The 40,742-nt window shown below is 68.1% G+C and carries 31 protein-coding genes and 1 pseudogene; 23 read left to right on the top strand and 9 right to left on the bottom strand.

The annotated features are described in order from the left end of the window. Together AC1DO7_RS21015 and AC1DO7_RS21010 are read left to right on the top strand one after the other, a co-directional pair. Positions 1-355: phosphatase PAP2 family protein (locus tag AC1DO7_RS21015; protein ID WP_477116526.1), on the top strand; the 355-nt coding region annotated here is incomplete at its 5' end. A 67-nt stretch (positions 356-422) separates the two neighbouring features. Then, entirely contained in the window at positions 423-2,381 is a 1,959-nt protein-coding gene (locus AC1DO7_RS21010) for a hypothetical protein (protein ID WP_441614580.1), read from the top strand. Positions 2,382-2,661: 280 nt separating this feature from the next. Here AC1DO7_RS21010 and AC1DO7_RS21005 read toward each other — a convergent pair. The 4 genes and pseudogenes from AC1DO7_RS21005 to AC1DO7_RS20990 form a co-directional block, all read right to left on the bottom strand. Then, positions 2,662-3,096: pseudogene (locus AC1DO7_RS21005) on the bottom strand (IS3-like element ISAzo10 family transposase); the annotation flags it as partial. Between the two features lie 41 nt (positions 3,097-3,137). Next, positions 3,138-4,280 carry an acyltransferase family protein gene (locus AC1DO7_RS21000; RefSeq protein WP_477116525.1) on the bottom strand — a complete coding sequence of 381 codons (1,143 nt, stop codon included), beginning with the start codon at positions 4,278-4,280 and terminating at the stop codon, positions 3,138-3,140. Between the two features lie 142 nt (positions 4,281-4,422). Beyond that, the gene (locus tag AC1DO7_RS20995) at positions 4,423-5,112 is read right to left on the bottom strand and encodes a DapH/DapD/GlmU-related protein (protein ID WP_441614576.1); all 690 of its coding nucleotides are present in this window, start codon (positions 5,110-5,112) and stop codon (positions 4,423-4,425) included. Positions 5,113-5,276: 164 nt separating this feature from the next. Then, the gene (locus AC1DO7_RS20990) at positions 5,277-6,485 is read right to left on the bottom strand and encodes a glycosyltransferase family protein (RefSeq protein ID WP_441614574.1); all 1,209 of its coding nucleotides are present in this window, start codon (positions 6,483-6,485) and stop codon (positions 5,277-5,279) included. A 336-nt stretch (positions 6,486-6,821) separates the two neighbouring features. Between AC1DO7_RS20990 and AC1DO7_RS20985 the strand changes: the two genes are divergently transcribed. The 18 genes from AC1DO7_RS20985 to AC1DO7_RS20900 all read left to right on the top strand — a co-directional run bounded on the left by AC1DO7_RS20985 (position 6,822) and on the right by AC1DO7_RS20900 (position 30,516). Then, complete coding sequence (locus tag AC1DO7_RS20985; RefSeq protein WP_441614751.1) at positions 6,822-8,087, top strand: oligosaccharide flippase family protein; 1,266 nt, start codon at positions 6,822-6,824, stop codon at positions 8,085-8,087. Further along, positions 8,087-9,163 carry a glycosyltransferase family 4 protein gene (locus AC1DO7_RS20980; protein ID WP_441614749.1) on the top strand — a complete coding sequence of 359 codons (1,077 nt, stop codon included), beginning with the start codon at positions 8,087-8,089 and terminating at the stop codon, positions 9,161-9,163. Before AC1DO7_RS20985 ends, AC1DO7_RS20980 begins: the two co-directional genes overlap by 1 nt. A 109-nt stretch (positions 9,164-9,272) precedes the next feature. Next, positions 9,273-9,962: a PIG-L deacetylase family protein gene (locus AC1DO7_RS20975; protein ID WP_441614572.1), complete on the top strand. Its 690-nt coding sequence runs from the start codon at positions 9,273-9,275 to the stop codon at positions 9,960-9,962. A gap of 686 nt (positions 9,963-10,648) precedes the next feature. After that, positions 10,649-11,656 carry a GlxA family transcriptional regulator gene (locus AC1DO7_RS20970; RefSeq protein WP_441614570.1) on the top strand — a complete coding sequence of 336 codons (1,008 nt, stop codon included), beginning with the start codon at positions 10,649-10,651 and terminating at the stop codon, positions 11,654-11,656. A 148-nt stretch (positions 11,657-11,804) separates the two neighbouring features. Then, positions 11,805-13,322: a mannose-1-phosphate guanylyltransferase/mannose-6-phosphate isomerase gene (locus AC1DO7_RS20965; RefSeq protein ID WP_441614568.1), complete on the top strand. Its 1,518-nt coding sequence runs from the start codon at positions 11,805-11,807 to the stop codon at positions 13,320-13,322. 226 nt (positions 13,323-13,548) lie between these two features. Further along, on the top strand, positions 13,549-14,928 hold the full coding sequence (locus AC1DO7_RS20960) for an undecaprenyl-phosphate glucose phosphotransferase (RefSeq protein ID WP_441614566.1): 1,380 nt from the start codon (positions 13,549-13,551) through the stop codon (positions 14,926-14,928). Between the two features lie 56 nt (positions 14,929-14,984). Then, complete coding sequence (locus tag AC1DO7_RS20955) at positions 14,985-17,210, top strand: polysaccharide biosynthesis tyrosine autokinase (RefSeq protein ID WP_441614564.1); 2,226 nt, start codon at positions 14,985-14,987, stop codon at positions 17,208-17,210. Positions 17,211-17,294: 84 nt separating this feature from the next. Beyond that, positions 17,295-18,413: a GDP-mannose 4,6-dehydratase gene (gmd, locus tag AC1DO7_RS20950; protein WP_441614562.1), complete on the top strand. Its 1,119-nt coding sequence runs from the start codon at positions 17,295-17,297 to the stop codon at positions 18,411-18,413. Between the two features lie 53 nt (positions 18,414-18,466). Further along, the gene (locus tag AC1DO7_RS20945) at positions 18,467-19,456 is read left to right on the top strand and encodes a GDP-L-fucose synthase family protein (protein ID WP_477116524.1); all 990 of its coding nucleotides are present in this window, start codon (positions 18,467-18,469) and stop codon (positions 19,454-19,456) included. A gap of 19 nt (positions 19,457-19,475) precedes the next feature. Then, a complete protein-coding gene (locus AC1DO7_RS20940; protein ID WP_441614558.1) occupies positions 19,476-20,651 on the top strand; it encodes a glycosyltransferase family 4 protein in 1,176 nt (391 codons plus the stop codon). A gap of 91 nt (positions 20,652-20,742) precedes the next feature. Continuing rightward, the gene (locus AC1DO7_RS20935) at positions 20,743-22,047 is read left to right on the top strand and encodes a glycosyltransferase WbuB (RefSeq protein ID WP_441614556.1); all 1,305 of its coding nucleotides are present in this window, start codon (positions 20,743-20,745) and stop codon (positions 22,045-22,047) included. A gap of 203 nt (positions 22,048-22,250) precedes the next feature. Continuing rightward, the gene (locus AC1DO7_RS20930) at positions 22,251-23,699 is read left to right on the top strand and encodes a hypothetical protein (protein WP_441614554.1); all 1,449 of its coding nucleotides are present in this window, start codon (positions 22,251-22,253) and stop codon (positions 23,697-23,699) included. Continuing rightward, on the top strand, positions 23,696-24,937 hold the full coding sequence (locus tag AC1DO7_RS20925) for a glycosyltransferase (protein WP_441614552.1): 1,242 nt from the start codon (positions 23,696-23,698) through the stop codon (positions 24,935-24,937). Before AC1DO7_RS20930 ends, AC1DO7_RS20925 begins: the two co-directional genes overlap by 4 nt. 138 nt (positions 24,938-25,075) lie before the next feature. Beyond that, on the top strand, positions 25,076-26,827 hold the full coding sequence (locus tag AC1DO7_RS20920; protein ID WP_441614550.1) for an FAD-dependent oxidoreductase: 1,752 nt from the start codon (positions 25,076-25,078) through the stop codon (positions 26,825-26,827). 188 nt (positions 26,828-27,015) lie between these two features. After that, on the top strand, positions 27,016-27,828 hold the full coding sequence (locus tag AC1DO7_RS20915) for a Crp/Fnr family transcriptional regulator (RefSeq protein ID WP_441614548.1): 813 nt from the start codon (positions 27,016-27,018) through the stop codon (positions 27,826-27,828). Then, positions 27,825-28,163, top strand: coding sequence for a Wzz/FepE/Etk N-terminal domain-containing protein (locus tag AC1DO7_RS20910; protein WP_477116523.1), 339 nt, complete (start codon positions 27,825-27,827; stop codon positions 28,161-28,163). The genes AC1DO7_RS20915 and AC1DO7_RS20910 overlap by 4 nt, the downstream gene beginning before the upstream one ends. Beyond that, positions 28,103-30,043 carry a polysaccharide biosynthesis tyrosine autokinase gene (locus AC1DO7_RS20905; RefSeq protein WP_477116527.1) on the top strand — a complete coding sequence of 647 codons (1,941 nt, stop codon included), beginning with the start codon at positions 28,103-28,105 and terminating at the stop codon, positions 30,041-30,043. Before AC1DO7_RS20910 ends, AC1DO7_RS20905 begins: the two co-directional genes overlap by 61 nt. 278 nt (positions 30,044-30,321) lie before the next feature. Further along, positions 30,322-30,516 carry a hypothetical protein gene (locus tag AC1DO7_RS20900; protein WP_441614544.1) on the top strand — a complete coding sequence of 65 codons (195 nt, stop codon included), beginning with the start codon at positions 30,322-30,324 and terminating at the stop codon, positions 30,514-30,516. Between the two features lie 51 nt (positions 30,517-30,567). Here the strand turns inward: AC1DO7_RS20900 and AC1DO7_RS20895 are convergent, their stop codons facing one another. Next, positions 30,568-31,293, bottom strand: a complete 726-nt coding sequence (locus tag AC1DO7_RS20895; protein ID WP_441614542.1) for a response regulator — start codon at positions 31,291-31,293, stop codon at positions 30,568-30,570. A gap of 389 nt (positions 31,294-31,682) precedes the next feature. Between AC1DO7_RS20895 and AC1DO7_RS20890 the strand changes: the two genes are divergently transcribed. Next, the gene (locus AC1DO7_RS20890) at positions 31,683-32,321 is read left to right on the top strand and encodes a response regulator (protein WP_441614540.1); all 639 of its coding nucleotides are present in this window, start codon (positions 31,683-31,685) and stop codon (positions 32,319-32,321) included. A 97-nt stretch (positions 32,322-32,418) separates the two neighbouring features. Here AC1DO7_RS20890 and AC1DO7_RS20885 read toward each other — a convergent pair whose 3' ends face one another. Next, positions 32,419-35,859 (bottom strand): ATP-binding protein, encoded by a 3,441-nt coding sequence (locus AC1DO7_RS20885; RefSeq protein ID WP_441614538.1) that lies wholly within the window; start codon positions 35,857-35,859, stop codon positions 32,419-32,421. 422 nt (positions 35,860-36,281) lie between these two features. Here AC1DO7_RS20885 and AC1DO7_RS20880 point away from each other — a divergent pair, with 422 nt between their 5' ends. Both AC1DO7_RS20880 and AC1DO7_RS20875 read left to right on the top strand, forming a co-directional pair. Next, positions 36,282-37,013, top strand: coding sequence for a glutathione peroxidase (locus tag AC1DO7_RS20880; protein WP_441614536.1), 732 nt, complete (start codon positions 36,282-36,284; stop codon positions 37,011-37,013). Positions 37,014-37,220: 207 nt separating this feature from the next. Beyond that, complete coding sequence (locus tag AC1DO7_RS20875) at positions 37,221-38,645, top strand: dihydrolipoyl dehydrogenase (protein ID WP_441614534.1); 1,425 nt, start codon at positions 37,221-37,223, stop codon at positions 38,643-38,645. A 394-nt stretch (positions 38,646-39,039) separates the two neighbouring features. Here the strand turns inward: AC1DO7_RS20875 and AC1DO7_RS20870 are convergent, their stop codons facing one another. The 3 genes from AC1DO7_RS20870 to AC1DO7_RS20860 all read right to left on the bottom strand — a co-directional run. Beyond that, entirely contained in the window at positions 39,040-39,831 is a 792-nt protein-coding gene (locus AC1DO7_RS20870) for a fumarylacetoacetate hydrolase family protein (protein ID WP_441614532.1), read from the bottom strand. Positions 39,832-39,938: 107 nt separating this feature from the next. Beyond that, positions 39,939-40,382 carry a BLUF domain-containing protein gene (locus AC1DO7_RS20865; protein ID WP_441614530.1) on the bottom strand — a complete coding sequence of 148 codons (444 nt, stop codon included), beginning with the start codon at positions 40,380-40,382 and terminating at the stop codon, positions 39,939-39,941. 73 nt (positions 40,383-40,455) lie between these two features. Then, on the bottom strand, positions 40,456-40,742 hold a 287-nt coding region (locus tag AC1DO7_RS20860; RefSeq protein ID WP_477116522.1), incomplete at its 5' end, for a GTP cyclohydrolase I.

The raw sequence follows: 40,742 nt of genomic DNA, 5'->3' as shown, positions 1-40,742 counted from the left end.
GTTGTCGGCGGCGGTGTGGTCGGTGTTCCTCGCCTTGCTCCTGCGCAGCATCAGGCCGGCATGGCGCGACGGCGGCTTCATGCTGGGGCTGTTGCTCGCGGCGCTGATCTGCCTGAGCCGCGTGATGCTCGCCGCGCATACCCCGACCGAAGTGATCGCGGGATGGCTGCTGGGCGGCACGATCGGAGGCTGGGTGCTGCGCGCATGCGCCGCCGCGCCCCGGCGGCTCGGCAATGGCGTGATCGCCGGGGTTGCACTACTCGGCTTGTGCACGGTTGCCTATGGACGCCATGCCCCTTTCGAGCAGATCATCTGGCACTACTCACCGTACTACGCACCGGTGATTTGTCGTTAGGGAGGCTAGTGTGCCGCTTCTTCCCCGCCTGCTTGCCGGGCCCCAGCCGTGCCGCCGCCAGCGCGCCATGGCCAGACATGTCCCGTTCCCGTTTGCCGCCTGCCTGCTCCTGTTCGCCTTCACGGCGTGCGGAGGCGACCGCAGCGCCGACAAGGCCAAGCCCCAGGCCAACGGCAGCGCGCCGCCCGCCGCCGCGGCGGGCGTGACCGACAGCGGCATCCTCAATTGCGCCGCGCCCGCCGCCAGCACCGATGCCGCGCCGGACGGCGATACCCTCGAGGCCGATACGCCGGGCAGCGACGGCACGCGGTTGTTCCCCGCAGGCAGTACCTTCCAGCTCAGCGTCACGACGCGGTCCGCCGCCGCCGATGTCGTGAACTGGACCATCGCCGACACCTGGGGCCGCTCCCGCGCCAGCGGCCAGTTCCCCGTGATCGCCGGCCCGCGCGTATCGACGCTGGACTGCAAGTCGACCATTGCCGGCTACTTCGCCGTATCGGTGAGCCTGGCGTCGGCCGGCGGCGGCGTGCGTTCGCGCGGCACCCGTCCCAACGGCATCGCCACGTTCGGCGTGCTGCCCGATATCTCCGCGGTGCTGCCGGCGGCAAGCTACGCGCGCCAGGACCTGCACCGCTTCGGCGGACAGGGCACGTCCTACCTCGCGCCGGGGCAGACGTGCTGCGACGGCGACGGCTATCGCCCGCTCTATCCCGCGCTGGGTTTGTCCTGGGCCAACGACAACCGCAACTGGTACAAGATGGAGCCCAACGGTCCCAATACCTTCAACCCGGCCACCGACCAGCTCGCGTCCTATTTCAAGCCGGGCGACCTGATGCGGCTGATCCAGCTCGACGGCATTCCCGACTGGGCCAGCCCCGTCGCCGATACCACCCACCACGCCTATGCGCCGAAATCCCTGCCGGCCTACCAGGACTACATGACGCGCGTGGGACAGGAATCGAACACGGTGCGCACGCGCTATTTCCCGGCGCAGTCGGCCAACTACTACCAGGTGACCTGGGAGCCGGACTATGACGGCGGCCTGCCGTGGAAAGACACCGACGCAAACTTCGTGGCGATGTACCGCGCCACCTGGCAGGGCATCCATGCGGGCGATCCCAGCGCCGTGGTGATGGGCACCACCAACGCCTTCCTGCGGCAGAACTCCGTCTGGATCGAGCGCCTGGTGCCGCTCGGCATCGCACAGTACCTCGATGGCGTGACCGCGCATGGCTACTACGATGCGGGCACTTCGCCGTCGCATCCGCCAGAGCGGCTGGTGGGTGCCGCCAGCGCCGACGACGCCGCGAATGCCTTGCCGGCCTCCATGCGCGAACTGCGTCACGTGATGGCCACGCGCCTCAAGCGCGGCGCCAAGCTGTTCGTCACCGAGACCGGCATCAGCTATGACATCGGCTCGACCTACGGCCCCGACTACCCGACGCAGAACATCCTCTTCGCGCACGGTGCGGTGACGGCGCGCACGCACCTGATCATGCTGGGCGAAGGCGCGGACGTGAGCTTCGTGTTCTACGCCGCCGACGCACCGATCGAGCCTGGCTACGGCATCTTCTTCGACCTGGCCAGCGCGAGCGGCAGCTTCGGCACGTCGAGCATCAGCCCCAAGCCCGCGGCGCTGGCGGTGGCGGTGATGACCCGGCTGATCGACGGCACCAATACGCTGGGTCCGCTCAAGGCCTTGCCTGCCGGCGTCTACGGCTATGCATTCCAGCGCCTGGGCAGCAATAGCGTAGTGACCGCGCTGTGGACGCACAACAATGCGAACTGGAGCGCCTCCACCGGCTTCAGCGCGACCTATAGCGTGCCTTACACGCTGCAGGTGGATGCGCCCGGCACCAGCGGCAGCGTGGCGGTGCTGGACATGATGGGCAACGTATCGACGGTGCCCTACGCCAATGGCGTGCTCACGCTCACGCTGACGGAGGCGCCGATCTACGTCATCTCGGCGAACGCCACGGTGGCGCAGGCCGGCGTGACCACGCCGGAGGGATATATCGCGCAATAGGGCGGGCGAGCCCGGCGCGGCGCCATCGGCAAGCGCCCGGCGTGGTTGCGTCGCCGCGGCAAGTCTGCCACCTGCGCCGCACGGCGGCTGCGATGGCACCGCCAGGGTGAGCGGCGCGGAGGGAAGAGAGGAACCGAGGAACGGATGGAAGCGGGCTGCGCGCCGAACGGCTGCGCATGCCTGTGCGGCGCGCAATGCGCAGCCATGCGAGATGCCGGCTGGCTATTTGTTGGCTATTTACTGGCTATTTGTCCCGGGCTTCGAACAGCGCGGTGACGTTCTTGGTCAGCACCAGCAGCGTGGCGGCTTCGGCCAGCGCCTGTTCCTTGCGGCGCAGCTCGCGCTCCAGCTCGCGGATCCTGCGCTGGTCCTGCTCGTGCAGGCGCCGCACGGCGCCCATGCCGCGGCTGTCCGACAGCGCCGCGGCGGCGCTGCGGCGCCAGTATTCCAGCTCGAGCGGGTCGACCGAGTTTTCGCGGCACCAGGCGGACTTCTGCAGCTCGCCCATGGCGCCGGTGGCCAGCACGGCTTCGAGCCGGGCTTCGCCGGCCGCAGCCGGGTCGGCCGACGGCATGGCCATGGCATCGGCGCGCCACCGCCCGAGTGCTGCCAACGAGATATGCATCTCGGTCGCGACCTGCTCGACGCTGGCATTCTCGGGAGGCAGCATCCGCGCTACCGCGAGATCCTTGATGGCCTGAGCATACCTAGCCACTGTGGTTCACCCTGTTTCTCCGTGCGACGGTATCCGGTGCGCTAGGCGGCGTGCTGTTCGCCGGGTTGCAGCGCCGGCTGGCCGCGCCGGTTGGCCGGGAAAAGTGCGTCCCGGATGCGCAAGAACGGAAATTCGATGGCCCGCGTGGCGGCATAGCCGACCAGGATGGCGACTGCGAACTGCACCACCAGCGCCAGGCCCCATAGCGGGATCGCCGGTACGCCGAACGCCGTTGCCTTGCGGATAAAGATCTCGCCGGGCGCCAGCGCCACCGAGTGCCACAGGTAGATCCCGTAGGAGTACACGCCGATCCACGCCACCGCGCGGTACAGCCGTGCGCTGCGCAGCGTGCCGGAATACTCGAGCACGAGCACGATCAGCGCGGCAAAGCCGATCGACTGGATGGTGTAGCCGATGGTTTCCTCCAGCACCAGGTTCCGCTGCAGCACCACCAGCCATACCACCGTGGCCGCGACGACCGATACCAGCACCAGCTTCCGGCTCGCTATGCGGCGGTACAGCTCGGGCTTCATCCAGTAGATCGTGGCCAGCATCACGCCGTACAGCAGGCTGTCGATGCGGTATTGCGTGTAGGCCGAAGCGCCCTCGAGGTCGCCGCTGGCCACCGCGAAGCAGCGTGCCGCCAGCACCACCACGCACAGCGCCGCCGTCACCCACAGGATGGTGCCGGCGCGCAGGCTCCAGCGCGCCACCAGCAGCAGCACCGCGGGCAGGAACAGGTAGAAGTGCTCCTCGACGGCAAGGCTCCAGGTCTGCGCGATGGAGCTGCCGAAATAGTTCTGCAAGTGCGTCAGGTTCTGGTACAGGAAGGAGCTGGTCGGGTGCCTGCCCGCGAGCACGTGGAACAGGATCAGTGCGTAGTACGCCGGCCAGATCTTGAAGATGCGGCGGATGATGAAGCGCCGCGCATCCACCTGCCCGCGCTGCGCATACTGGCGCAGCAGCAGCCCGCCGACGAGGAAGCCGCTCAGCGTAAAGAAGAGGTTGACGCCCTCGCGGCCGAAGTTCTTGAGCGGGTACTCGAGCAGCGCGATCCACTGGCTGCYGGTCGCGACCGTGTGGAAGTGCATCCCCATCACGGCAATGATGGCCAGCCCGCGAACGAAATCCAGCTCTATCGAGCGGTTTCCTATGTGCTTGCCGTGGGTGGCCGGGTTTTCCATATTGTTCTCCTCCAAGGGCGCTTCCGAAATGGTCCCGGCGGTGGTCCCGGCGCTGGTTCCGGCGGCCCCCGGCGCGGCCAGGGTGCGGGCGGCGCCTGGCTGGCCGCTGGCCACCTGGCCCGGCGTGCTGTACGCGCCAGGCTTACCGCTCGCCGTGCGTGCCAGGTTCACCTGGCGTACTGAAGCGCTTGCGGATAAACCGGCACGGATTGCCGCCGTAGATGCCTTCGGGCTCCAGCGAGCAATGCACCACCGACAGCGGCGTGACCACCGCCGAGCGCCCGATCGTGATGCCCTTCTGGACCACGCACCTGGCGGTGATCCACACGCCATCCTCGATCACGATCGGTGCGACCTGCAGGTCCATGCTGCCGTCCACTTCGTGCGAGCCGGCCGTGAGGAAGCTGCCTTGCGAGATGCACACGTTCGAGCCGATGCGGATCGGCGCCTGGTTGTAGATCCAGACGTCCACGCCGAACCAGCAACTGTCGCCGACCTCCAGGTTCCACGGCGACTTGACGCGAATCGGATGGACCAGCCGGCAGTGCCTTCCGATGCGCGCGCCGAACAGCCGCAGCAGGCCGGCGCGCAGGCCGGAAAATGGCATCAGCTTGTTGTTGATGATGAGCGCCTCGATCACGAACCAGATCGCCTCGACCAGCTGGCTGCGGCGGCGGACATAGTTGCCTTTGCCGGCGAGGTCGAGATCGATGACTCGGCCACCGGCGCGGCCTGCGTATGCCTGGCGGCTACCGTCGCGCACATCCGCTGCGCCGGCTTCGCGGCGCTTGGCCGCCCGATCCAGGTAATCTGCGTAAGCTTCGGTTTTCATGTCCGGCCCTTCGTGCTTCGCGTTCCGCTGGCGATTTCATTCATTTCGTTCCTGTCGGGAAAATTATCGAACGTGAAAACGCGGGCGCACCGCTATTTGGCCGGATTGGCCTCTGGCAAGGGGCGTTTTGGCGGCATCGCACTACGGCGCGCGGGTCGCGGGCCTCAGATGGCCGCGCGGCGCAGCGTCTGCTTGAATTCGCTCAGGGTGTTATGCGCCAGCAGGTGGGCGCGCGGTGGCCCTTGCGCAGGTACCGCCGGCTGCATTGCGCGCGCAGGCGAGGCGAGCTGGTCGAGAGCGCGCCCGATGGCCGCGACGGAGAGATCCTCCAGCACCGGCCCGAGTTCGCGGCCGTGGCAGAACCAGCCGATCAGCCCGTCGGCCGTGGCGATGACAGGCTTGCCGGCGCGGTAAGCCTGCACCAGCACTCCGCTCATGCCGTAGTGCCCCTTGTAGCCGAGCCATACCGCGTCGCAGGCGCAAAACAGGGCGGCTTCTTCCTCGTCGGTAATGAAGCGGTCCAGGATGAGCGGCGGAGGCAGCAATGCAGGCGCGGCCTCGCTCAGGAATGCGCGCATCTGCGCATCCTGCTGTCCCGCCACCACCAGGGCCGGCGCATGCGGGCGGCCCGCCAGCGCCGCCACCAGTTCGCAGATGCCCTTGCGCTCGGTGATGGCACCGTAGACCAGCAGGTGCGCGCCTTCGCCCAGCCCGAAGCGCGCCCTGGCCGCGGCGGGATCGGCCGGGAGGGCATCCGGACACGGGTCGGCAAGATAGGCGACGCAGGCAATCGAGGCGACATCCTGCGTGCGCCCGCCGGCGCGCGCGCACCATTGCGGCAGCGTCGGGTCGATCGACAGGAGCGTCTTCATGCCGCCGGTGCCGAGCGCGCGCCGGAACAGCCAGGTCTTGACCGCGTTGACCAGCGGCCGCCTGGGCGCCTTCACGCCCACCTTGCTGTGATGGAAGTTCGCGCGCATCGTGATGCCGACCCAGGGCACGGCGCCGAACGGCGAGCCCAGCAGCGGCAATATATAGAGGAAGTAGTCGGCATAGGGCACGACCACCAGCGAGGCGGCGCGCTCGGCGCTGGCGATGCGGAACGCGTGGCGGAACATGCGCCAGAAGCGCACATAGGCGATGCGGCCCAGGCCGTCGCCCGCCGCGGCCGGCGCCGGCACGAACAGGAGCGTGGTGTGCGGCTGGGGGCTGTCGAGCAGCCGCCGTGCGAGAGGGTGATCGCGGTTTGACGGATCGGTCGCTACCATGCAGTGATACCCGGCTTCGCGGTAAGCCTGCATCGCCCATTCGACATAGCGCCAGCGGTGCCCGGTAAAGTCGTGCTCGATGATCAGTGCGGTCGGGTCGGGCATGGCGTATCCAGGCCCGGCGCGGGCCGCCGTGCTGCAGGTTGCGAAAGACTCGTCCTTTTCACATTAGCACCGTGCCTGCCGCGCCAGCCGCCAATATGTGGCCACGCCTGGCGGAAAAGGACTGGGCCGGCGCGGCCGGGACGCAAGCTCGCGCCGGCGCGCTTGTCCACATGGTCATCGCCTTGGTGACGGATTAACGCTATGCCATGGCGATTCCCGCCTGCACGGCTACGGTAGATTGGGTCGCATGGCTCGCAATAGCCACCGGCGCGGCGCGTGACCATCTTTGTGCGCGTCGTCGCCGCCACCGCTGTCGCCACGGGACAACAGAGCAATATGGCCAGATCCCTGAAAGGTGTCGCATTCCTGCCACCGGGTAGCCTGGATGCGAGTTCGGCTGCGTGGGTGCTGGCGCAGCAGGTGCTGGTGCGCGGGCTGGTCGCCGTGAAGTTCCTCATGGTGGGGCGCATCCTCGGGCCGTCGGCCGTCGGCATCGCCGCGGTGGCGCTGCTGGCCGTGGCCATTGCCGAGGCCCTCAGCGACACGGGCCTGCCACAGGCCGTGGTGCAGGGCCAGCAGCCGCCCACGACCGACCAGCTCGGCGCGCTGTGGACCGTGCTGACCTGCCGCGGTGCGCTGGTGGCGTTGCTGCTGGCGGCGCTGGCGCCGGTGCTGCAGACGCAGTTCCACCTGGAGGGCGGCCTGCTGCCGCTGCTGATGGCCGCCGCGCTGCCGCTGCTGCGCGGGCTGGCCTCGCCGGCCTATTTCGTGGTCACGCGCGAGCGCGGCTTCCAGCAGATCGCCGGGGTCGAGGTGGCCGCCGCCGCCACCGACTGCGTGGTCGGCCTGGCCTGCGCGCTGGCCGGCGCCGGTGCCAGCGCCATCCTGATCGGCCTGCTGGCCGGCGAATCGCTCAAGAGCGCGCTGACCTGGCTGACCATGAAGCCCCGCCCGCCGCTGCGCCCGCGCTGGTCGGGCATCGGCCACTACATGGGATTCAGCCGCTGGATCTGGGCGGGCAGTGTGGTCAACCTGCTGCTCAACCAGTTCGACAAGGTCATCGTGGGCAAGCTGCTCGGGCCGGCCCAGCTCGGCGTGTACCAGATGTCGTCCAAGTTCGCGCAGATGCTGCTGGCCGACGCCGGGATCGCCATGTCGCAGTACCTGTTCCCCACCTTCGCCGCGCGCTTCCGCAAGCAGGACGGCTCCGACGCCACGCTGCTGCGGCGCTTCGTGCTGATCGGCGGCCTGGGGCTGGCCTGCGTGGTGGTGGTGCTGCGGCTGGTGGCGGAGCCGCTCTTCATGCTGATCCTGGGGCCGGCGTGGCTCGGCGCCGTGCCGCTGTTCCGCATCTTCACCATCTATATGGCGATCGGCGCGCTGATCGCCGTGCTGGTGGCGTACCTGCGGGCGGTGGGCCTGCCCAAGGCGGCCACGCAGGCCTCGGTGATCCAGATCGGCGTGCTGCTCGCCACGGTGCCCTTCGCCACGCACTACCGGGGCGCGATCGGCATTGCCTGGGCCATGACGCTGGGCCTGTCGTGCGCGGCCGGCTGGATGCTCTACCAGATACGCCGGCTACGGACAACGAGGAGGGCATGATGCGGATTCTCCATCTGGTGTTGACGCCGCGCCTGTCGGGCGCGGAGATGCTGGCCAAGGATCTGGCCATCCACCAGCAAGCCTATGGCGATACCGTGTGCGTGTCGGCGCTGATGCCGCAGCAGGACGATTTCCTGCCGCTGCGCGCCCAGCTCGACGCCGCCGGCGTGCGCTGCATGTTTCCCGACCAGCCGCGCCGCCTGCCCGGGCGCCTGTGGCACCTGCGCGGCGCGCTGCGCGCATACCAGCCCGACATCATCTTTGCCCACGCCACCATTCCGGCTTTCTATGCGCGCGCGCTGCCGTCGCGGGTGCCGGTGGTCTACGTGATGCACTCGGCCGCCAACGATTTCGAGAGCAAGCTGTTCCGCTGCGTCGAACGCCTGCTCTCCACGCGCGCCCGCGCGGTGATCGGCGTCTCGCAAGGGAACCTGCGCGACTACATCGGCGCGGTGGGCGAGCATCCGCTGATGGCGGTGATTCCCAACGGCGTGGACACCAGCCGTTTCTTCATCCACCCCGCGGCTACGCGCGAGGCGCCCGGCGACGCGCGCGCGCCGCTGGTGGTGCAGGTTGGGCGCTACGCGGCGATCAAGAACCAGCTGCAGACCGTGCTTGCGTTCCGCGAAGCGCTGCAGAGCGTGCCCGGCGCGCGGCTGGAAATGTATGGCGTGATCGAGGACCCGGCTTACTACGCCGAGGTCTGCGCGCTGGTGTCCAGCCTGGGGCTGGTCGACAGGGTCTGGGTCAACGGGCCGCAGAACAACGTGCCGGAGCTGCTGGCGGCGGCGAGCGTGTTCGCCATGCCGTCGGCCTCGGAGGCGCACAGCATCGCATTCCTGGAGGCGCTGGCCACGGGCGTGCCGGTGGTCGCCAGCGCCATTCCCGCCTTTGCCTTCGCACGGGACTACCCCGGCGTGCAGTTGCTCGATACCGGCGATGCCGCCGCGTATGGAGCGGCGCTGACGCGCGCGCTGGCGCAGCCGCGCGTGGCGCGCCCGCTCGACGGGCTGACGCTCAACGATACCGCCGGCCAGTACCGCCTCCTGGCGCGCAGGCTGCTGAGTTCGGCGTGACGCAGAGGTGGCAGAGGCGGGGCGCAGGTGTGATGGAGGCGTGGCGGAAGTGTGAGCGTGATGGCGCCTTGATACCAGGCAAGAGGGCGAGGGGAAAAAAGGAGGAGACATGGAACGCAAGCGCGTACTTGTATTGAGCCCGCATGCTGATGACGCCGAACTGGGCGTCGGCGGGTACCTGGCGCGGGTCGTCGACGCCGGCGGCGAAGTCCTGGTGGCCCTGGCGACGGCCGGCACCAGCCGTTCGCTGAACCTCGGGCGCGAAGTGAGCGAGCGCGAGCGGCTCGGGGAGTTCCTGGAGTCGATGAAGGTGCTGGGCGTGCAGGCAACCGAGATCCTGACCACCGGCTTCGATGGCGCGCTCGACGCCGTGCCGCGCGCGCAGATGATCCACCGCCTCGACATGTTGCAGAACCGCTTCGAACCCGACGAGGTGTTGATCCCGCTGGCCTCCTCGCACCAGGACCATCGCTACTGCTGGGAAGTCGGCCTCGCGGCTACGCGCCCGAGCCGCGCCAAGCATGCGCCTGGCCTAGTGGCCGCCTATGAGTATCCGGCGACTTGCTGGGGTGGCGGCGGCATCGTGAGCGTGGCTGGCGGCACCCTCTATATCGATGTGAGCACGACATGGCAGCGCAAGATCGATGCGCTGCGCCAGCACGTCTCGCAGATCCACGAAGGGGCCGGCCATCTGGTCGGGGTGGAAGGCGTCACCGCGCTGGCGCAGTGGCGCGGCGCCGAGTCCGGCTTCCCACTGGCCGAGGTATTGCACGTCCTGCGCATGCGCTGGGGCGCCTGACCGGCCCCGGCGGGCTGCCCGCAGGGCAGGTCGTTCCGGCCGCGCCGGAGGGCCTGCCCGTGCCTCGTCCGTCGTTCTCCTGAGTTCCATTCTCACGCTGCCGCCGCGCGAACCCGTGCGCGCCGCCGCTTGCGCGCGCCGGCGCTCGCACGCGGCGCATGCGCCATTTTCACCGCCGCGCCGGATGAAAGGCGCCGTAACAATAGAAGAATCTCGCGAACTGCGCATGTGGCTCAATCGGGATCGGATGCGACATATTAATTATTTTTTCTTAATTTTATTATTTGTAAAAAACTACAAAATGGCATTTCCGTCCGTGCGAAATTAATTGTAAGCAAAAGTTAATGTTATGACTATTGCCGTCCATGCACTTTAATAGGACCTTATGTTCGCTGGCACGCATTGTTTTTTCTGCGAAATTTGCTGCTTAGCAACATGGTGCCTACAGTGCAAGAACCTCATCCGGCGCCGTATTACAGCGGTTATGCGGGCCAGATTCTTGCTGGTGTAGTGGGAGGCGCATCCGATTTTTCAGGGATTTTTCTGATAGACGGATGCCTTCCGCCAACATCTCGCTACTTTCCGACACCGTCATATTCCTAGGGTTTCGGGATGGCTACGATGCAACGCAACACCAATTAAATATTCTCGCGGAAACGGTTCATCAATTCTTTGGGGGGAGAATCATGCCCTATGCGCAACTCGAACCGGCGACGGTTAGTTGGCTCAGTTCCTCGCTTAGCACTTCCATAAACCGTTCCAAGTGCGCCGTGCGTCGCGTTGGCATTCTCCTGTTCGACGGATTCTCCTTATTGGGGGCCGGGCTGGTGGCGGAACTGTTCCAGACCGCCAATGAATGCTCGGCCGCTGCTTCCGGAAAAGAGTCTGCCTACGACGTCCAGCTGCTTTCCGTCGATGGCGGGAGTGTCGCCTGCTCCGCCGCCATGCGGGTGTGGACGGACGGGCTCGATCCGCGTGAGTTCTCCGGCTTCGACGTCCTCTTCATCGCCGGCGGCGCGGGTGCGCGCAACGCCGCCGCCGACGAGCGGCTGCTGCGCTGGTTGCGCGTGGTGTCGCCCAGGACGGCAACCGTCAGGCCGATCGCCGAAGGGCGCGCGGTGCTGGCCGCGGCTGGCATCCTCAAGTCGCAGGGTGGCGAGCACAGCAACGTGATCTATGGCCTGCACAGCGCCGACGAGTCCGGCGAGCAGTACGAACTGGTGCGCAGCGCGCTGACGCTGATCAAGCGCGACCTGGGCCTGGACGTGGCGCGCGCGGTGGGCAGCCGCGTGATGCCGGCGTGGACCGCCCGCCTGATGCCACGGCTTGCCGACACCGGCACCACCAGCGTGGGCGACAAGATCCGCAGCGCCGCACGATGGCTCCACGAGCACTGCGAGCAGCAGATCTCCGTGTCCGACGCGGCCCAGGTGGCGACCATGAGCGAACGCAATTTCCTGCGACGCTTCAAGCTCGAAATGGGCGTGACGCCTTCTGACTACCTCCTGCACGCACGGCTCGACACCGCCTGCAGCTTCCTCGCCGAGACCGAGTTGCCGGTCGACAAGGTGGCAAGGCGCTGCGGCATGGGCAATGGCGACAGGCTGGCAAAGATCTTCCGCAAGCGCATGTCGATCTCGCCCACCGAGTACCGCCAGCGCAGCAAGTCCGGTGCCGCGGAAGCGGAGCAATGAGATGCGGGGAACCTGGCAGCAGCACAGGGCACAGCGCAGGCGCCATCGCTGCGTGTGCGCGCTGCTGCATCGGCTGGCGGCCGCCACGCACGGCGGCGCACAGCCAGGCGCAACGGGAGCACGGCTCCACTTGAAGGAGGACCGGGATATGTCGAATACGCTCGTGGAAGGCGATGCCGCGCACTTGTCGGCGCAAGCGCAGGTGCCGGATACTGCCGCGCGCTTGCGCATCACCCCGGTCGTGCTGGCGGGTGGCGCCGGTACCCGGCTGTGGCCGTTGTCGCGGGAGCACTTTCCCAAGCAGCTGATCGACCTGGTCGGCCCGGATTCGCTGCTGCAGGCCACCGTGCGCCGCATGCAAGGCTTCACGGGCAGGCATCCGGTGGAATCCACCGCCATCATCGTCTGCGGCGACGAGCACCGTTTTGTCACCGCGGAGCAATTGCAGGCCAGCGGCATGGAAGGCCGGCTGGTGGTGGAGCCGGTGCGGCGCAATACCGCGCCCGCGCTGACCCTGGCCGCGGCGCTGGCCTATGCCGGCGGCGAAGACGCGATCCTGGTGGTGATGCCGGCGGATCACGCCATCCCCGATACCGGCGCATTCCATCGCACGCTGGCGCTCGCCGCCGTCCACGCGGAGCAGGGCGCCATCGTCACGCTGGGCGTGCCGCCCACGCGCCCGGATACCGGCTACGGCTATATCAAGCTCGGCGAGCCGTTGCAGGACGGGGTGCGCCGCATGGAGCGCTTCGTCGAAAAGCCCGCGGTGGAACTGGCCACGCAATACGTGGCCAGCGGCAACTACTGGTGGAACAGCGGCATCTTCGTGGTGCGCGCAACGGTCTGGCTGAAAGCCATCGAGGTCCTGCATCCGGCCATCCACGAGATGTGCGTCGCCGCCGCCGCGGAAGGCGAGCAGGACGGCCAGTTCTTCCGGCCCTGCGCCAGGCAGTTCCTGCTGAGCCCGTCGGACTCGATCGACTATGCCGTGATGGAGCGGCTCGACAGCGCCGAGGCGCCCTGCCATGGCGTGGTGGTGCCCCTGGAGGCCGGGTGGTCCGATCTGGGCTCATGGGACGCGGTGTGGGACGCCATGGACAAGGATACGTCCGGCAATGCCGCGCGCGGCCGCGTGGTGTTCGAGGGGGCGCACTCCAGCTATGTGCACTCCGACGGCCGGCTGGTGGCCTGCGTGGGCACCAGCAATATCGTGGTGGTCGAGACCGCCGATGCGGTGCTCGTGGTGGACCGCTCGCACGTGCAGGACGTCAAGGACGTGGTTGCGCGCATGAAGATCCTGCACGCGCCGGAGGCCGATGCCCACCGCAAGGTGCGGCGCCCCTGGGGCTTCTACGACTCGATCGAGCACGGCGACCGCTTCCAGGTCAAGCGCATCGTGGTGCAGCCGGGTGCGCGCTTGTCGCTGCAGTTGCATCACCACCGCGCGGAGCACTGGGTGGTGGTCAGCGGCACCGCGCTGGTGGTGCGCGGAGATGAGAAGTTCCTGCTCAGCGAGAACCAGTCCACCTTCATTCCGCTGGGCGTGCTTCACCGCCTGGAGAACCCCGGGAAGCTGCCGCTGGAAATCATCGAGGTGCAGTCGGGCGGCTATCTCGGCGAAGACGACATCGTGCGTGTCGACGACACCTACGGGCGCTGCGCCTGACGGTCCCGCCCGGACGGCGGGCGCCGCAAGGCCGGTGCGAGCGGCCAGTGCGGGGCGAACAGCGAGGAAGGGAAGAGCGGGAAAAGAGGGAAAAGAGGGAAAAGGGACAAGCGGGCCAGGCGGGAAGAAACACGGAAACACGGGCAACAGATGCAACTGAGACGGCGGCACGGCGCGGGGCGGGGGTAGTTTCGGGCAAGGCAGGAAGGCACCGGGAGAGGGGAACATGCTGAAGATCGAAGGCTTGCTGGCACGCATGCTGGATGTCGCGCTGGTGTTCGCGGGAGCGGCCATCGCCTCGCACATCCGCTTCGACGAGATGGCGCAGCGCACCTTCTACGATGTCTTCCTCGCGCTGTCGGTGGCCTTCACGCTGGCATTGTTTCCCGCCTTCGGCATCTACGATTCCTGGCGCGGCCGCTCCAAGATCGGGCTGGCGGGGCACCTGGCGCTGGCGTGGCTGCTGGTGCAGCTGTGCGGCATCATGGTGCTGTTCTCCCTGCACCACGCCTCCATCGTCTCGCGGCTGTGGTTTGCCTACTGGACCGCTTCCACTGGCGCGCTGCTCATCCTCTCGCGCCTGCTCACGCACAGCGTGCTCGGCCAGGTGCGCAGCGCCGGCATGAACCTGCACAAGGTCGCCGTGGTGGGGTGCGGCGCGCACTGCAGCGCTGTCATCCGGCGCAGCGCAGGGGCGCCGGCCTCGGGTTTTCGCGTGGTCGCGGCGTTCAACGTGGCGCCCTCCGTGGGCAGCCTCAACGTGAAGGTGCCCACCTTCGAGGATCGGGTGGCCTTCCACCGCTACATCCGCTCGCAGGACATCCACGAAGTCTGGCTGGCGCTGCCGCTGTCGGAAGAGCGCACCATCCTGGAGTTCGTGGCGGAGTTCCGCGAGGAGCTGGTCAATGTCCGCTTCATGCCGGACCTGCGCAGCCTGGCCCTGTTCGACAGCGGCACCGTCGAGCTGATCGGCATGCCCGCCATCAACCTGGTGGCGTCGCCGCTGTCCCCCAGCGCGCTGCGGCAGAAGGATGTGTTCGACCGCCTGTTCGCCGCCGCCGCGCTGATCGGCTTGTCGCCGCTGCTGGTGGCCATCGCCATCGCCGTCAAGCTGTCCTCGCACGGGCCGGTGCTGTTCAGGCAGAAGCGCAAGAGCGCCGATGGCCGCATCTTCACCATCTACAAGTTCCGCTCGATGCGCGCGCATGCGGAGGCGGCGGGCGTGGTCACGCAGGCCACCCGCAACGATCCGCGCGTCACGCGCGTGGGGGCCTTCCTGCGCCGTACCAGCCTGGACGAGCTGCCGCAGTTCTTCAACGTGTTGCGCGGGGACATGTCGGTGGTGGGCCCGCGCCCCCATGCCATCGAGCATGACGACCAGTACCAGAAGCTGGTGAGCGGATACATCCACCGCTATCGCGTGAAGCCCGGCATCACCGGCTGGGCCCAGGTCAACGGCTTTCGCGGCGAGACCGACCGCATCGAAAAAATGGAAGGCCGCATTGCCTGCGACCTGTACTACCTGGGCAACTGGTCGTTCGCGCTGGACATGCGCATCATCGCGGCCACCGTGGTCAAGGGGCTGATTCATCGCAACGCATATTGAAGAACGCCTGCGCTGCGCCGCAGGCGGACAAGCAATGGTCACAGGGAGTCAAAGCTATGGCTGCGAAGTTCGACACCCAGTACACAGATGTCTCCGGCGGGTCGGAGCTTCGCCTTTCCGACTACCTCGTCACGCTGCTTGAGAACTGGCGCATGATCACCGCCGTCACGCTGCTGGCGCTGGCGGTGGGCACCTGCTTCGCGTTCCTGCAAAGCCCGGTCTACCGTGCCGACGCGATGATCCAGGTGGAAGACAGCAAGGGCAACCAGAACCAGAACCAGAACAATTCGCTGCAGACGCTGTCCTCGATCTTCGATTCCAAGTCCTCCGCGGCGGCCGAGACCGAGCTGATCCGCTCGCGGCTGGTGGTGGAAGAAGCCGTACGCAAGCTGCACCTGGATATCGCCGCCGGGCCGCGCTACTTTCCCGTGATCGGGCGCTGGCTGGCATCGCTCAACGGGAGCTTGGCGGCGCCGACGACGCTGCTGGGCCTGTCCGACTACGCGTGGGGCCCGGAGTCGATCACGATGTCCTCGTTCGAGACGCCGCAGAAGTCATACGGCAAGCCATTCGTGCTGGTGGTCGAGGGCGATCGCAGCTATAGCCTGCGCGACCCCGATGGCAACCCCGTGCTGCAGGGCCGCGTCGGCGAAGAGACCACCGGCACCACGCCGCTGGGTCCGGTGAGCGTGCGCATCGACCAGCTGGTGGGGCGCAAGGGCTCGCAGTTCGTGCTGGTGCGCTCATCCACCGTCGGCACCGTGGAGCGCATCCAGCGCGCGCTCTCGGTCGGCGAACTGACGCTGCAGTCGGGCATCATCCGTGCGAGCCTCGAAGGCCCGGACAGCAAGCTCACCGCCGATATCATCAACACCATCGCGCGCCAGTTCGTGCAGCAGGACATCGGGCGCCGCTCGGCCGAGGCCGAGCACACCCTGGCCTTCCTCGACCAGCAGCTGCCGGCCCTGCGCAAGCAGCTCGATCAGGCCGAGGAGCGCTACAACGCCTTCCGCAACCGCCAGGGCACCGTCAATCTCGGGGAAGAGAGCCGCCTGCTGCTGCAGCAGATCGTGGACAACAAGGCCAGCCTGGACAAGCTGCAGACGCGGCTGTCCGAGGTGCGCACGCTCTACACCGACCAGAACCCCGCCGTGCAGGCGCTGACCGCGCAGATCGCCACGCTGACCTCGCAGCAGGGCGCGCTGCGCCGCAAGGTGTCGGTGCTGCCAGATACCGAACAGGCCGCTTTGCGCCTGGAGCGCGATGTACGCGTCAACACGGAGCTGTACACCAACCTGCTCAACAATGCCCAGCAGTTGCGCGTGGTCAAGGCGGGGCAAGTCGGCAACGTGCGCGTGGTGGACTTCGCCGAGCCGGCGGACGACCCCGTGCGCCCGCAGCGCGTCGTGCTGATCCTGATCAGCGGCGGCGTCGGCCTGGTGCTGGGCGCGTTGCTGGCCTTCCTGCGCAAGGGGCTGTATGGCGGGGTGGAGCATCCGCAGGAGCTGGAGCGGATGCTGGGCGTGCCGGTTTGCGCGGTGATCCCGCGCAGCCGCACCCAGCTGCGGCTGCAGCGTGAAATCCACTCTGGCCGCAACCGCCAGGGCGTACTGGCGGCGCGCGCGCCCGACGACATCGCCGTGGAGGGCGTGCGCAGCCTGCGCACGGCCTTGCGGGGTGCGCTGGCCACCGCCAGCAACAACGTGGTGATGCTGACCGGGTCGAGCCAGGATGCCGGCAAGTCGTTCATGTCGGTCAACCTGGCCGCGCTGGTGGCATCGGGGCGCAAGCGCGTGCTCCTGATCGACGGCGACATGCGCCGCGGCGAGGTCCACGCGCATTTCGGGCTGGCGCAGGTGCCGGGCCTGTCCGATGCGCTGATGGGCACGGATATCGATTCCGTGGTGGTGCACGACGTGCTGCCCGGCCTGGATGTGCTGCCGCGCGGCACGCTGCCCGCCGATCCCGCCGAGCTCCTGATGAGCGAGCGCCTGGACTCCCTGCTCGACCACTTCAAGCAGCGCTATGACATGGTCGTCATCGACACGCCGCCGGTGCTCGCGGTGACCGATGCGGCGCTGCTGGGCCGGCATGCCGGCACCACGCTGCTGGTGGTGCGGCATGGCCGCCATTCGGCCAACGAAGTGGCCGAGACCGCGCGGCGGCTCAACAACGGCAGCGTCACGCTGCAGGGCGTGCTGCTCACCGACGTGCCCAAGCCGCCCTTGCAGCTGCGCACGGGCTACACCGATTACTACGGTTACCAGGGCAGCGCGAAGTAGCGCGCCCGCCACCGGGCGCGGCCCGGTCCGCGATGCAGATCACCAATACCAACACCAACACCAACGCACGGCGGGAGAATGACGATGACGCACAAGGTTGCTCTGATCACAGGCATTACCGGGCAGGATGGCTCTTATCTTGCGCAGCTGCTGCTGGAAAAGGGGTACGAGGTGCACGGCGTCAAGCGGCGCACCTCCCTGTTCAACACGGACCGCATCGATCATCTCTATCGCGAGCCGCACGATCCCGACCGGCACTTCTTCCTGCATCACGGCGACCTGACCGACGCGAGCAGCATGCTGCGCGTCATCCAGCAGGTGTTGCCCGACGAGATCTACAACCTGGCGGCGCAGAGCCACGTGGCGGTGTCCTTCGAGGAGCCCGAGTACACGGCCAACGCCGACGGGCTCGGCACGCTGCGGCTGCTCGAAGCCATCCGCATCCTCGGGCTGGAGAAGAAGACGCGCTTCTACCAGGCCTCGACCTCGGAGCTGTACGGGCTGGTGCAGGAAGTGCCGCAGAAGGAAACCACGCCGTTCTATCCGCGCAGCCCGTACGCGGTGGCCAAGCTCTACGCCTACTGGATCACGGTCAATTACCGCGAGGCCTATGGCATGTATGCCTGCAACGGCATCCTCTTCAACCACGAGAGCCCGGTGCGCGGCGAGACCTTCGTCACGCGCAAGATCACGCGCGCGATCTCGCGCATCGCGGTGGGGCTGCAGGACGAGTTCTACCTTGGCAACCTCTCCGCGCTGCGCGACTGGGGCCATGCGCGGGACTACGTGGAGATGCAGTGGCTGATGCTGCAGCAGGAGCATCCGGAGGATTTCGTCATCGCCACCGGCGAGCAGTACAGCGTGCGCGATTTCGTCCAGTGCGCCGCGGCGGAGCTGGGGGTGACGGTGCGCTTCGAAGGCACGGGCGTGGACGAGGTTGGCGTGGTGGAGCGGGTGCAAGGCAAGGAAACCCGTCTCGCGCCGGGCAAGGTGATCCTGCGCGTGGACCCGAAGTATTTCCGCCCCACAGAGGTGGAGACGCTGCTGGGAGACCCGTCCAAGGCCCATGAGAAGCTCGGCTGGAAGCCCACGACATCGTTCGCCAAGCTGGTCAAGGAAATGGTGCGGGCCGACTTCCAGATTGCCCGGCGCGACGCGCTGGTGACACTGGCCGGCTTCCAGGCGCTCGAGCATCACGAGTAACGCCACCCCGTCATCCACAAACGACTCCACGAGCGACTCCAACAGCAAGAGCCATGGAAAAAGACTCCGTTATCTATATCGCCGGGCACAACGGCATGGTGGGCTCGGCGCTGCTGCGGCGCCTGCGCGCCGAGGGATACAGCAACCTGGTCACGCGTGACCGCGCCRAACTGGATCTGACCGACCAGGGTGCCGTGCACCGCTTCTTCGCCGACGAGGGCATCGACGTCGTGCTGCTGGCCGCCGCGCGCGTCGGCGGGATCCTTGCCAATGCCCTGCGCCCGGTCAATTTTCTCTATGAGAACCTGGTCATCGAGACCAATGTGATCCACGCCGCGTACCAGGCCGGCGTGGGGAGGCTGGTGTTCTTCGGCTCCTCGTGCATCTATCCGCGCGAATGCCAGCAGCCCATCCGCGAGGAGTACCTGCTGGCCGGTCCGCTGGAGCGCACCAACGAGGCCTACGCGATCGCCAAGATCGCCGGGCTGAAGCTGTGCGAGGCATACAACCGCCAGTACGGCGCGCGCTATTTCAGCCTGATGCCGACCAACCTGTACGGCCCGAACGACAACTACGACCTGTCCACCAGCCACGTGCTGCCCGCGCTGATCAGCAAGGCCTACACGGCGGTGCGGGAGGGCGCATCGACCTTGCAGATCTGGGGCACCGGCACGCCGCGGCGCGAGTTCCTGCACGTGGACGACCTCGCCGCGGCCACGCTGTTCATGCTCGAGCACGACGTGGCCGAAGGCGTGTTCAACGTCGGCACCGGCACGGACCTGCCGATCCGCGAGCTGGCCGAGCGCATCTGCCGTGTCGCCGGGTTCGCGGGCACGCTGTCGTTCGACACCTCCAAGCCGGACGGCACGCCAAGCAAGCGGCTGGACATTTCCAGGCTGGCGCGGCTCGGCTGGCAGCCCGCGATCAGCCTCGACGAGGGTATCGAATCCGTCTACCAGGAGTACGCGAGTCGCAGGGATGGTGCCTTGCCCGGGGGGGCGCCGGCCGAGGCCGACGCACAGGCAAGCGCCGTCATCGAGTGACGAGATACAGGAGCGAATCATGGCAGGTTCAGTCACCATATTCCATAACATCGTCTGGTCACGTCACAAGGGCGCCGTGTTCTCGGCGTTGTACAGCCAGTCGGCGGCCAGCCCGATCCGGTACACCATGGTGCAGATCGCCGAGACCGAGCACTACCGGGTGGGCTTTTCCGATGTGGACTACTCCTTCCACAAATACCCGATGCACCAGCTGTACACCGGCTGCTACGAGGACGTGCCGCGCTGGAAGATGACAGCGCGCCTGACCTGGGAAGTGTTCAAGGCCAAGAGCGAGCTGGTGGTGCTGCCGGGCTATCACCGGCCGGAGTACTGGGCCATGCTGCTGGCTTGCATCGTCACCGGCAAGCGGCGCGCGGTGTTCTGCGATTCCACCGGGCGCGACCGGCCCCGGCGCATGCTGACCTCGATCCCCAAGCGGCTGTTCTTCTCGTTGTGCCACGGCTATTTCGGCTTCGGCGAGCGCAGCCGTGAATACCTGATGTCGCTCGGCGCCAAGCCCGAGCTGATCTTCACGCCATGCCAGGCCGCGGCGATGCCGGCCACGTACCGGCCAGAGCAGGTGGTGCGCGAACGCCTGCGCCACCGGGCCGATGGCAAGCCGGTGTTTCTCTACGTGGGCCGCCTGTCCGAGGAAAAGGGCCTCGATACCTTGCTGAGCGCGTTTGCCGGGCTGCGCAAGCAGATCCCCGCGGCCACGCTGCGCATCGTCGGCACCGGCCCGCTGGCCGGCACCTTGAGCCAGATGGCGGCCAGCCTGGGAATCGAGGATGCGGTGTGCCAGGTCGGCAGCCTGCAGGACGAGGGGCTGTCGCAGGAGTATTACCGGGCGGTCTGCATGGTGCTGCCGAGCCATAGCGAGCCGTGGGGGCTGGTGGTCAACGAGGCACTGAGCCACGGCTGCCCGACGGTCGCCAGCGATATCTGCGGGTGCGTGCCCGAGCTGGTGCTGGAGGGCGAGACCGGCTTTGCGGTGCCGGTGCGCGACGCCGCCGCGCTGCAGACCGGCATGGCGCGGGCGGTGAAGGCGTTCGCGGACACCCAGGTCACGGCGGAGCGTTGCCTTGCYGTGATCCGGCGCTTCGACCCGGCCAATGCGGCATCGAACATCGCCAGGGGCTGCGCCGCGATGCTCAGTGCGCCTGACATGCACCAGCGCACCGGGGTGCAGACCTGAAGCCATTCGCCACACAGACGCCGCGATGCCTGGCTGACGGGCAGGGCATCGCGGCCCGAGTCATTTCGCGGAAGTTCGAGGGGAGGGTCCCGTGAAAATCCTTGTTTGCGGACAGAACTATGCGCCGGAGCTGACCGGGACCGGGAAGTACACGGCCGAGATGGCGGAGGCGCTGGCGGCGGCGGGTCACGATGTCCGCGTGGTCTGCGCACCGCCCTACTATCCCGCCTGGCGCGTTGGCGAGGGCTATGCGGCCTGGCGCTTCAGCCGCGAATGGCGCGGCGGGGTACGCATCTACCGCGCGCCGCTGTGGGTGCCGCGGCGCCCCACCGGCGTCACGCGCCTGTTGCACCTCGCCAGCTTTGCGGTGTGCGCGCTGCCGGCGTTGCTGGCGCAGGTGCCGTGGCGGCCCGATGCCGTCATCGCCATCGCGCCGAGCCTGATGAGCGTGCCCGCCTCGCTGGCGCTGGCGCGCATGACCGGCGCCAGGAGCTGGCTGCATGTGCAGGACTACGAAGTGGACGCTGCCTTCGAACTGGGGCTGCTCAGGCGTGCCTGGCTGCGGCGCGCCGCGCTGTCCGTCGAGCGCTTCCTGATGCGGCGCTTCGACGTGGTGTCCACCATCTCGGAGAGGATGGCCGAGCATGCCACGCGCAAGGGCGTTCCCGCCGCGCGGGTGTTCCGCCTGCCGAACTGGGTGGATACCGGCGCGGTCTTCCCGCTTGACCGGCCCAGCACCTACCGCGAGGAACTCGGCATTGCGCCGGAGCAGATCGTGGTGCTGTACGCCGGCAACATGGGCGAGAAGCAGGGCCTGGAAGTGCTGGTGTGCGCCGTGGCGGCGCTGGCCGGCAATGCGGGCATCACCTTTGTCTTCTGCGGCAACGGCCCTGCCCGCGCCATGCTCGAGACCTACTGCGCGGGCCTGGAGAATTGCTGCTTCCTGCCGCTACAGCCCGCCGACCGTTTCAACGAGCTGCTCAACCTGGCGGATATCCATGTCCTGCCACAGCGCGGCGACGCTGCCGACCTCGTCATGCCGTCCAAGCTCACGGGCATGCTGGCCAGCGGCCGCGCGATCATTGCCATGGCCAATGTCGGCACCGAACTGTTTGCCACCGTGTCCGCGCGCGGGGTGGCGGTGCCGCCGGACGATATCGACGCCCTGGCCGGCGCGATCAAGGCGCTGGCCTCGGATCCCGCGCGCCGCGCCGAGCTCGGCGCGGCGGCGCGTGCCTACGCCGAGGCCACGCTGTCGTCCGATGCCGTGCTGTCCCGTCTCGACGCCAGGCTTCGCGCCTGGGGCGGTGACGGACCGGAGCGGCCGCAGACGGCAGAGGCGCGCGGCGCGGAGGACCTGACGGCGCATGCGCTGCAGCCCGGGAAAACGGAATAGGCCGCGGCGCCGCGCAATGCAATTGGCGCGCGGGCGCGGGTCGCAAGGGACGAGCAGGACGAGCAGGACGAGCAGGACGAGCAGCCGAGGAGGGAAGCGCGAGATGCCAGGCAGACAACAGGCAGCGGTGCAGGCAGGCGGCGCCCCGGAGGCGCCGGCGCGCTCACGCGCCGGCCTCCGGCGGGCAGGGGAGGATTGCCGCCATGCGTAACCGCTTCGCGCCGCTGTGGATCTGGATGATGCTGTTCCCGCTGGCGCTCGATTTCAAGAGCGTCGATGGACAGGGCAGCCGGATCCTGCAGATCCTGCTGGCGGTGCCCGCGCTCGGCGGGGGCATCGCGCTGGCGCTGATCGCACCGCGCTTCACCGGGCGCACCCGGCTGAGCCGGCTGGTGATGGCGGCGCTGATGCTGACGGTGCCGGGCAGTCTGGTCCCCCATCTGCTGCAAGGCAACGAGACAGGCAATTACCTGCGCGTGCTGCTGCCGTTCCTGCTGTTCCTGATCGGCTACCTGGCGGCGCGCCATCCCTGGCCGCAAGACCGGCTGGAACAGGTCGAAACGGCCATGTTTACGGGCATGGCGGTTTCGCTGCTGTTTACCTTCGGCTACGGCATGGCGGTGGGCGGCGGGCTGGAGAACGTCCGCTTCCGCATCGTCGCGCCGGCCTTTCTTGCACTGCAGGGCGTGCTGCTGCATGAGTTCGTGATTGCGCGGCGGGTGAGCAAGAGCAACCTGCTGCTCTTCATCGTCACCGTGGTGGTCGAGTTGCTGAGCGTGACCCGGAGCCTGCTGGTCGGCACGGTGTTGTTGTTCCTGTTCGCGACCTGGCTCAGCGCGCCTTCGATCCGGCACCTGCTGCGCGCCGCCTTGCGGGCGGCGGTCATCACCACGACGCTGGTGGGCGGCACGGCGCTGGTGGGCTCGGCGCTGTTCCCCGCGGTCGCGGCGCACTGGGCCCAGCGCATCGCGGCGGCCAAGGCCACCGAGTCCGGCGTGGACCCCACCACCGCGACCCGGCTTGCCGAGCTCAAGGACCAGTTCGACCAGGTCACGCAGACCAAGACCTCGATGGTGCTCGGCAAGGGCTACGGACACCATTACCGCTATTCGCCGGCCTACCTGCCCGCACTCACCGGGCAGATGACCGAGAAGGAGTTCTACGCCATCAACGAATGGACGGCCGGCCACAATTTCTGGGTCTACCAGTTCTTTGCGGGCGGCTTGCTGTTCGGCATCGCCATGCCGCTCATGGTGCTGTACGCGCTGTTTTGCGGCAGCGTCGCCTACCGGCACTGGCGACGCGTGGCGCCGGACGCGCCTTACCTGGCCGTGCTCGGGCGCGCGCTGCTGGTGCTGGCGGCGCTGCCAGCCACGTCGATCGGCGGCAATCCGCTCGGGCCGCGCTTTTCCGGCCTGCTGTACGGCGTGGCGCTGGGTCTGCTGGTAGCCACGCATGCGCGGCTGCGCCGCGCGCAGGCCCGCAGCCAGCAAGCCCGGGAGGCCGAGGCTGCCGGCGCGGCATCCGTGCCGCCGGTGCGCCCGCCGCTGCCGCGGCCGGTGCCGTTGCCGCTGCCGGCCCCGGCTACGGCCACGGTCGCCGACCCGCAGGTGCCACGCCTGCGCTATCACTCGCGCGGAGCATCCCGATGAAGATCCTCCAGCTGCTCGCGTCGGTCGATCCGGCCTGCGGGGGGCCGGTGGAAAGCGTGCGCCAGGGCAGCGCGCAGATGATCGCGCAGGGGCATCGCGTCGAAGTGCTCTCGCTGGACGCGCCGGACGCGCCATGCGTGGCCGCTTTCGCGCTGCCGCTGCATGCGCTGGGCCCGGCGCGCGGCTTCTACCGCTATGCGCCGCGGCTGGTGCCGTGGCTGCGCGCGCATGCGGGCGAGTTCGACGCGGTGATCGTCAACGGGTTGTGGCAGTACCACGGCTTCGGGGCCTGGCGCGCGCTGCGCAAGCTGCCGGTCCCCTACTACGTCTATCCGCACGGGATGCTCGACCCGTGGTTCAAGCGCACCTACCCGCTCAAGCACCTGAAGAAATGGCTCTACTGGCCGTGGGCGGAGTACCGCGTGTTGCGCGACGCGCGGGCGGTGCTCTTCACCGCGGAGGAAGAGCGGCGTCTGGCGAGCCAGTCGTTCTGGCTATACCGGGCGCGCGCGCTGGTGGTGCGGTTCGGCACGCAGGCGCCGCCGCAGCGGGATGCGGGCGGGGTGGCGCTGCGCGAGTCGTTCCTGGCTGCGTATCCCGAACTGCGGGGCAAGCGCATCGTGCTGTTCCTCGGGCGCATTCACGAGAAGAAGGGTTGCGATCTGCTGATCGAAGCGTTCGCCCGCACCGCGGAAATGGATCCCGCCGCACACCTTGTGATCGCCGGCCCGGACAGCGCCGGCTGGCTGCCGCAGTTGCGCGCGCAGGCGGCGGCGGCCGGCGTCGGGCAGCGCGTGAGCTGGCCCGGCATGCTCAGCGGCCCGATGAAGTGGGGCGCGTTCCATGCCAGCGATGTGTTCGCCTTGCCGTCGCACCAGGAGAACTTCGGTATCGCGGTGGCGGAGGCGCTGGGCTGCGCGGTGCCCGCGCTGATCTCGGACAGGATCAACATCTGGCGCGAGATCGAGCACGACGGCGCGGGGCTGGTCGCGCCGGACACGGCCGACGGCGTCGAGACGCTGCTGCGGCGCTGGTTCGCCATGGACGAGCAGGCGCGCAGCGCCATGCGCGCAAGCGCGAAGGCCAGCTTCGAGCGGCGCTTCACGGTCGAAGGCATGGCGGGCGACCTGCTGCGCGTGCTGCAGGCGCCGGGGACCATGCAGGAGCAGGAGCAGGTGCAACAAGCCGCGCCGGCGCCCGCCGTGCCCGTGCCGGGCTGGCGCGCGGGCGATGGTTGAGGGGGGCGGGCACGAGAAGGCAAGCGCGCTTGGCCGTCGTTGGCGCAATGTTGGCGAACGTGGACGAGCGCACGGTAGGAAGATGGTTGCAGCGAGGGTTGCCGTCCGGCTCCGGGGCCGGCGCGCGAGGAGTACGCCATGTTCATCGATACGAGAAAACTGCAGGACGACACGATGGTGATTTCGACCGTCTGCATCATCGGTGGTGGTGTGGCGGGAATTACGCTGGCGCTGGAGCTACATCGCCTCGGTATCGATGCCTGCCTGCTGGAGAGCGGCGGCTATGCCCCCGACGACGAGACCCGCGACCTGTACCGTGGCGAGAACGTCGGCCTGCCCTACAGCTTTGCCGATGGCAGCCGCAGCCGCTTTCTCGGCGGCAGCAGCAATTGCTGGGGCGGGTGGTGCCGTCCGCTGGATCCATGGGATCTGGAAAAGCGCAGCTGGGTCGCGCAYAGCGGCTGGCCGTTCGGGCTCGACGAACTGACGCCCTTCTATGAGCGCACCCACGACCTGCTCAAGCTCGGCCCGAACAATTTCGACCCCGCCTACTGGGAGGCCGCGATCCGCCGGCACGACGTCAGGCGCCTGCCGCTGAGCGGCGAGTATATCCGCGACACCATCTCGCAGTTCAGCCCGCCGGCGCGCTTCGGCAAGCTCTACCGTGCCCAGCTCGAGCAGTCGCACCGCATCAAGGTGTACCTCTACGCCAATGTCGTCAATATCGATGCCAACGCCGATGCGAGTTCGGTCTCGCGGGTGTCGGTGGCCACGCTCAGCGGCCGCCGCATCCGGGTGGCGGCGCGCCTGTTCGTGCTGGCCACGGGCGGCATCGAGAACGCGCGGCTGATGCTGGCCTCGAACAATGTGCAGGCGGCCGGCCTGGGCAACGGCGCGGACCTGGTGGGCCGCTACTTCATGGACCATCCACGCCTGCTGTCCGGCAGCGTGCGCTTCAGCAAGGCATGGGAGCGCAACAAGCTGTACGACATCAAGTACCACTACCAGAATGCGGCCGTCAGCGCCTATGGCACCCATGTGTCCTCGCAGTTCGCGCTCAAGCAGGCCGTGCTGGAGCGCGAGGGCTTGCTGAATTCGCGCGTATGGTTTTTCTCGCAGTTCTACGGCGAAGGCAGTACCGGCGCGGAGGCGCTGATCCGCACCAAGCAGGCGCTGCTCAAGAAGGACCAGCCGGGGCGCAAGCTCAGCGCCGACCTGCTGACGATGGCTGCCCACCCGATCGATACCGTGGGCTTTGGACTGACGCGGCTGCTGCAGCCGCGCTCGCTGATCACCGGCGTGAAGATGCAGGCCATCGTCGAGGCCGAGCCCGACCCGCACAGCAGGGTGACCCTGTGCGAGCAGCGTGACCGGCTCGGCGTGCCGCGGGTGCGCGTGCACTGGCGCGTGGGCAGCCTGGTGCAGCGTACCTTCGACCGCACCTTTGCCCTGCTGGCAGACGAACTGCAGCGCAGCGGCGTGGCGCAGGTCACGCTGGATCCGCCCATGGAAGGGCAGCCATGGCCTGCCTCGCTCGAAGGGACGTGGCACCACATGGGCACCACGCGAATGCACGATTCGCCAAATTCGGGAGTGGTGGACCGCAACTGCCGCGTGCACGGCCTGGCCAATCTCTATGTGGCCGGCAGCTCGGTGTTTCCCACGGTGGGCGCGAACTTTCCCACCATCACCATCGCCGCGCTGGCGCTGAGGCTGAGCGGCCATATCGCGCGCGAGCTCGGCATGCCATGCGCAACGTACAAAAGCGAGGCCGACGCGCCGCGCAAGGCACCTGCAACGGTGCCCGAGGACGACCTGGCGATCGCTGCTGCCGCGATCGCGCCCGTCGTGCCGGCCGTGTCGGCGGTGATGGCGATGCCCAAGGAGTAACAGGACGTAACCAGAGGTAACCAGGCGTGACAGTGTTGCCAGACAAGACGTACAGGGCACGGACGAGCCGGCATTGGCGCAGATCTTGCGGAGATTGCCGAGCCTGCGGCGTGCCTGCGCGCGCTTGCCCGGGCGCAATGGCAACCGGTCCCGCACGCATGCGGCATGGCTTTGCGGAGGAAACCAGAATGCACGGTCAGCGACTATCTCCGGACGTCAACCATCTGCTGCTCGGCTTGCCGCGCGAGGACTGGGGTGCCATCTCCGACTACGTGGAACTCGTCCGCATGCGCCCCGGGCAACTGCTCAGCGAGAGCGGCCAGCAAGCGAGCCATGTCTACTTCCCCACCACGGCGGTGGTGTCGATGCTTTCCTACCTGGAGGACGGCACCGCCATCGAGATCGCCACGGTGGGCAACGAGGGCATGATCGGGATTCCGGTGGTCACGGGCGGCTACGCCATGCCGTTCAGGCTGGAGGTGCAGACCGCCGGCTACGGCTTCCGCCTCGCGGCGAACCGGTTGCGGCAGGAATTGCTGCGCTCGCCCGCCACGCTGCGCGCGGTGTTGCTGTACGTGCAGGCGCTGATGACCCAGATCGCGCAGACCGCGGTGTGCAACCGCTACCACTCGCTGAGCCAGCAGGTCTGCCGCTGGCTCCTGCTGTCCGCCGATCGCCTCTGTTCGAACGAGATCGCCATCACGCAGCAGATGATCGCCGCCCGCCTGGGCGTGCGCCGCGAAGGCGTGACCGAGGCCGCGGGCAAGCTCGCGGAGCAGGGCCTGATCCATTACAGCCGGGGCCATATCACGGTGATCGACCGTGGCCGGCTGGAGTTGCACGCCTGCGAGTGCTACGGGCTGGTCGCGCGCGAGTACGGGCGCCTGCTGTCCGGCCGGCCTGCCGAATCCTTCCATCGCGAGGGCGCGGGTCCTGCGCGGTCTTCCGCCGCCAGCTGCGCGCATCTGCCGCAATCAGCCCATTCAGGGAGCTGCCTGTGAATACCTTTACGCAATCCGGCCCCGCGCCGGCGTTCCGCGCGCAGGCTGCGGCCGCGCGCTCTGAGCTGGCCCGCGCGCTGCATGATCAAGCCGGGATGATATTCGGCGTGACCGTCTGCGCGGCCCTGTGCGGCGCGATCTACGCCTGGTCGCTGCCGGCCGTATACCAGGCCGACGCCATGGTGCGCCCGGATGCCGGCAAGCGCGTGTCGCAGGGCGGCAGCGCGGCGCAACCCGCCAGCGAACTGCGCGCGGGCTCAACCAGCCGCTCACGCTGGTTGCGCTCGACGACGGGCAGTTCCGCCTGCAACGCGCGGACGGCTCGATGCTGCTGACCGGCAAGGTCGGCGATGTCGTGCGCGGCGACGGCGTATCGATGAAGCTGGCGCGGCTGGATGCGCGCGAGGGAACCCGGTTCGAGCTGATGCGCCGCGACCCGGTCACGGCCTACGATATGCTCGTGCGCGGCCTCAAGACGGAAGAGGTGCGCGGCACCTCGGCAAGTGCCGTGCCGGGCACGGCGAGCGCGGATGGCGGCGCGCCCCGCGCGGTGCGCATCACCTGGCGCGATGGCGACCCGGCGCGCGCCGCCGCCGTGGTGAATGCCGTTGCGCATTCGATCTCGGATACCGAAGTCATCCAGCGGCGCGAGCAGGCGGACCAGCAAATGGATTTCGTCACCGGCGAGCTGCCGCGGGTCAAGGCGCAGCTCGAACAGGCCGAAGCCGCGCTGGCGCGGCATCGGGCCCGCGTCGGCTCGATGCAGCCGGCCGAGGAGTCGCAGTCCTACCTGAGCGGCAGCATCGACTACCAGAAGCAGATCTCCGCGCTGCGGCTCGAGCGTTCGCGCCTGCTGCGCAAGTTCACCACGGAGAGCCTGGAGGTCCAGGCGGTCGACGACCAGCTCCTGCAGCTCAACAGCGACCGGCGCAACCTTGATACCCAGCGCAAGGGCCTGACCGAGGCCGAGCGCGAATCCGCGGCGCTGACCCGCGACGTGAAGGTGGCCGAGGATACCTACATGGCCTTGCGCCGGCAATCGCAGGCACTGGCGCTGGCACATTCGGACAGTACCAGCGACGTGCGCCTGGTGGACTTCGCTGTGGCCCCGACGCTGCCGGCCGGCCCGGACCGCATCTTGCTGACGGGGCTGGCGGCCTTCCTCGGCTTGCTGGGCAGCGTCGCCGTGGCCGGGTTCAAGGGCCGCGCGCGCCGGGGCATGGCGAGCGCGCCGGAGATCGAAGGCACGCTGGCGCTGCCGATGGTGGGCGAAGTGGTATTCAGTCCGGAACAGGCCGAGCTGGAGCGCCGCAGCCTGACATCGCCGCGCTCGCTGCTCGCGCCGACGCTGATCGCCACCGAGCATCCGCAAGCCATGCGCCTGCCTTCCGGTGTCGGCGTCGGCGGCGCGGCACGCGCCGGACTGCGCGGCGCCGTGGCGCCAGCATCGGCGCGCCCGGAAGTGGTGAGCGAAGAGCCGCCGCCGGCGCTGCACGACCGCTACCTGCTCGCGCGGCAATACCCGCACGCGCCGGCCGTGGAAGGGTTGCGCACCTTGCGCGCCGCCTTGCATTTCGCCATGGAGGGCGCGGTCAACCATATCGTCGCCATCACCAGTGCATCGGCAGGGGCAGGCAAGACCTTCGGCGCGGTCAACCTGGCGGTACTGGCGGCCGAAGCCGGCATGCGCGTGCTGCTCGTCGACGCCGACCTGCGCCGCTCCCGCGTGGCCAGCCAGTTCGGGCTGGAGGGTGCGCCGGGACTGGCGGACCTGCTGTGCGGCACGCTGGCCCTGCACGATGCGATCCGGCCCACATCGGTCGGCGGGCTATGGCTGCTTGCCGCCGGCACCCGGCCGGTGAATCCGTCGGAGTTGCTGATGCTGCCGGCGCTGCGCGAGCTGCTGCTGACCTGCGACGCGGGCTTCGACCTGATCCTGGTCGATACGCCGCCGATCCTCGCGGTGGCGGACGCGGCACTGGTCGGGCGCCTGGCCGGCTCGACGCTGCTGTTCGTGCGCGCGGACTGCACGCCGCAGGAGAAGGTGACGGAGGCGCTCAAGCAACTCGAGCGCGCCCGCGCCAACGTGATCGGCGGCGTGCTCAACGGGCTGCAATTGCGCAGGAGCAACCGCGAGCGCTGCGGCGAGACCATCAGCTACCTGCGCGCCACGCCGTCGGAAGAGCCCGCCGCGCCCGGATGGCGGATCTGCTGAACCCGGCACCCCGCCGGCAAGGCTGCGGACTCCCTGGCACTACAGAAGGTGCCGGGGATGTCGCGCGGGCGCGGCAGGCCGTCACCCGGGCGAATGTGAGTGAAAACGCACGCCGGCGACGCGCCACGATGAAATGTTTGTGACAACCCTCAACTGAGGCCCTCCAGCCGCCGTTATGCGGTGGAATACCTGACGGAATTCGTGGTGAAATCCAGCGATGATGCCGGGTAGTCGGCCATGGCTGGCCACGGTCGTCGGCTCGAGAATGAGGGGGGGCAATGAATCTGATAAAAGCACTCTGGTGGTGTCCGCTGTCCTTGCTGACCACCATTTCCGTGCCGTCGCCCGATCCCGGGTTCGAGATGCATGCCGCGGCAACCGCGGCGCAGGGCGGCCACGGCGGGGGGGACCAGGTCGCCGCGGCGGCCGGGAGGGCGCGCGGCACGCAGGGCTACCCGCCCGGCAACGCCTGAGTGGATGCCGCCGCCGCGCGATACGGCGGCGGGCTGCCTGGGGTGGACCACCTAAGGCTGGCTGTTGCCCTCGGTCTGGTCCGGCGCCTTGCCGCCGGTGGGCAGGCGCGTCTGGCCGAGCAGGCCGGTGGAACTCGCGTAGCTGAAGAGATCCAGGTCGCCGCGCAGTCCCAGCTTGCGCATGGCGGACATCTTCTGCGTGCTGATGGTCTTGATGCTGCGTCCGAGGTTGGCCGCGATCTGGCTGACCGACATGCCCGTCAGGTAGAGGCGGATGACGCTGATCTCGCGCGGGCTGAGCGCGCCGAACCGTACGCGCGGGTCCACCTGGGGGATGGCGCTGTCCAGCAGTGCCTGTATGGTCGGCGAGAGGTAGGGGCGCCCGGCCAGCATCTGTCCCAGCGCCGTCGCGATGTGCGATGCATCGTCGAGCTTGCTGACCACGGACAGTTTCTCGAACCTGGACAGCTTGCCGATCTGCGCGGGATTGTCCAGCATGGTGACCACCACGATCCAGAGCCCGGGGTAGTGCCGGCGCACCAGGTCCAGCATGTGCATGCCGTCGCCGTGGACGCCTCCGGGCATGGCGAAATCCGTCAGCAGGATGTCGCACGGCAGCCGGTTGAGCAGGGCGATGATCTCGGTCGAATTGCGGGCAACGCCGGCAATCTCGATGCTGTCGAACTGGGCCAGCAGGCCGCGCAGGCCGAGCAGCATGACGGGATGGTCGTCGGCGATGACGATAAGGGTTTTGGAGGACATAGCATCGGCCAGCATGGACTCATATCCGGGAGGACGCTGCGCGGGCGCGCAGTGATCGTAGGCATGGCGGCGCGGGGCGCCGGCAGGGCCGTCGGCTTCAGACTGTAGCCGCGACGGCGCGATGGCGGTTTGCGAAATTTCGGCAAATCAGGGGATATGCGGCGCTGGCGGGACCGGCGCACGGGTTCGCCGGGGCAAGGGACGGGCGGCTGTGGYGGGGGTGGCTGGCCGGAAATGGTCTATTTCGCCACGTGGCCAGTATTTTGGGAAATCTCCGACAGTTCGCGCGGAAAATTCCTCACGACTATGAAGTAACGTCATAACATAATCCGCGCTTCACCTGCGAAGGCGTGGCAGTGCCGGCGCGGGCGGGCAGAGTGTGGGAATCTTGGGGGAGAACGGGAGTGGCAACGATCCTGATCGTCGACGATCATCCGGCATTGCGCCTGGTGATCAAGACTCAGTTGTCGCAAGTGCTGGGGGTCGGCAATATTCTGGAAGCCGACAATGGGCAGGCTGCAATCGAAGCCGTGCGGCAGTTCGAGCCGGATCTCGCCATCCTGGATCTCGACATCCCGCGCATCAGCGGCCTCGACGTGATCCCGCGGCTCAAGCTGGTCCATCCGCCGATCCGCATCCTGGTGATCTCGGGGCAGGACCAGGCCACGTTCGCGCCCCGCGTGCGCCAGGCCGGCGCGCAGGGCTTCGTCAGCAAGATGCAGGACATGAAGGAGATCGTGCGCTGCGTCGAAGCGGTGATGGCCGGCTACACGGTATTTCCCGAGATGCGCCAGCAGCGCGAGTTGCCGCAGGTCATTCAGCGGGCGGACGAAGAACGGCTGATGCTGCTGTCGGACAAGGAGATCGTCATCCTGCAGATGCTGGTCCGCGGCTTGTCCAACAAGGCCATCGGCGAACTCCTGTTCATCAGCAACAAGACGGTGAGCAGTCACAAGACGCGCATCATGGGCAAGCTGCAGGTCAGCTCGCTGGTGGACCTGGTCGACTTCGCGCGGCGGTGCAGGCTGTCGCCGGGGCAGTGACGCGCGCGGGTGGCACGGGCAAGCCGTGCCGCTGCAGTGCCGCAGCGCGGCTGCCTGCCTCCGCCTTGTGCTTTCCTGCCTCCCGCCCGTTCTCGTCCTAGTTGCGCCTCGGTTGCTCTTCGCCGCTTGCTTCGGCAAGGTCTTCATGCGGGGCAACCGTGCCTTGCGCGGTCGCGCCGAGATAGCCGCGCAGCGTGCGCTCCAGCGTGGCCAGCCCGACCGGCTTGACCATCACGCCATTCATGCCGGCGGCCAGCGCGCGCTGATGGTCTTCGGACTGGCCGCTGGCGGTGCAGCCGATGATCGGGATCCGGCTCACGGCGTCCTGCCGGGCGCGGATCGCGCTGGCGAGTCCGTAGCCATCCATCACCGGCATCATGCAGTCGCAGATCACCAGGTCCGGGGGCGCGCGCAGGATGGCCTGCAAGCCGAGCGCGCCGTCTTCGGCCGTGCAAGAGGCGATGCCGAGCCGCTCTAGCTGGCGCACCAGCAGCAGGCGGTTAGGCGCGTGGTCGTCCACCACCAGCACGCGGCAGGCGGGTGGAAACGGCGCGAACCCGGTGCGCTGGCCAGGTGGCTTGGATTGTGCCGGCGCGGCGGCCGACACTTCCAGATCGAGGCGCACCACCACCCGCGTGCCTTGCCCCGGCGCGCTTTCGAGGGTGACCTCGCCGCCCATCTTGCGCACCAGGCTATGCGAGATCGACAAGCCCAGCCCGGTACCGCCGGTATTGGGGCGTCCGGCCGATTCCACCTGGACAAAGGGGCGGAACAGCTTGCCGATGGCTTCGACCGGAATGCCGATGCCGCTGTCTTCGATCACGATCTCCAGTGCCTGCCGGCCATCGCGCGCGGCGTTGCCGTGCAGCCGGACCTCGACACCACCGCGTTCCGTGAAGCGGATTGCGTTGGAGACGAAATTGCCGATGATCTGCCTGATGCGCAGCATATCCACCAGATGGGCCGGCGCCACTGCGTCGTCCACGCGGAGCTCCAGGGTCAGGCCCTTTTGCGCCGCCACCGGCCTGAACATCCGCACCACTTCATGCAGGCCCTTGCGCAGGCATGCGGCGCGCAGTTGCAAGGTGAACTGCCCCGCCTCCAGCTTGGAAAGATCGAGGATATCGTCCAGCAGCGACAGCAGCGAGGTGGCCGCGCCATGCGCCGTGCCCAGCTGCTCGCGGTCGCGGGTGCCGCGCCGGCGCGTCAGCGTCAGTTCCAGCATGCCGAGGATGGCGTTCATGGGGGTGCGGATCTCATGGCTGATCGAGGCCAGGAAGGTGGATTTGGCGCGGTTGGCCGCCTCCGCGCGGTCCTTCGCGGCGGCCAGTTCGGCCAGCATCTGTTCGCGCTCGGTCACGTCGATCCAGCCGCCTACGATGCCGGCTGTGCGGCCGTCGGCCCGGCGCAGCTGTACCGCCCAGCTGATCACGCTGCGCATCTCGCCGTTGATCACCAGGCGGCGGTCGGCGCCGAACGGCAGGCCGGTTTTCAGCACGTGCCGGTAGATGTCCCTGCATTCTTCGTGGCCGATGTCGGACGGGACCGTGGAGCGCGCGAAGCCCGGCGCGGTGCCGCGCAGCGCTTCGCGCTTCGCGCCGAGCGCGTTCTCGTAGGCGCTGTTGCAGGTGATCATGCGCAGCGCGTTGTCGCGCAGGAAGATCGGTTGCGGGATGCCGTCCAGCACCGTGGCCTGGAACGCGAGCTGGTCCAGCAAGGCATGTTCGGCCGCGGTGCGCTGCGTCACCTGGCGGCGCAGCGAAGTCACCCATGCCAGGGACAGCCCGCTTACTGCCAGCGGCAGGGCCGCGCCGGCCATCAGCCAGGGCAGCAGTTGCCGCCAGGCAAGCACCGGCGTGCGCGCCTGCGTCCAGTGGGCGCGCATGGCGCCGAGATCTTCGTGCGAGATGCTGAGCAGGGCCTTGTTGAGGATGGCGAGCAGTTCCGGATGCTTGCTGGTCACGCCAAGGCCCACTTCCAGCGGCATGCCGCCCGTGGCCGTGGCGATGCGCAGTCGGCCCGCGTAGGCACGCTTGAGCATGTAGTCGGCCATGAAGGCGCTGGCGATGGTGGCGTCAGCCTTGCCCTCGGCCACCATGCGGAACGCTTCCTCGTAGGTGCCGGTCTCGTGCCGCCTGACGGGGTAGCTGGCGCCCACCAGTTCCTGGATCCCGTTGAATGGCGGCCCCGCAATGACCTTGCCGGCAAGGTCGGGCAGGCTGTGGGTGCTGTCGTTGCCAACGTGCGTGACCACCACCCAGTTGCCTGAATAGTACGGGGCGCTCACCGTCAGTGCGCCCAGGCCGGTGGCCGGATGGTTCAGCGGCAGGACCGGCACGACGTCCAGCGTGCCGGTGTCGATGTCGGCGCTCGCGGCCGCGGCGCTGGCGGGCCAGTAGGGCACGAAGCGCAGCCCGGTGCGCTGCCCGACCAGATGCAGCACCTGCTCGGTCAGTCCTTCGAGCCGCTGCCCGGCGTCGATGAACTGGAAAGGCATGAGATCGCGCGACGCCAGGTAGCGCACGTCCGGGTGGCCGGCGAGCCAGGCGCGCTCGGCGGTGGACAGGTTGAGCTTGTCGGCGATGTTGAAATCAAGCGCAACGGGAACCCAGGCGTTGTCGATCTGGCGCTGCAGTGTCGCGGGCAGCCCGGCCAGCGCGCGGTCGACGATCCTGCCCAGCGCGGGGTCGGCGACGGCGAAGCGCACGCCATCCGGCGCGATCGGCGCGAAGTTGCGCGCGGTCAGCTCGTCATAGTTGTACTGGTCGATCAGATAGCTGGCCGCGGTCGCGCTGGTGACCATCACGAAATCCGCCTTGCGCACCAGTTCGTCGAGCGCGCCGAGCAGGTTCCCGAACGGCTGCAGCGGCGCATCCGGGTAGGCCAGCTGCAAGGCATCCGGCGATACCTCGCCGCGCAGGTAGCCGATGGTGCGCACCGCTTCGTTGTGCTCGCTGTCCCGGCGCGACACCAGCTCGACCAGCCGGTGCGCGCGGTAGGGCGCGGTGCGCAGGCCGTCGGCGTGCCCGTCCAGCGTAGTGGTAGCCAGGTCGATGGCGCCTTCGTCCAGGGCGCGCCGCGCGGCTTGCTGCGACGGATAGCGCTGGATGGACAGCGGCATGCGCAGCCGGGCGGCGAGCACGGCGAGGTAGTCGGCCGAAATCCCGCGGTATTCGCCTTCCAGGTCGATCAGGTCGAACGGCGGCAGGTAGTTGCCCACCACGCCCACCCGCAGGCTCCGCCGCGCGCGGCGCCAGGTCGCCAGTTCGGGGTCGTCGTCCAGCGGTGCGCCGCTCCATTGCGCGGGGCGGGTGCCAGGGGCCGTGGAGGCGGCCAGGGGCTGGGCCAGCCGGATCTGGGAGTTCAGCAGCAGGGCGGCGGGCGGCGCCGGTTCCGCCGCTGCGGGCATGCCGTGGCACAGCGCCAGCAGCGAAACCGCGAGGCCTCCGGCAAGGCGGCCTTGCCGCGGCGGCGACGGCAGTTGCGTTCTCCGGGGCGGCAAGCCCTTGGCGAAGCGCGGCGGAAGACAGCGGCACATAAGGGAGTCTCGTCGAAGGCCGGCAGGCCGGCAGGGTTCACGCCGGCAGCCGTGGCCGGGAGGACGCCGCGGGTTCGGGGCGGCTTTCGTGACGAATGTAAGGGCCGCCAGGACCGGCATCGCTGTGAAACATCTGAAATGATCGTCGGCACTTTCCGCTACTTGCGTACGCAATTGCCTACGCCGGGGGGGCGGCGGCGAGGGGATTGTCCGGAGCACTGGCGGCGAACAGGTGATTCATGCGTAGCGGCATCACTGCTGCGATGGCCGCGATAGGGCGGCCCTATCCAGTAACAATAGTATTTTTCAATCAGTGTATTTGTGACGATAAATTGTACAAATAAAGGGGGCGCCCTCAGAATCGGGTCTTCGCTGCAACACACGCGGCCATCCACCCCCAAGTCACCCAGGAGCTTTTCACCATGCTGCAATCCCGTGAAGGTCAACGCGTTCCCAATGTCACGTTCCGCGTCCGCGAAAACAATGAATGGAAGACCGTGACCACCGCTGACCTGTTCGAGGGCAAGACCATCGCGCTGTTCTCGCTGCCCGGCGCCTTCACCCCGACCTGTTCATCCACCCACCTGCCGCGCTACAACGAACTGGCCCCGGTCTTTGCCAAGCATGGCGTCGACGCGATCCTGTGCGTCTCGGTCAACGACACCTTCGTGATGAACGAATGGGCGAAGGACCAGGAATCCGAAAACATCGTGATGATCCCCGACGGCAACGGCGAGTTCACCGAGGGCATGGGCATGCTGGTGGACAAGACCGACCTGGGCTTCGGCAAGCGCAGCTGGCGCTATTCGATGCTGGTGAAGGACGGCGTGGTCGACAAGATGTTCATCGAGCCGGAAGAGCCGGGCGACCCGTTCAAGGTCTCGGATGCCGACACCATGCTGAACTACATCGCTCCCGGCGCGAAGAAGCCCGACCAGGTCGTGGTCTTCTCCAAGGTGGGCTGCTCGTTCTGCGCCAAGGCCAAGCAGATGCTGTCCGACAACGGCTACGAGTACATCGACGTGCCGCTCGAACACAAGATCCGCGGCAAGGTGCTGGGCGCCGTGTCCGGCAACATGACCGCGCCGCAGATCTTCATCAACGGCAGCCTGATCGGCGGCGCCGAAGCGCTCGAGACCTATCTCGTGCGCTAAGCGCGCCCGCACCGGCGGACCGGCAGACGGATCCGCCGCGCTTCACCGCCGCAAGGGCATGGCGCCGGCAATGCCGGCAGCCTCGCCCCAGTCGGCGGACCCGATGGCAGCACCAGCACCGGCACCAGCACCAGCACCAGTGCCGGCGCAAGCCGCCGCTGCCATCGGGTCCGCTGATTGAAGCAGACTCACCAGGAAAACATTCTCATGACCACCACGCAGAGCCAGCAGAAGCAGACCGCGCAGACCATCCACACCGACGTCGCAGTGATCGGCGCCGGCACCGCCGGCCTGGCTGCATACCGCGCGGCGCGCGCGGCCGGCAAGCGCGCCGTCATCATAGAAGGCGGACCGTATGGCACCACCTGCGCCCGCGTAGGCTGYATGCCCTCCAAGCTGCTGATCGCGGCGGCCGAGGCCGCGCACGAACTGCGCCACACCGCGCCGTTCGGCGTGCACGTGGACGGACAGATCCGCGTCGACGGCCGCGAGGTGATGGACCGCGTCAAGCGCGAGCGCGACCGCTTCGTCGGCTTCGTGGTGCGCGGCGTGGACGGCATTCCGGCCGAGGACAAGATCCGCGGCCATGCCCGCTTTATCGACAATACCGTGCTCGAAGTGGACGGGCACACCGTGGTGCGCGCCAGCCGCGTGGTGATCGCCACCGGCTCCAGCCCGATGGTGCCGCCGCCGCTGAAGGTGTTCGGCGAGCGCCTGGTGGTCAACGACGACGTCTTCGCCTGGGACGACCTGCCGCGCCGCGTGGCGGTGTTCGGCCCCGGCGTGATCGGCCTCGAGCTGGGCCAGGCGCTGTCCCGTCTGGGCGTGCACGTGCGCGTGTTCGGCCTGCGCGGCGGTGTCGGCCCGCTGACCGATCCGGCCATCAAGGCCAACGCCGTCGCCAGTTTCCGCGAGGAGTTCTATATCGACCCGGACGCCGCGCTCGGCGAGATGCGCCGCGATGGCGACGAGGTGGTGATCAGCTTCACCGACATCGAGGGCAGGCTTGTCACGGAGCGCTTCGACTACGCGCTGGCCGCCACCGGCCGCGTGCCTAATGTGCGTAGCCTGGGGCTGGAGAACAGCGGCCTCGAGCTCGACCCGCGCGGCGTGCCGGTGTTCGATCCGGCCACGCTGCAATGCGGCCCGGCGCCGGTCTTTATCGCCGGCGATGCCAACGATATCTTGCCGCTGCTGCACGAAGCCGCCGACGAGGGCAAGGCCGCCGGCGAGAACGCGGCCGCCTATCCCGCAGTGCGTGCGCTGTCGCGCCGCGCGCCGATCGGCGTGGTGTTCTCCGATCCGCAGATCGCCATGGTGGGACAACGTCATGCCGACCTTGCGCCGGACAGCTTCGTCACCGGCGAGGTGAGCTTCGAGGACCAGGGCCGCAGCCGCGTCATGCTCAAGAACCGCGGGCTGATGCACGTCTATGCCGACAAGCGCAGCGGCCGCTTCCTCGGCGCCGAATGGACCGGCCCGCGCGCCGAGAACATCGCGCACCTGCTGGCTTGGGCCTATCAGCAAGCGCTCACCGTGGAGCAGATGCTGGCCATGCCGTACTACCACCCGGTGGTGGAAGAGGGCCTGCGCACCGCGCTGCGCGATGCCGCCGCCAGGCTTGCTGCCTGAGATGCATCGGCCGATCTTCGCCTGACCGTCGCCTGATCCTTGCCGGCAACTGCCCGCGTCCTTCGGCGAGGACGCCGGCAGGCTAGCCTGCACTCACTTCGCGATTGTCTTGGTTGTCTTGGTTGTCGCGGCTACTTTTTCTGCCGGTCATCCCTGCGGGATCGGATGGCGTGGAGGACCTTCACATTCCTTGACGCTTGATTCGTTCCGGGGTAGGCAGCCCGCTCCTGGAGATCCGCGCGGCCGCGGAGCCGGTAGCTGCCCGTTTTGTGAGCAGTCCGATGGGGTCCGCGTGCCAGCGCCGTTTGCGGAGCTTGTCGACAGTGTTATCCACACAAAGTGTGGATAACACGGGAAGGCAAAAAACGAGAATGCGCGAAATCTTAAGGGCTTGTCAAGCCCGGCACGCGAGCTTCATCGCCAAATTTCCGCCGGCATAGGCGGCGTGGATCTCGTGGGGGCCGGCAGGCACGTCGAACGGGCGGGTGAGCGTGCCGGTGGTGACCACGGTGCCCTTGCGCAGCGTGATGCCGCGTTCGGCCGCATGTGCCAGCAAAGACCCCAGGGCCTCCAGGGGATAGATGGCGTCGTCGCCGGCAAGCGGCAGCGCGCAGACCTGGCCGTCGAGCGCGACGCTGGCGCTGGCACGCACCTCTTCCATGCTCGCCGCGTCGATCTGCGGGCCGAGCACCAGCGCGTGGAAACCCACGTTGTCGCCGGCAAAGGCAGGCATGCCGACCGCGGTGCGGTCTTCGTAGCGCGACAGCACAACCTCGAAGGCGACCTGGGCGTGCCCAATCAGCGCCGCGAGTTCCGCCGGCGCGAGGGCGTCCCGTACCGGCGCCACGTCGCGCGCGAGCTGCACCGCGATCTCGAATTCGATGGTGACCACCGCGCCCGCCGGCACCGTGACCGTATCGCCCGCGGCAAGGCAGCGCGAGGCGCCGACCTGGCCTACCAGGGGGCGCGCCAGATTGGCGCGGCGCATGGCGTTGGCGCTGCCCACGCCGAGCTTCCAGCCAGCCACCGGGTCGCCGAGCGCCGCGATAAAGCTGTCCTGCACGTCATAGCCGCTGGCCAGCGTGGCGGGCTTGGCGTCGGCGGGCAGGTCGCGGAACTGTACGCCGCGCCGGCAGGCGTCGGCCAGCAGTGCTGCCGCGGTGCCGGGATTGAAGTTTGCGCTCACAGGGTTTTCCTATCGTTGGTGTCGTGAATGCGAAGCCACGCGCGCAAGATCCGGCTGCGCGCGGCCGGGCCGACAGCATAACCGGTCGGCGGGCCGGCGGGCTGCGCTCAGACGCGATGCCGCTCCGGGGTGCGCCCCACGATCGACGCGCCCGCGATCAGTTCCTTGAGCAGTGCCTGCGAGGCCAGCCCGCTGGTGCGGTAGGGATCGAGCTCGCCGTGCGCCGAGTACTTCAGGATGGTGGCCATGTTGACCTTGCCGGTATTGACCAGGCCCATTGCCCAGCCGGCGAATTCGCGCTCGAGGATTTCTTCATAGTGCAGCAGCACCACGTCTTCGTGGCGCGCATCGCGGACGATCTGCTGGTACAGGCGCGAGACTTCGGTACGGCCGCCCTCGAGCGCCTGCATGAAGATGCCGTTGCCATGGCACAGCACGCCCGTGATGCCGTGCCTCGGGTTGTTCGCGATGCTGGTCGCGATGATGTCGTCGACCAGCGCGGGATCGGCCGGCTTGCATGCGCGGCTGGCATAGAGCAGGCGTACGAGCATGTTGTCTCCAGTGGGGATCTGCGGTGTTTGTGCGTGCGTGCGTGCGTGTGTTTGTGTGTGGCGCCGTGCGCGCCTATTCCCGGTGCCGGTTGAGCAAGGTCAGGAATTCGCGGCGCAGGCTGTCGTCCTTCAGGAAGGAGCCGCGCATCACGCTGTTGGTCATCTTGGCGTCGGTATCACGCACGCCGCGCCAGTGCATGCAGAAGTGCTCGGCCTCCATGACAATGGCCAGCCCGTCCGGGCTCATCTTTTCCTGCAGCAGGTCCGCTACCTGGGTCACCGCCTCTTCCTGGATCTGCGGGCGGCACATGATCCATTCGGCCAGGCGCGCGTACTTGGACAAGCCGATCAGGTTCGAAT

The organism is Cupriavidus sp. 05N40, from assembly GCF_056397305.1.
This window is presented reverse-complemented; position numbering and strand designations above follow the sequence as displayed.

Bases quoted from the DNA above. Each gene is read 5' to 3' on its own strand.
- AC1DO7_RS20895 (WP_441614542.1), bottom strand. From the start codon at position 31,293: ATGCTGGCCGATGCTATGTCCTCCAAAACCCTTATCGTCATCGCCGAC.
- AC1DO7_RS20880 (WP_441614536.1), top strand. From the start codon at position 36,282: ATGCTGCAATCCCGTGAAGGTCAACGCGTTCCCAATGTCACGTTCCGC.
- AC1DO7_RS20915 (WP_441614548.1), top strand. From the start codon at position 27,016: ATGCACGGTCAGCGACTATCTCCGGACGTCAACCATCTGCTGCTCGGC.
- AC1DO7_RS20865 (WP_441614530.1), bottom strand. From the start codon at position 40,382: ATGCTCGTACGCCTGCTCTATGCCAGCCGCGCATGCAAGCCGGCCGAT.
- AC1DO7_RS20980 (WP_441614749.1), top strand. From the start codon at position 8,087: ATGCGGATTCTCCATCTGGTGTTGACGCCGCGCCTGTCGGGCGCGGAG.
- AC1DO7_RS20955 (WP_441614564.1), top strand. From the start codon at position 14,985: ATGGCTGCGAAGTTCGACACCCAGTACACAGATGTCTCCGGCGGGTCG.
- AC1DO7_RS20995 (WP_441614576.1), bottom strand. From the start codon at position 5,112: ATGAAAACCGAAGCTTACGCAGATTACCTGGATCGGGCGGCCAAGCGC.
- AC1DO7_RS21010 (WP_441614580.1), top strand. From the start codon at position 423: ATGGCCAGACATGTCCCGTTCCCGTTTGCCGCCTGCCTGCTCCTGTTC.
- AC1DO7_RS20885 (WP_441614538.1), bottom strand. From the start codon at position 35,859: ATGTGCCGCTGTCTTCCGCCGCGCTTCGCCAAGGGCTTGCCGCCCCGG.
- AC1DO7_RS20975 (WP_441614572.1), top strand. From the start codon at position 9,273: ATGGAACGCAAGCGCGTACTTGTATTGAGCCCGCATGCTGATGACGCC.
- AC1DO7_RS20925 (WP_441614552.1), top strand. From the start codon at position 23,696: ATGAAGATCCTCCAGCTGCTCGCGTCGGTCGATCCGGCCTGCGGGGGG.
- AC1DO7_RS20900 (WP_441614544.1), top strand. From the start codon at position 30,322: ATGAATCTGATAAAAGCACTCTGGTGGTGTCCGCTGTCCTTGCTGACC.
- AC1DO7_RS20985 (WP_441614751.1), top strand. From the start codon at position 6,822: ATGGCCAGATCCCTGAAAGGTGTCGCATTCCTGCCACCGGGTAGCCTG.
- AC1DO7_RS20970 (WP_441614570.1), top strand. From the start codon at position 10,649: ATGCCCTATGCGCAACTCGAACCGGCGACGGTTAGTTGGCTCAGTTCC.
- AC1DO7_RS20930 (WP_441614554.1), top strand. From the start codon at position 22,251: ATGCGTAACCGCTTCGCGCCGCTGTGGATCTGGATGATGCTGTTCCCG.
- AC1DO7_RS20960 (WP_441614566.1), top strand. From the start codon at position 13,549: ATGCTGAAGATCGAAGGCTTGCTGGCACGCATGCTGGATGTCGCGCTG.
- gmd (WP_441614562.1), top strand. From the start codon at position 17,295: ATGACGCACAAGGTTGCTCTGATCACAGGCATTACCGGGCAGGATGGC.
- AC1DO7_RS20990 (WP_441614574.1), bottom strand. From the start codon at position 6,485: ATGCCCGACCCGACCGCACTGATCATCGAGCACGACTTTACCGGGCAC.
- AC1DO7_RS20965 (WP_441614568.1), top strand. From the start codon at position 11,805: ATGTCGAATACGCTCGTGGAAGGCGATGCCGCGCACTTGTCGGCGCAA.